Source organism: Mycobacterium sp. (assembly GCF_049585075.1).
Classification (GTDB): Bacteria; Actinomycetota; Actinomycetes; order Mycobacteriales; family Mycobacteriaceae; genus Mycobacterium.
The window spans coordinates 1-56,475 of sequence record NZ_JBAUZA010000273.1 but is presented as its reverse complement, the minus strand read 5'-3'; the positions used below and the strand labels follow the sequence as shown (position 1 = coordinate 56,475).

56 protein-coding genes, 1 tRNA gene and 1 pseudogene (1 of these 58 only partly in view) are annotated in these 56,475 nt (G+C 63.6%); 29 read left to right on the top strand and 29 right to left on the bottom strand.

All coding sequences use genetic code 11. From position 1 onward, the window contains the following. A protein-coding gene (locus WB785_RS13555) for a transglycosylase SLT domain-containing protein (protein ID WP_424079851.1) crosses the window boundary here: on the top strand, positions 1 to 28 show its 3' portion. The gene continues 866 nt to the left of window position 1, outside the view; the window shows 28 of its 894 coding nt (coding positions 867-894); the start codon falls outside the window, past its left edge; it ends in the stop codon at positions 26 to 28. A gap of 375 nt (positions 29 to 403) precedes the next feature. On the opposite strand, the gene WB785_RS13550 is transcribed toward WB785_RS13555, so the two are convergent. Further along, positions 404 to 1,405 carry an alpha/beta fold hydrolase gene (locus tag WB785_RS13550; RefSeq protein ID WP_424079850.1) on the bottom strand — a complete coding sequence of 334 codons (1,002 nt, stop codon included), beginning with the start codon at positions 1,403 to 1,405 and terminating at the stop codon, positions 404 to 406. Between the two features lie 317 nt (positions 1,406 to 1,722). Here WB785_RS13550 and WB785_RS13545 point away from each other — a divergent pair, with 317 nt between their 5' ends. After that, complete coding sequence (locus tag WB785_RS13545) at positions 1,723 to 2,325, top strand: hypothetical protein (RefSeq protein WP_424079849.1); 603 nt, start codon at positions 1,723 to 1,725, stop codon at positions 2,323 to 2,325. Between the two features lie 327 nt (positions 2,326 to 2,652). Here the strand turns inward: WB785_RS13545 and WB785_RS13540 are convergent, their stop codons facing one another. Next, the gene (locus WB785_RS13540; protein WP_424079848.1) at positions 2,653 to 3,669 is read right to left on the bottom strand and encodes an ABC transporter substrate-binding protein; all 1,017 of its coding nucleotides are present in this window, start codon (positions 3,667 to 3,669) and stop codon (positions 2,653 to 2,655) included. 633 nt (positions 3,670 to 4,302) lie between these two features. Between WB785_RS13540 and WB785_RS13535 the strand changes: the two genes are divergently transcribed. Further along, the gene (locus tag WB785_RS13535) at positions 4,303 to 5,691 is read left to right on the top strand and encodes a WS/DGAT/MGAT family O-acyltransferase (protein ID WP_424079847.1); all 1,389 of its coding nucleotides are present in this window, start codon (positions 4,303 to 4,305) and stop codon (positions 5,689 to 5,691) included. A 342-nt stretch (positions 5,692 to 6,033) separates the two neighbouring features. Continuing rightward, a complete protein-coding gene (locus WB785_RS13530) occupies positions 6,034 to 6,369 on the top strand; it encodes a hypothetical protein (RefSeq protein WP_424079846.1) in 336 nt (111 codons plus the stop codon). A 254-nt stretch (positions 6,370 to 6,623) separates the two neighbouring features. Here WB785_RS13530 and WB785_RS13525 read toward each other — a convergent pair whose 3' ends face one another. Further along, positions 6,624 to 7,898: a serine hydrolase domain-containing protein gene (locus tag WB785_RS13525; RefSeq protein WP_424079845.1), complete on the bottom strand. Its 1,275-nt coding sequence runs from the start codon at positions 7,896 to 7,898 to the stop codon at positions 6,624 to 6,626. A 179-nt stretch (positions 7,899 to 8,077) separates the two neighbouring features. Then, entirely contained in the window at positions 8,078 to 8,536 is a 459-nt protein-coding gene (locus WB785_RS13520; RefSeq protein WP_424079844.1) for a GAF domain-containing protein, read from the bottom strand. Positions 8,537 to 9,559: 1,023 nt separating this feature from the next. On the opposite strand from WB785_RS13520, the gene WB785_RS13515 reads away from it, so the two are divergent. Continuing rightward, entirely contained in the window at positions 9,560 to 10,693 is a 1,134-nt protein-coding gene (locus WB785_RS13515; protein ID WP_424079843.1) for a PE-PPE domain-containing protein, read from the top strand. Between the two features lie 24 nt (positions 10,694 to 10,717). Here the strand turns inward: WB785_RS13515 and WB785_RS13510 are convergent, their stop codons facing one another. The 5 genes from WB785_RS13510 to WB785_RS13490 all read right to left on the bottom strand — a co-directional run bounded on the left by WB785_RS13510 (position 10,718) and on the right by WB785_RS13490 (position 15,124). Beyond that, on the bottom strand, positions 10,718 to 11,479 hold the full coding sequence (locus tag WB785_RS13510) for an enoyl-CoA hydratase/isomerase family protein (RefSeq protein ID WP_424079842.1): 762 nt from the start codon (positions 11,477 to 11,479) through the stop codon (positions 10,718 to 10,720). Further along, positions 11,476 to 12,240 (bottom strand): alpha/beta fold hydrolase, encoded by a 765-nt coding sequence (locus WB785_RS13505; RefSeq protein WP_424079841.1) that lies wholly within the window; start codon positions 12,238 to 12,240, stop codon positions 11,476 to 11,478. The genes WB785_RS13510 and WB785_RS13505 overlap by 4 nt, the downstream gene beginning before the upstream one ends. Then, positions 12,237 to 13,292 (bottom strand): acyl-CoA dehydrogenase family protein, encoded by a 1,056-nt coding sequence (locus WB785_RS13500; RefSeq protein WP_424079840.1) that lies wholly within the window; start codon positions 13,290 to 13,292, stop codon positions 12,237 to 12,239. Before WB785_RS13500 ends, WB785_RS13505 begins: the two co-directional genes overlap by 4 nt. Beyond that, positions 13,289 to 14,431 carry an acyl-CoA dehydrogenase family protein gene (locus WB785_RS13495; RefSeq protein WP_424079839.1) on the bottom strand — a complete coding sequence of 381 codons (1,143 nt, stop codon included), beginning with the start codon at positions 14,429 to 14,431 and terminating at the stop codon, positions 13,289 to 13,291. The genes WB785_RS13500 and WB785_RS13495 overlap by 4 nt, the downstream gene beginning before the upstream one ends. A 117-nt stretch (positions 14,432 to 14,548) precedes the next feature. After that, complete coding sequence (locus WB785_RS13490) at positions 14,549 to 15,124, bottom strand: N-acetylmuramoyl-L-alanine amidase (RefSeq protein WP_424079860.1); 576 nt, start codon at positions 15,122 to 15,124, stop codon at positions 14,549 to 14,551. 299 nt (positions 15,125 to 15,423) lie between these two features. Between WB785_RS13490 and WB785_RS13485 the strand changes: the two genes are divergently transcribed. The 4 genes from WB785_RS13485 to WB785_RS13470 all read left to right on the top strand — a co-directional run bounded on the left by WB785_RS13485 (position 15,424) and on the right by WB785_RS13470 (position 18,453). Next, entirely contained in the window at positions 15,424 to 15,726 is a 303-nt protein-coding gene (locus WB785_RS13485) for an RNA 2'-phosphotransferase (protein ID WP_424079838.1), read from the top strand. Positions 15,727 to 15,738: 12 nt separating this feature from the next. Then, complete coding sequence (locus WB785_RS13480; RefSeq protein ID WP_424079837.1) at positions 15,739 to 17,619, top strand: hypothetical protein; 1,881 nt, start codon at positions 15,739 to 15,741, stop codon at positions 17,617 to 17,619. Then, positions 17,616 to 18,002, top strand: a complete 387-nt coding sequence (locus tag WB785_RS13475; protein WP_424079836.1) for a hypothetical protein — start codon at positions 17,616 to 17,618, stop codon at positions 18,000 to 18,002. Before WB785_RS13480 ends, WB785_RS13475 begins: the two co-directional genes overlap by 4 nt. Positions 18,003 to 18,117: 115 nt before the next feature. Next, positions 18,118 to 18,453, top strand: a complete 336-nt coding sequence (locus tag WB785_RS13470; protein WP_424079859.1) for a hypothetical protein — start codon at positions 18,118 to 18,120, stop codon at positions 18,451 to 18,453. Between the two features lie 9 nt (positions 18,454 to 18,462). Here the strand turns inward: WB785_RS13470 and WB785_RS13465 are convergent, their stop codons facing one another. Further along, a complete protein-coding gene (locus WB785_RS13465) occupies positions 18,463 to 19,917 on the bottom strand; it encodes a WS/DGAT/MGAT family O-acyltransferase (RefSeq protein WP_424079835.1) in 1,455 nt (484 codons plus the stop codon). Positions 19,918 to 20,097: 180 nt separating this feature from the next. Here WB785_RS13465 and WB785_RS13460 point away from each other — a divergent pair, with 180 nt between their 5' ends. Together WB785_RS13460 and WB785_RS13455 are read left to right on the top strand one after the other, a co-directional pair. Further along, the gene (locus WB785_RS13460) at positions 20,098 to 22,245 is read left to right on the top strand and encodes a hypothetical protein (RefSeq protein ID WP_424079834.1); all 2,148 of its coding nucleotides are present in this window, start codon (positions 20,098 to 20,100) and stop codon (positions 22,243 to 22,245) included. Further along, positions 22,232 to 23,710, top strand: a complete 1,479-nt coding sequence (locus WB785_RS13455) for a phospholipase D-like domain-containing protein (RefSeq protein WP_424079833.1) — start codon at positions 22,232 to 22,234, stop codon at positions 23,708 to 23,710. The genes WB785_RS13460 and WB785_RS13455 overlap by 14 nt, the downstream gene beginning before the upstream one ends. A gap of 7 nt (positions 23,711 to 23,717) precedes the next feature. Here WB785_RS13455 and WB785_RS13450 read toward each other — a convergent pair whose 3' ends face one another. From WB785_RS13450 to WB785_RS13435, 4 genes are read right to left on the bottom strand one after another with little or no spacing between them, the layout of a single operon-like run. Further along, positions 23,718 to 25,181, bottom strand: coding sequence for an aldehyde dehydrogenase family protein (locus tag WB785_RS13450; RefSeq protein ID WP_424079832.1), 1,464 nt, complete (start codon positions 25,179 to 25,181; stop codon positions 23,718 to 23,720). After that, complete coding sequence (locus tag WB785_RS13445; protein ID WP_424079831.1) at positions 25,178 to 25,975, bottom strand: carboxymuconolactone decarboxylase family protein; 798 nt, start codon at positions 25,973 to 25,975, stop codon at positions 25,178 to 25,180. The genes WB785_RS13450 and WB785_RS13445 overlap by 4 nt, the downstream gene beginning before the upstream one ends. A 9-nt stretch (positions 25,976 to 25,984) precedes the next feature. Further along, positions 25,985 to 26,800: a mycofactocin-coupled SDR family oxidoreductase gene (locus WB785_RS13440; protein ID WP_424079830.1), complete on the bottom strand. Its 816-nt coding sequence runs from the start codon at positions 26,798 to 26,800 to the stop codon at positions 25,985 to 25,987. A gap of 6 nt (positions 26,801 to 26,806) precedes the next feature. Next, positions 26,807 to 27,637: a mycofactocin-coupled SDR family oxidoreductase gene (locus tag WB785_RS13435; protein WP_424079829.1), complete on the bottom strand. Its 831-nt coding sequence runs from the start codon at positions 27,635 to 27,637 to the stop codon at positions 26,807 to 26,809. A 74-nt stretch (positions 27,638 to 27,711) separates the two neighbouring features. Between WB785_RS13435 and WB785_RS13430 the strand changes: the two genes are divergently transcribed. Further along, complete coding sequence (locus WB785_RS13430) at positions 27,712 to 28,323, top strand: TetR family transcriptional regulator (RefSeq protein ID WP_424079828.1); 612 nt, start codon at positions 27,712 to 27,714, stop codon at positions 28,321 to 28,323. Between the two features lie 24 nt (positions 28,324 to 28,347). On the opposite strand, the gene WB785_RS13425 is transcribed toward WB785_RS13430, so the two are convergent. Continuing rightward, on the bottom strand, positions 28,348 to 29,532 hold the full coding sequence (locus WB785_RS13425) for a PrsW family intramembrane metalloprotease (RefSeq protein WP_424079827.1): 1,185 nt from the start codon (positions 29,530 to 29,532) through the stop codon (positions 28,348 to 28,350). Then, the gene (locus WB785_RS13420; RefSeq protein ID WP_424079826.1) at positions 29,510 to 30,199 is read right to left on the bottom strand and encodes a hypothetical protein; all 690 of its coding nucleotides are present in this window, start codon (positions 30,197 to 30,199) and stop codon (positions 29,510 to 29,512) included. Before WB785_RS13420 ends, WB785_RS13425 begins: the two co-directional genes overlap by 23 nt. A gap of 117 nt (positions 30,200 to 30,316) precedes the next feature. On the opposite strand from WB785_RS13420, the gene WB785_RS13415 reads away from it, so the two are divergent. After that, on the top strand, positions 30,317 to 30,718 hold the full coding sequence (locus WB785_RS13415; RefSeq protein ID WP_424079825.1) for a DUF4267 domain-containing protein: 402 nt from the start codon (positions 30,317 to 30,319) through the stop codon (positions 30,716 to 30,718). 45 nt (positions 30,719 to 30,763) lie between these two features. Then, positions 30,764 to 31,591 (top strand): LLM class F420-dependent oxidoreductase, encoded by an 828-nt coding sequence (locus tag WB785_RS13410; RefSeq protein WP_424079858.1) that lies wholly within the window; start codon positions 30,764 to 30,766, stop codon positions 31,589 to 31,591. 122 nt (positions 31,592 to 31,713) lie between these two features. Here the strand turns inward: WB785_RS13410 and WB785_RS13405 are convergent, their stop codons facing one another. Both WB785_RS13405 and WB785_RS13400 read right to left on the bottom strand, forming a co-directional pair. Next, positions 31,714 to 32,316 carry a TetR/AcrR family transcriptional regulator gene (locus WB785_RS13405; protein WP_424079824.1) on the bottom strand — a complete coding sequence of 201 codons (603 nt, stop codon included), beginning with the start codon at positions 32,314 to 32,316 and terminating at the stop codon, positions 31,714 to 31,716. Further along, complete coding sequence (locus WB785_RS13400) at positions 32,309 to 33,628, bottom strand: aromatic ring-hydroxylating oxygenase subunit alpha (protein ID WP_424079823.1); 1,320 nt, start codon at positions 33,626 to 33,628, stop codon at positions 32,309 to 32,311. The genes WB785_RS13405 and WB785_RS13400 overlap by 8 nt, the downstream gene beginning before the upstream one ends. 89 nt (positions 33,629 to 33,717) lie before the next feature. Here WB785_RS13400 and WB785_RS13395 point away from each other — a divergent pair, with 89 nt between their 5' ends. Next, on the top strand, positions 33,718 to 35,478 hold the full coding sequence (locus tag WB785_RS13395) for an N-acyl-D-amino-acid deacylase family protein (protein WP_424079822.1): 1,761 nt from the start codon (positions 33,718 to 33,720) through the stop codon (positions 35,476 to 35,478). 22 nt (positions 35,479 to 35,500) lie between these two features. Here the strand turns inward: WB785_RS13395 and WB785_RS13390 are convergent, their stop codons facing one another. Then, positions 35,501 to 35,959 carry a methyltransferase family protein gene (locus WB785_RS13390; RefSeq protein ID WP_424079821.1) on the bottom strand — a complete coding sequence of 153 codons (459 nt, stop codon included), beginning with the start codon at positions 35,957 to 35,959 and terminating at the stop codon, positions 35,501 to 35,503. A gap of 86 nt (positions 35,960 to 36,045) precedes the next feature. Here WB785_RS13390 and WB785_RS13385 point away from each other — a divergent pair, with 86 nt between their 5' ends. Next, the gene (locus tag WB785_RS13385; RefSeq protein WP_424079820.1) at positions 36,046 to 36,501 is read left to right on the top strand and encodes a MarR family winged helix-turn-helix transcriptional regulator; all 456 of its coding nucleotides are present in this window, start codon (positions 36,046 to 36,048) and stop codon (positions 36,499 to 36,501) included. A 94-nt stretch (positions 36,502 to 36,595) separates the two neighbouring features. Here the strand turns inward: WB785_RS13385 and WB785_RS13380 are convergent, their stop codons facing one another. The 3 genes from WB785_RS13380 to WB785_RS13370 form a co-directional block, all read right to left on the bottom strand. After that, the gene (locus WB785_RS13380) at positions 36,596 to 36,829 is read right to left on the bottom strand and encodes a hypothetical protein (protein WP_424079819.1); all 234 of its coding nucleotides are present in this window, start codon (positions 36,827 to 36,829) and stop codon (positions 36,596 to 36,598) included. Between the two features lie 94 nt (positions 36,830 to 36,923). Next, the gene (locus tag WB785_RS13375) at positions 36,924 to 38,375 is read right to left on the bottom strand and encodes a protein adenylyltransferase SelO (RefSeq protein WP_424079818.1); all 1,452 of its coding nucleotides are present in this window, start codon (positions 38,373 to 38,375) and stop codon (positions 36,924 to 36,926) included. Between the two features lie 54 nt (positions 38,376 to 38,429). Beyond that, complete coding sequence (locus WB785_RS13370) at positions 38,430 to 38,996, bottom strand: hemerythrin domain-containing protein (protein ID WP_424079817.1); 567 nt, start codon at positions 38,994 to 38,996, stop codon at positions 38,430 to 38,432. A 169-nt stretch (positions 38,997 to 39,165) separates the two neighbouring features. Between WB785_RS13370 and WB785_RS13365 the strand changes: the two genes are divergently transcribed. The 6 genes from WB785_RS13365 to WB785_RS13340 are packed head-to-tail and all read left to right on the top strand — an operon-like array spanning position 39,166 to position 44,808. Then, positions 39,166 to 40,131 carry a PE-PPE domain-containing protein gene (locus WB785_RS13365; protein ID WP_424079816.1) on the top strand — a complete coding sequence of 322 codons (966 nt, stop codon included), beginning with the start codon at positions 39,166 to 39,168 and terminating at the stop codon, positions 40,129 to 40,131. A gap of 1 nt (position 40,132) precedes the next feature. Beyond that, positions 40,133 to 41,377 carry a sulfotransferase family protein gene (locus tag WB785_RS13360; protein WP_424079815.1) on the top strand — a complete coding sequence of 415 codons (1,245 nt, stop codon included), beginning with the start codon at positions 40,133 to 40,135 and terminating at the stop codon, positions 41,375 to 41,377. A 55-nt stretch (positions 41,378 to 41,432) separates the two neighbouring features. Continuing rightward, positions 41,433 to 42,629, top strand: a complete 1,197-nt coding sequence (locus WB785_RS13355; protein ID WP_424079857.1) for an MBL fold metallo-hydrolase — start codon at positions 41,433 to 41,435, stop codon at positions 42,627 to 42,629. Continuing rightward, the gene (locus WB785_RS13350; protein WP_424079814.1) at positions 42,626 to 43,375 is read left to right on the top strand and encodes an SDR family NAD(P)-dependent oxidoreductase; all 750 of its coding nucleotides are present in this window, start codon (positions 42,626 to 42,628) and stop codon (positions 43,373 to 43,375) included. Before WB785_RS13355 ends, WB785_RS13350 begins: the two co-directional genes overlap by 4 nt. 17 nt (positions 43,376 to 43,392) lie before the next feature. Next, complete coding sequence (locus WB785_RS13345; protein ID WP_424079813.1) at positions 43,393 to 43,860, top strand: VOC family protein; 468 nt, start codon at positions 43,393 to 43,395, stop codon at positions 43,858 to 43,860. Beyond that, positions 43,861 to 44,808, top strand: coding sequence for an LLM class flavin-dependent oxidoreductase (locus WB785_RS13340; protein WP_424079812.1), 948 nt, complete (start codon positions 43,861 to 43,863; stop codon positions 44,806 to 44,808). A 208-nt stretch (positions 44,809 to 45,016) separates the two neighbouring features. Here WB785_RS13340 and WB785_RS13335 read toward each other — a convergent pair whose 3' ends face one another. Further along, entirely contained in the window at positions 45,017 to 46,267 is a 1,251-nt protein-coding gene (locus tag WB785_RS13335; RefSeq protein WP_424079811.1) for an HNH endonuclease signature motif containing protein, read from the bottom strand. Positions 46,268 to 46,433: 166 nt separating this feature from the next. On the opposite strand from WB785_RS13335, the gene WB785_RS13330 reads away from it, so the two are divergent. Beyond that, on the top strand, positions 46,434 to 46,790 hold the full coding sequence (locus WB785_RS13330) for a DUF488 domain-containing protein (protein ID WP_424079810.1): 357 nt from the start codon (positions 46,434 to 46,436) through the stop codon (positions 46,788 to 46,790). Here the strand turns inward: WB785_RS13330 and WB785_RS13325 are convergent, their stop codons facing one another. The 3 genes from WB785_RS13325 to crcB (WB785_RS13315) are packed head-to-tail and all read right to left on the bottom strand — an operon-like array spanning position 46,791 to position 48,630. After that, positions 46,791 to 47,879, bottom strand: coding sequence for a DUF190 domain-containing protein (locus WB785_RS13325; RefSeq protein ID WP_424079809.1), 1,089 nt, complete (start codon positions 47,877 to 47,879; stop codon positions 46,791 to 46,793). After that, positions 47,876 to 48,235: a fluoride efflux transporter CrcB gene (gene crcB / locus WB785_RS13320; RefSeq protein ID WP_424079808.1), complete on the bottom strand. Its 360-nt coding sequence runs from the start codon at positions 48,233 to 48,235 to the stop codon at positions 47,876 to 47,878. Before crcB (WB785_RS13320) ends, WB785_RS13325 begins: the two co-directional genes overlap by 4 nt. Beyond that, entirely contained in the window at positions 48,235 to 48,630 is a 396-nt protein-coding gene (crcB, locus tag WB785_RS13315; protein WP_424079807.1) for a fluoride efflux transporter CrcB, read from the bottom strand. The genes crcB (WB785_RS13320) and crcB (WB785_RS13315) overlap by 1 nt, the downstream gene beginning before the upstream one ends. Before the next feature lie 38 nt (positions 48,631 to 48,668). On the opposite strand from crcB (WB785_RS13315), the gene pgm reads away from it, so the two are divergent. From pgm to WB785_RS13285, 6 genes and pseudogenes are all read left to right on the top strand, one after another. Continuing rightward, the gene (gene pgm / locus WB785_RS13310; protein WP_424079806.1) at positions 48,669 to 50,312 is read left to right on the top strand and encodes a phosphoglucomutase (alpha-D-glucose-1,6-bisphosphate-dependent); all 1,644 of its coding nucleotides are present in this window, start codon (positions 48,669 to 48,671) and stop codon (positions 50,310 to 50,312) included. After that, complete coding sequence (locus tag WB785_RS13305) at positions 50,309 to 51,574, top strand: MFS transporter (RefSeq protein WP_424079805.1); 1,266 nt, start codon at positions 50,309 to 50,311, stop codon at positions 51,572 to 51,574. The genes pgm and WB785_RS13305 overlap by 4 nt, the downstream gene beginning before the upstream one ends. Before the next feature lie 13 nt (positions 51,575 to 51,587). Then, the gene (locus tag WB785_RS13300) at positions 51,588 to 52,823 is read left to right on the top strand and encodes an NAD(P)/FAD-dependent oxidoreductase (protein WP_424079804.1); all 1,236 of its coding nucleotides are present in this window, start codon (positions 51,588 to 51,590) and stop codon (positions 52,821 to 52,823) included. 66 nt (positions 52,824 to 52,889) lie between these two features. Beyond that, a tRNA-Ala gene (locus tag WB785_RS13295) sits at positions 52,890 to 52,962 on the top strand. A gap of 148 nt (positions 52,963 to 53,110) precedes the next feature. Further along, positions 53,111 to 53,416 (top strand): acyl-CoA dehydrogenase family protein, encoded by a 306-nt coding sequence (locus WB785_RS13290; RefSeq protein WP_424079803.1) that lies wholly within the window; start codon positions 53,111 to 53,113, stop codon positions 53,414 to 53,416. Between the two features lie 144 nt (positions 53,417 to 53,560). Continuing rightward, positions 53,561 to 53,743 (top strand): annotated as a pseudogene (locus WB785_RS13285) (IS3 family transposase); the annotation flags it as partial. 11 nt (positions 53,744 to 53,754) lie between these two features. On the opposite strand, the gene WB785_RS13280 reads toward WB785_RS13285, so the two are convergent. From WB785_RS13280 to WB785_RS13270, 3 genes are all read right to left on the bottom strand, one after another. Further along, complete coding sequence (locus WB785_RS13280) at positions 53,755 to 54,495, bottom strand: NAD(P)-dependent oxidoreductase (RefSeq protein WP_424079802.1); 741 nt, start codon at positions 54,493 to 54,495, stop codon at positions 53,755 to 53,757. Positions 54,496 to 54,616: 121 nt separating this feature from the next. Continuing rightward, complete coding sequence (locus WB785_RS13275; RefSeq protein ID WP_424079856.1) at positions 54,617 to 55,060, bottom strand: MarR family winged helix-turn-helix transcriptional regulator; 444 nt, start codon at positions 55,058 to 55,060, stop codon at positions 54,617 to 54,619. Positions 55,061 to 55,326: 266 nt separating this feature from the next. After that, positions 55,327 to 56,475 (bottom strand): alanine/ornithine racemase family PLP-dependent enzyme (locus WB785_RS13270; RefSeq protein ID WP_424079801.1); only part of this gene is annotated, 1,149 nt, incomplete at its 5' end.

Genomic DNA, 56,475 nt, shown 5'->3' with positions numbered 1-56,475 from the left:
CGACTATTTGGCTACCCACCCGCAGTGAGAATCTGCCGGTCCACTACCAGGCGGCGGCACCTTCTCTGAGTTCGTCGGGGCCGCGCTTTCGCACCTGTCGGCGTCGGCGCGGCGAACAGTGGTATCACCGCCATGCTTTTACGCGGGGCGTGTTGATGTCATCAACACAGTCGGCGTATCCGCAGGTCGTTTTGCGTACTTTCGCGTCGTTCCGCGTAGTCAAATCCCGCGTTCCTACAGGTAAAGCCAATTTTTAGGGCGGGTTCGATTCCCGGCAGCTCCACCAAAGGCCGCAGGTCAGAGCGGTCCTTTACGTGTCGGCCGGCAGGTCCGCTGCTATTTGGGGTTGAGCAGTCGCTGATTCGTGCTTACTGAGCGCCACGGCTAGCGACGCCGGAAATACCTAGGCGTTAAGCAAAGTCGACGCGATGTCATCCGGCTCGTAGTTGGTTTGCTGACGGATGCCGGTCTGCAGCGCCGCATGGATCAGGTCGGGGTCGTAGGCGTGCGGTTCGGTCGAGTCGATGAATTGCTCGACGATCGCCACGAAACGTCCCGGGTGATCGCGGTGGGGCGTATGTCCGGACTTCTCGAAGATCTCAAGGCGCGAACCGGCGATTTGCTCATGGGCCAGTCGAGCATGGCTCACTGGGATGATCAGGTCGTCGGCGCCCCAAATGATTTGTACTGGAAGGTCGTGTATCAGATAGGTGCGGTCCAGCATCGTGACGAACTGGCCGCGCGTGTCGACCACCGCGCGCAGAGTGCGTGCGAATGCAGCCACGGCACCGGGTTTGCGCAATCCGCCGAGCAGACGCGGCATGCTGGCAACATCGTTTCCGAATTTTGTGGAGCCCAAGACGTTTTCGACGACGCGGCCGACGAGTTCCAACGCGGGGACCGCGCCGGGTACCCTCAGCACCGAGAGCGCCTCGGCCCCCATCGGCATTGCCGCTAACCGCAACACCAGGCTGACGTCTTTCGTCACGCCCCCAGTGCTTACCAGCACGATGCGCTCGACAAACTGCGGGTACTGATACGCGAACTGCATTGCGATGCCGCCACCAAGAGAATGCCCGACGAGGGTCACGCGGTCGATGCCGAGCGCGATGAGGAGGTCGCGCACCCCGTTGGCGAATGCCGCCAACGAGTAGTCGGCGCGGGGCTTGTCGGACTCACCGTGGCCCAGCAGGTCGGGGGCGATCACGGTGAATCGTTGCGCAAGCTTGGCGTGCACGGTGTCCCATGTCGTGGAGTTGTCGCCGACGCCGTGGAGCATGAGGATGACTGGACCGGACCCGGCGATACGGAAGGCCCGGCGGTGGCCGTGGATTGTGCGGAATTGCAAAGAGGGCGCGACGACATCCCGTACGGGCCGCAAATGGCTGCGTGAACGGTGCGGCATGGTGTTGTCCTCTCATGGTGTCTGTCTCGACCGCTGAAGTGGCGTGTGGAGACAAGCTTCCGAGAGAGCGCTTGGTAAATCCTTGGATGATTCTTGAGGCGACTTTGCGGGCCGAAAATTGGCTGAACTTCAACTGGTGCTCGCGCGGCCGCAGCGTCGACGGGCGGACGTCACGAGCCGCCTTGATGCGATCAACACCTGCCGCGTATCCGCTCGTCGTTTCACGTACTTTCGCGTCGTTTGGACGATTCGCAAAGGCCCAGTGTTAAGTTGCCCACCGGTAGAGACGCGACCGCCGCTTGGTCCAATCTGTGGGGGTGGGCAAGACTAGGTTGCGGTTCTTGTTGCTCATCTGGCTGGCCTTCAGTGCGACCTTGTGCCTCAGCGATCACTACTTTCATGTCCGAACCAGGACGCTGCGTTATCACTGGGCGCCGATGGTCGACGGCCAGTCCGTCTGGGTAGGACTGGTCTTCGGCGCGGCCGCAGTCGCCATGATCGCGGGCACCCTGGCCTTTCCGCTTTCTGATGTACCGCCCAGGATCCCCTGGCGTTCCATCCTCGGCTCGTATACGGTGTTCGTCGCCGCATACGCCATTTCAGGTCAGGTCGGCGCTACTCACCCCACGGCATTGTTTGTGACACTGGCGATCCTGTGGCTGTTGCGCGTTGCCCTGCGACAACACGACCGGCTCGTCTACCTCGTTCACGGCTTGGTGTTGGCCCTGCTTGGTGTGGTCGGCGAAGGACTGTTCTCTATCGCAGGTCTGTTTGACTATCGGCTCCAGCAGGTCGTCGACTGTCCCTGGTGGCTCGCCGGCCTCTACCTCCACGGCAGCATTGCTTTGCTCGAAGTCGCTAGAGGTGCCAAGTCACTGCATGCGCCAGCAGTCGGTCAGGCGACCGTTCGGGCGGTGTGAGTCCCCGAATGGTTTGCGACGTGTGATTCGGTTTTGGACGCGTGCGATATGGGTGTGCTGACGGCGGTCAGCACATTGCTCATGCCGGCTCATGTTTCCCCATGTGGGGTCGTGCTGACTCAGTTTCCATCTACGCAAATCAACCGTGCTATATGCGACTTCGATTCCCGGCAGCTCCACTGAAAAGATGCTGGTCAGAGGGCTGATCGAACGCCTAAGTACCGATGTCGAACCTGCCACACCGAAGGCCAAATCTACCGCCACGAGGAATGCGCCTGCGGCGCCCCGGGCGAGGACCTGACCCACGAGCTGATGTGAATTCGACGCTCACGTCCGACGGAGCGGCCGATCCACCAGCACCCGCTGTCCGCCTCGCCACTGAACGACGCGAATCTGATGGCCGGTTTGCAGGCCGGTGACCGGGTCGACATGAAACCGCCCGAACAAGGTGGTGGTGTCGAGTCTTTGTGACGCGGCCCGCACCGGTAACGATTCAACAGTTCCGGCCTCCTTCACACAGCGCTGCCAAAGGACACCCGCGGCGAAGGCCGCAGCAGCCGGATAGGGCGGCTCAGCACCATTCGCATCCCGGTAACACTGGCTGAACCACTCGCTGCTGGGTCCGTCCGCGGGATCATCTGTCGCGTCGTCGAACCACTGGCACGGTCCGTAAAGCCCCTCAACGCGATCACCGATGGCGTGCCGGAGCTCATCAACTCCGGCCGCGACCAATCCAACTGCGCGCCAACGGCGTTCGCCGTCCCACTGCGCGATGGCCACGTCGTCGTCGAAGGAACCGGCCGATAACAGCACATCGCCCGCCGGGATCTGCGCCAGCACGTCTCTCACCCGACCTGGCCGAAAAGTGACCAACCGCCGTAGGAGACCGAGTCGCCTGGCCGCCACCGCCGCCCCTCCGGCCACCTCGCGGCCGAACCCCGTGTCGACGTGCACTATTACTACCTCCGACCCCTCACCAAGACCGCCGGCGGCAAGGGTCTCGAGCACCGCGGCGAGATAGCGGTAAGCGGGAGACTCTACGTTGACGACACGCGGATACGCCGGCCGCGCCAGCCGGGCGGTGGCGCCACCGTGGTTCCAGACGACCCCTGTGCTGGCGGCCGCGGCCGCGACCGCCGATCCCGAACTGTAGGGCCCGAACACCACGTCCGGCCGGCTAGCCTCGGCGGCGCGTATCGCGGACGCCGCGGACGGGTAAGCGTCGATGACCCGCAGACTTACTGCGAAATGCTCGGCCCAGAGAGCGAGGGCGTTCGCCCCTGCTTTCCCGAATCTGGCCAGCGGCCCCGACAATGGGGTAACCAGGACGGCGCGAGCTGCCACACCCACAACTTAAGCAGTGGCCGCACGCCGGTGCTAGAGCGCATTGGCGGCCTAAAAGTTACCGGGGCCGATCTGCGGCGTCGGCGTGTTGGAACATACGCTCCGATAATTCAACGAACTGGTTCTCGTGCCCGCCAGCCACAGACGAGTAGCCCAGCCTTCGTACCTCCGTTGCGAACCCCACATGTCGCAGGCCAACTGCTCCAACTCGCTCGCCTGAAACCTCGCTTCGTATTTGACAGTGAGTAAATAGGATTGAGCTGGTAGCACCTGCCCAGAGATGGAGCTTTTCAGCTGTGTCAATAGGATTGGGCCGGGCATTGCCCCCAAAACGGTGCAATTTTCCGCTGTGTCAATAGGTTTGGGGTATCGGCACCTGCAACGTACTTTCAATCGAGCGCGGATGAGCGCACAATGGTGTCGGCGGATTCTCACGAATTTTCACTTCTGAGACCCAGGAGAGTCCTCTTTATGAGTTCTACGTCCTTTAGCCGGGACCTGAACGGGTTCGCCATCGAGTTGTGACGGTGATCGCGGGGTGCCGCCGGCCGGCCTTCGACATCGCATCGCCCCGGCCGGCAATCTGGGTCGGCTGGCGGCAATGACCATCCCCCACCGGCGGAAGGGAAACGTATGCAACGGCTCAGCGGGCTGGATGCCAGCTTCTTGTATTTGGAAACGCCCTCGCAGCCGTTGCACGTCTGCGCGATCTTGGAGTTGGACACCGCGACGGTGCCCGGCGGGTACAGCTTCGCCCGGCTGCGCGAAGAGTTGGGCGTGCGGATCAAGTCGATCCCGGAGTTTCGGCAGAGGTTGGCCGACAGCCGGCTGAATCTGGACCATCCGGTGTGGGTGGAGGACCACAGTTTCGATCTGGACCGGCATCTGCACCGCATCGGGTTGCCGGCGCCCGGCGGGCGCGTCGAGCTATCGGAGACCTGCGGGCGCATCGCCTCCCTGCCCCTTGATCGCGGCCAGCCCTTGTGGGAGATGTGGGTGATCGAGGGGATCGCCGGCGCCGACGCCCGGGCCGGGGGCCGGCTGGCCCTGATGACCAAGGTGCATCACGCCAGCGTGGACGGGGTGGGCGGTGCGAACCTGCTGTCGCAGCTGTGCGGCACTGAACCGGACACGCCGGCGCCGGAGGCGGTGGACGGGCCGGGGGACACCAACTCGGTGGGAATGGCGGTGCGCGGCCTGGCGAAGTTCGCTGCCCGGCCGCTGCAGATGGCCGCTGTGGTGCCGATGACGGCGTCAGCGATCGTCGACATCGTGCGCCGGGGGCGAAGCGGGCGGGCCATGGCTGCGCCGTTCCGGGCGCCCCGCACCCCGTTCAACGACTCCATTACCCGCCGGCGCAACATCGCCTACGCCGGCCTGGACCTCGACGACATCAAGACGATCAAGAACCGGTTCAATGTCACGGTCAACGACGTGGTGATGGCATTGTGCGCCGGGGTGCTGCGCAAGTTCTTGCTCGATCGCGGTCAGCTGCCCGATGCCTCGTTGGTGGCCACGGTGCCGGTGTCGGTGCATCAAAAGTCCGACCGGCCCGGCCACAACCAGTTGACGGCGTTGTTCTCCCGCCTGCAGACTCAGATCGCCGACCCGGCCGACCGGCTGCGTGCCATCGCGCGCGCCAATGGGGTGGCCAAGGAGCACAGCGCGGCGATCGGGGCGACGCTGTTGCTGGACTGGGCGCAGTTTGCCGGGCGTGCGCTGTTGGCCCCGGCCGTGCGGCTCTTCGCCAGTACCGTGCTGACCCGCCGACCGGTGCACAACCTGGTCATCTCCAACGTGCCGGGACCGCAGGTGCCGTTGTACTTCCTGGGCTGCCAGGTCAAGGCGATGTATCCGCTGGGACCGATCTTCTACGGCACCGGTCTCAACATCACGGTGATGTCGCTGACCGGCAAGCTTGACGTCGGGATCAACTCATGCTGGGAACTGGTGCCCGACGTATGGGACCTGGCCGACGACTTCGAGGTCGCTCTGCAGGAATTGCTCACCGCCGCCGCGTGATCCGCCCGAGTACCAGCTCGATGGGTTAGGTGGCCGCTCTCGACAGCGTCAAGACCCGCTAACGAAGCCGCAGGTAACGAGCGGGAGTGAGCGGGAACGAGACGTAACGGACCGGCGGGTCAGAAAGCAAAAGGTCTGGTAGAGCGTCGGTTTCGATTCCCGGCAGCTCCACAATAAAATGGCAGGTCAGAGCGGTAATATTTACCCACTGAGCCGCCTCGTCAAGATTCGGCGTAGTGTCCCGATGGCGAACACCCGGATCCGTTCGCGCAAGGACGGGACGGTCGCGTCGCAGCTTCAGACCGGGGCTCCATCCCGCTAGGTTGAGCACGAGGAGCTCTTATGATCTTTCGCCGTCTGGCTTGGGCGCTCGGCGCGGTAGTGGTGGCGGCCATCATTCCCGTCCAGGCCCATGGTGAGCCACCGACGAAGTGTCTGACCAACACGCCCAAGGGCAAGCAGGTCTACGTGCCCTGCGATCTGCTCAACGCCGGCGCCAATTTCCCGCCGGGGCAGCGTTGTCCTCCTCCGCTCGAGCAGTACCCGAAAGATGTGGCGGACTGGTGTGGCGAAGGCCCAGGCCTTGCGAGTCCCGCGCCCACGAGCCCTGCGACTCCGACAAGTCCGACGAGCCCTACAAGTCCTACGAGCCCGGCGGCTCCGGGCAATCCTCGGTGACGACATCCTGTTTGTTCTCGTGAACGAAACCGCAGGCAATGAGCGGGACTGAATCGGAACGAAACGGAACCAACCGGCAGTTCAGAAGCCAAAAGCCCTGGTAGAGCATCGGTTTCGATTCCCGGCAGCTCCACTGAGAAAGGCCGCGGATGAGCGGCCCGTTTTGCTTTGACTGCGGACCACGCATCGACATCGCCAGCAACGCTTACGAGTTCCGGGACGGGCGCTCGCCCGTTCATCGGGGCATCAGCGCGCTAACGGGTAGTTGTTGGCGTCGGTGAACCGTACATTTCGTCGATCAGAGCTTTGGCGATGAGCGTGGCCGCGGCTCGCCCATCGGGGGTGGGATCCAGGTTGACCCAGATCACGATTGTCACTTTGTTCTTTGGGTCGGTGGCGGCGAAGGTGTTGAAGCCAGGAACTTCACCGGTATGCCCATACAGCGCACCGAATTTCGCGAGGGCCAGCCCGTACTGCGGCGCATCTGGTTGTGCCGGGTTCGTTGATTGCAGGCTGGCGATCCGCTTAGATTGCATGTCGGGATCGAGCAGTTTCCCTTCGGCCAACGCCTCAGCCAAGGTCGCCAGATCGGCCACGGTGGAGATGCCGGCGCCTCCCGCCCAGGCCCACGACGGGTTCATGGAAGTCTGATCACCAGGCTGCAGCGTGCCGGTCTTTGCTGCCGCCTGCATTTCCGGCGGTATGGCCGCTGGTGAGCCCATAGTCAGCACGTTGGTGCCATACATATATCCCTGGGGATGCGGGTCCGGGATGGCGTTTGAGGTGGGGGGTGGAAACAGCGTGTCCTTGAGCCCCAGTGGGGTGAACAACCGATCCTGAAATACCTGCGAAAGGGGTTTCGCGTCAAGCGCTTCGGCGATGAGCCCGAGCAACACCGTGTTGGTGTTCGAATAGTGGTAGCCCGTTCCGGGTGGGAAGTATGGCGGATGGCTGTAGGCCAGCGCGAGTAATTCGTCTGGATTCCACACTTTTTGTGGATCGCTATCGCCGATCTCGTTTAGTTCGCGCGTCTCGCTGTAGTTGTAAAGGCCGCTACGCATGTTCAACAACTCGGCGATGGTGATGTGGTCACCGTCCGGAACATCTGGACGGAACTTCGACACCGGATCGCCGAGGCTGAGCTTGCCCTCCTGGGCCTGCTGCAGGATCACTGTGCCGGTCCATGTTTTGGTGATCGATCCAATCCGGACGTGATCCGCCAGCGACACCGGAACTCTGCTACCCACTGTGGCGGTGCCGTACGTCGTGCTGATCTCGCCGGCGGGCGAGCGTACTAGCGCGACTGCCCCTGGGACGAGCATCTCCCGGGCCATCGAGGTGACCCGCACCCGCAGCGTCATCTGATTGATCGGCGTAAACACCGGGGTCGAACCGGCCGACGAGGATGGGCTCGGCGACGACCCGCCGCCGCACGCGCCGACCAGCAAGGCAACGCCAAGGATGGCAGCGACGGTCTGGACCCGGAGCCATCCGGGCCGCAAGGGTGAAGGCAGTGCAGAAAGGACCACTGCCGGACTCCTCCCTAAGGGACATGCGGGTCTGTGCCAACATTTTCCGGCCGCGCGCAGCGAACGCTACACGTTCCGCAACTGGCCGGCAGCACCGACACGATGCCTGAGATCCCTACTGCAGAGGACGCTGGTCTAGGCGTCGAAGGCGACCCGACACCTGGCCAAGTTAAAGTGCGCTAGTCCTCTGCGGGCTGACTGGTCCGCGCATCCCAAATCCGTTGTGTCTCTTCGTCGGTCGATGTGTGGTGGATTTCCTGAAAGTTCAGTCCACCCCGACGGAACGTGGCAGTGACGGCGGCGGGCACGTCCTGTTCCGGCGTTGGCGTGGGCAGCCAATCGCAGGGTCGTACATGCACCAAATCCACCGCCGCAGCGGTTTCGTTGGCGTCGTAGAAGTACGGCCCGGAGATGCGGCCCAGCCAGAACCAGCCGTCGGTGTCGCGCGTCCACACAAACGAGCCGTCGTCGAGCTCGGCGAATCGGGCGACCCGACGGGCTAGCCGCTCTTGTTCGGCCGGCCGACTCACGGATTGCCCGAACCCGCACAGGCCGAGCCGGCGAGCGCGGTCGATGGTGGCTTGCAGTTCGACGGCATCGTTGCGGGATCGCATCGGCGCGCGGTAGACGGCGACCATAAGAGATCATCGTGCCGCGGTGCTGTCGCCGACGCGCCGGTGTTGGTCACGGCAACAGAAGTACTGATGGGCCCGGTTACGCCCGGATTAATTTGTGGGATTTTGGCGCCTTGGCTGTTTTGACTGAGAGTGGCTGGGGCCCGTGCGGCACATACCGACGTCTCCAATTTCCCGGAAGAATCAGCCGGAATAGTAGAAAATCTGATCCAGGCTGGCGCAGCGCAATCCAACATAGCCTCAGCAAACATACTGCCTATGACCGCACCCACGTTTGGCGCACGTCAGGACGTACGTCATCCTCGGCAGAAGTTATCCGCGAGTCTTTGCTCGCCCGCATTTCGTCGCTCTATTGCACAAGGATGCAATTACGAGAGCGAGCGCCACATATACCCTAATTCCGCGGTTCGGAAACTCTATTTTTGTGGTGATTCATCTCACAAACCGGACTATTGTATGCCCGTCTCACACGCGCTACCGTCTGCCACGGCGGCTATCTGACGTGCACATATGTGGCCTCCGTTGACATAGGTATCGGCCGCTTGCGGCAAGGTACCGGCCTTGGATCCAAGCAGCGGAATCGGCATCCGCTGCTGCCCTGAGGAGGCAGGTTGGTCACGTCCGGCACCATTCATGCGTGGGATCCGCGTATCGGATCGGTCATTTGTTGGCACGCAACCACAAGGGGATACGCGAAAGGCCGACAAGCACCAATAAGCGTAATAACGGCCGGTTATCAGCAAACGCACCATCTGCGAGGATCTTCCGAATTCATTGGTCCGCGATCGACTGATAACCCGGCGTAGAACTATGGCGCTAAACGAGCGAAGCCGAAGTCAAGCCACGCCTGTAGCCCTTCTGGAGCGCCACCCGGACAACGACGCCAGGTCGGGCAATCGTCTGCCCGCGATTTTCGGCGTCTCGATGCTGATATCAGCGATGTTCGTCGCCGGCCCCCCTAGCGCGCTACGCGCATCACACATATCCCTCGACGTAAATCTGACGGCTGGCGACGTTGCCCTGATCATGGGTGGTAGCGGTGTCCCCACTCCGACGCAGCAGTACGCCGACACGGTCGCCAATCTGTACCTGCAGCCCAACGGATTTGGTCATGCTCTCGAGGACGTGGGCACTGAGCCGTTCACTCACGGCCACGCGTTCGCCGACACGGCTGCCGCTCTGGACCACTTCCAGCCAAACGGAGTCGGCGGTATCGCCGAGGTGCTGACCACCCCTGAGCTATTCACCAACCGGTTTTGGTCCGAGACCTTGGGAGCCGTTGCCCTGCTGCAGGCGATCCAGCAAGAGATCGCCGACGGGAACGTGTCCGCCGGCCACCCCTTGTACGCATTCGGGTATTCGCAAAGCTCGGCGCTGTCAGGGCTGACCATGCAGCAACTAGCTTCCGCTGGCGTCCCCGCGCAGGACCTGCACTTCGTCCTTGTCGGCGATCCTTCGACCCCCGACGGGGGCATATTCAGCGAGTTCGGGCTGACGGAACTCGCACCGGGACTGAATGACCTGACTCCCGAAAACCTATATCCGACCGACGTCTACACCCTCGAATACGATCCCGTCGCCGATTTTCCTCAGTACCCGACCAATGTGTTGAGCGACCTCAACGCCCTAGATGGGCTCTTTTTCGAACATCTGGCTTATCTGGGGCTGACTCCGCAGCAGATTTCGGATGCCATACCACTGGAAACCGCCAGCGATTCCCTTACCAGCTATTACATGATCCCTTCCGAAACATTGCCCATCCTCGACCCGTTGCTGCTGACGCCGATCGTCGGCCAGCCCGTCTACGACCTGCTCGAACCCGACACCAGCATCCTGGTCAATCTCGGATACGGCAGCATCACCGAAGGCTGGAACCAGGGTCCAGCCGATCTCGTGAGCACCGTGAACTGGGGGCTGCCTGACATGGACTGGAATCAGGTCTTCGCGGCTTTGGACACTGGTGCGCAGCAGGGGTGGGCTGCGTTCACCGCTGACTTGCTGAACCCCGCGACCTACCAGATCGACCCAATTGTGGACAGCCCTGTGCTGACCCAGTTGATTAGCGCCGAGTTCGGGGCAGGACTGATCGACACTGCGCACCCGGACTTCATCCAGGCCCTGTTGGGAGCGCTGGATATGGTCAGCCCGATCACATTCTGAGGTGGTCGAGGCGCGGTCTACCCGTCAGTGACCGGTGAACGTCGGAGCGCGGCGCTGCGCAGCTGCTGCCACGCCTTCGCGGAAGTCGGCGGTCGCCTGTAGCCGGGTTTGTTCTTCAAGCTCGCGGGCAGTGGCCGCGGCGACAGCGTCGGCCAGTCCGGCGCGCATGGTGGCACGAATGCTGGTCAGCGCCAAAGGGGCCGACGCGGCGATGCGCTCGGCGAACCGAATCGCCGCCGGGCGCACATCACCGTCGGTGGCGAATTCGTCGACCAGCCCTGCTGCGTAAGCGATTTCACCACCGAAACGCTCACCGGTGAGCATCCACTCTAGTGCTTTCTGCTGGCCCACGACGCGCGGCAGTGTGGCGGTAATCCCGAACCCGGGATGAAACCCGAGTCTGCTGAAGTTGGCCGCGAATTTCGAGGAAGGCGCGGCCACGCGAAAGTCTGCGCTTAGGGCAAGCCCGAGTCCGCCGCCGATCGCAGCGCCGTGCACCGCGGCGACAACCGGCTTGGTCGAGCGAAACAACCGGATGGCTTGAGCATAAAGCTCATTGGGCGACACTCGATCCTCGGCGGGCCGGGAGAGGTCGGCGCCTGCGCAGAAGTGTTTTCCCTCCGCGCACAGTAGGATCGCGCGGCATTCGACGTCGTGGTCCAGTCGGTCGTAGGTGTCGGCGATGCCCTTGATCAACGCAGCGTCAAAGAAGTTGTTCGGGGGCCGATGGAGCTCTACCACGGCCACGTGGCCGACGGATTCGACGGTGACATCAGGAGCGGTCACAGCTTTTCCAGAAATTCGCCCACGGCGGCGTTGAACGTCTCGGGCTGGTCCATGTTCGCCGCATGCCCCGCGTTTTCGATGACTACCTTCCGGGAATTGGGGATCTGGCGGTGCATGTAGTCGGCCCCGGCAAGGAAGTCGGTGTCCTCGGCACCCACGATCACCAACGTGGGCACCGAGATGCTGTCGAGCGATGTGATGACCCGAGCATCCTTTTGGGCCATCACTCCGCGGGCGGCGCGGGGCAGTCCCTCGGGATGCTCATGCACCGCCTGCGCGAGTTCTGCCGACGTATCGACGCGCCCTTCGCCGCGCTCAAGTTGTTGCGCACGTCGTTCTACCCACGCATTCCACTTGTCGCGGGCTTCGTCGTTGCGGTAGCCCGGCCCGGTGTCGACCAGCACCAGCGCGGCTACCCGCTCCGGATGGACGAGGTGGAAGGCGAGGGATAGGTAGCCGCCCAAGGACATTCCGCCGAGCACAGCCCGATCGGCACCCGCGGCGTCGAGAATGGCCGCCATGTCGGCGACACTGATCTGCTCGCTGTAGCTGCCCATGTCGTCGGGTGCATCGCTGCTGCCGTGCCCGCGCAGGTCCCAGACGATCACCGGACGATCGACACTCAAGGCATCGACATTCCGGTCCCACATGCCCGCGGTGGCGCCGAAGCCGTGCGTGAGCAGAAGCGGCACACCGGGCGCCTGCCGGTTGTGCACCTGGTAGGTCAACGTGACCGCGTCGTCGCGCTGCAGTCGGTTCACAGCATCACCTCGGAGCCGGACTGGATGGCGGGGTACAGGGCATCGGGACCGCCGGCGACCAGGGCCGCGCCAAGCCGGTCCGCCCAACGATGATGCCCTCCGGCTTCGTCTCGCCAGGCCCAGAGCCGACGGGTCAGATAATGCAACGGGTACTCCTTCGTCATACCGATAGCGCCGTACGTCTGATGTGCGGCCGCTGTCACCAGCTGCGCGGCCCGGTCTGCAAGCAGTTTGGCGCAAGCTATTTCGAAGCTACCCCGGCCGGGCTCGACTGCTTCGACCGCACCGTCGACAGCCGATGCGACGACGGCGGCCTGCTGGTGGATGGTGACCAAGTGAGCTTGCACGGCCTGGAAACGATTGATAGGGCGGCCGAACTGCTCACGTTCGCCGCTGTAGCGCAATGTCATTGCCGCAACGGCACTAATCGCACCGGCCATCAACGCGGCGCGCCCCAGCGCGGTGCGCTCCCAGAGTGTTTGTTCGGTGACCCCGGCCGGCGCGTCGGCGCGCGCAGTTGCCGGCACACCGTCGAAAACCACTGTGTCACGGGGCTCATCGGCGAAGTTGGCTCCGCGGCTGACCGCCGGACCGCCCGACGGTGCGGCCGGGCCGGGCGCGAGCACGACGACGCCGTCGACGAGCCCGATGAGATGCTCAGCGCGGTGGCCCCATGCCACGGCAGGCGCCGTACCGAACAGGCGGTCGCCCTCGAGATGCAGCGTCGTAGCCGGCGGCAGTAACGTACGAACCCCTTCCGGCAGCGCGAGCCCTGCAGACGCCAATAGCCACCCGCCGACCAGTCCGGCCTCGGCTAGGGGGACCGGTGCTGCGTGCGCTCCCGCGGCACGAAGTAGCTGGACCGCATCGGCAACGCTGCCACCGGCTCCGCCCAGCGCCTCCGGGACGGGAACGTCACTGAATCCGCTCTGCTGCAAGGCGTTCCATAGTTTTGGCGCCCAGCCGGTAGCTTCGGCTTCACCGACATCCTCCCACCGACTGTGGGCGGCAAAGAGTTTGGCAGCCGCGTTATGCAGTTCGTCGCCACTCATGACAAGCCTTTGACGGCGACCGAGCGCAGCACCTCATTGGTGCCGCCTCGGATGGTAAATGAGGGCGCCTCCAGGACAGCGCGGCGCAACAACCGTTCGAACAATGATGGCGCCGGTTCCAGGCCGCAGACGAGCTCACGGTCCAACAAGTCCCGCAGCGCGGTCACGACATCTTGTTCGAACCGGGTGCCCATCTCCTTGATGAGCGCGGCTTCGGCCGCAGGCGTGCCGCCCGCGTCGATCGCCCTGGCCACGGCCAGCGAAAGCCTACGCAGCACCCAGAATTGGGCTGCGAGTTCGCCGATCAGCCGAGTCCCGGCGGGGCCCGCGGCCAGGTGTGGCCACTCGCGGATGAACTCTTGAACGAGTAGGAATGTCGAGATCCACCGGTCTGGGCCGCTGCGTTCAAAGGCCAACTCGTTGGCGTTCTGCGCCCAACCCTGCCCGATTTCGCCGATCACCATCTCGTCGGGCACCAGCACGCCGTCAAGAAGCACCTCGGCGAAGTGGTCGGTACTTCCGTTGAGGAAGGGAATTGGCCTGACCGTCACGCCAGGACTGCGCATATCGATCAAGAATCGGCTCAGCCCTGAATGGCGTTCGCCTTCCCCGGTGCGGCACAGCGCGATCATGAAATCGGCACGCATGGCATTACTCGTCCATACCTTCACCCCCGACACCCGCCAGCCGTCACCGTCGCGCACGCCACGCGTCCGCACTGAGGCGAGGTCGCTTCCGGCGTCGGGCTCGCTCATGCCGATGCAAAAACACAACTCGCCCCGGCAGATTCGAGGCAATAGCCACTGCTTCTGTTCCTCGGTGCCATAACGCACTAGCACCGGGGCGATCTGCCGGTCGGCCACCCAGTGATGCCCGACCGGGGCGCCCCAGCGCAGCAGCTCTTCCACGACGACAAAGCGGTCGGCGGCGGTGGCGTCGCGACCGCCGTAGCGCACGGGGACCGCCATGCCGATCCAGCCACGCTCAGCCAACGCGGCGGAGAACTTTGGGTCGACCTCGGCGCCCATCCCCATGCCGGGGTCGAACGTCCCCCAGGGCAGCGTCTCGGCAAGGAACGCGCGAACCTGCTCCCGCAATTCCAGCTCCGGAGCGGTGAGCGCGGCAGGCGATGTGAGCATGTCCTTTAGCCCAACGGGCGCAACATGATTGGCATGCCATCGATCGGCCTGGCTTGAAACAACAGATAGTCGCGGGTGTTAACGGTTGTCATATTGGCGCTCCTGGGTTCGACGTACTCAATTGCCCGCCTCGATCGCCGCGACTCTTGCCGAAGCCTCGGGTCCGCAAAAGCGCTGGAGGTCAACCCGGCCCGCGGTTAGCAGATCGTCAATGCGGCGCTTGAGATCACCTGAGGTGAGATGGGCATAGAGGTTCGCACCCGGGCAAGATGTCTGGGCTAGGTCCCGATGGCCCGCCAAGGTGTTAGTCGCGACGCGAAAGTTCTGCGCGGCCCATGCAAACGCGGCAGCGGCCCCGTGAAGCTGGGCCGCCGACACCGCCTCTTGGTCGAAGTCTCCTTCGCAGAGGACCAGGAAATGGCCTGTGGTGTCGTAATCCGTCGCAGTGTCGCCGGCGATCTCGGTGCTGCGCAGTTCGTAGATGTTGCCATTGCGGTCGACGCCGACGTGATACGCGATGTCGATCCATCCGTGTTGGTCTTGGTGGTACCGCTGATCCTGGCGCAAATGCCCTGGGGCATTGCGGTTGTCGCCGAGGACGACGGCCTCGTGGTGGAGCGTCATCCGGGTGATGGTGTGGCGCTTCCCGCCGGACCGGGCCGGTCGTGCGCCCCAAGCGTCCCGGCATAACAACTGTGACGAACTGGTAGTCGTCAGGCGGGCACTCGTCGTCGCCGGCGGAGGTGCCGTCGAGCTCGAGCAGGCGCTGACCATTGATGCCAAGCCGACGCTCCCTGCCAGCGCTAGCAGCTGACGGCGGTTGACGGAATCCGGGCGTAGATCGGGTCGATCGCGCCCAGGCACATCCATGGCCTCACCATACGGACGGGCGAGCTCGTCGGTTCAGCGATTGACCGCTCAAAAGGTGAGGGGCGCGACCACGCCGCAGGCGTTATGCTTCACCGCGCAATGCCGTCGGGGAAGGGGTCATCGTGGCCGACAAGTTGGATCTCGATCCCGTTGCGCTGCATCTCGGCAGCAACCAGATGTTAAACGCGGTCGGTGAGGCTGCTTTGGAGTTCGTCGGCCACGAGGATGGGCTGTCGGGCGCGGCGCCGGGCTGGATTGGGTCGTCGCAGCAGGCGTTGGGCGAGCTGGCGGCGCGGTGGGAAGTCCGGCACAACCACCACAAGTTGCAGGTGGGCGGGTTGGGGTCGCATGTGGCCGATGCGATGGTCCGGTATGTCGCCACCGACGACGGATCGGCCGAGGCTGTCAGGTCTCTGCAGGCGTAGGAGGCGTAGCGGGTGGGCGCGCTGACTCCTTCTGACGTCAAACGCTGGGACGTCAACGCGATCCACGCAGTGTTTCAGACGGCCAGCGGGCGCGCGGCAACCTTGCAGCGGCTGGGGGAGAACCTGAACCAGGTTCACAGCGTTCTCGCCGACTGGCAAGGGGAAGCAGGCGACGCTTTTCGCGTTGACTTGGGCAAGGCTCGTTGCGACATCGAGGCCGACAGCGCGGAATCTCGGCAGGTGGCGGCGGCGGTGTCGCGCGCCGAGGCGGACGTGCGCGCGTGCAAGGCCGAACTCGAGGACATCGAGCGGGCCGCTGATAGCTACGGCTGGACCATTACGCCGGACTGGCGAATCGACGTGGGCAACACGGGGATTGGGCTTGATCCCATCAGTTTCGCCGCCGAGCAGCAGGTGTTGCAGGCCCAGCTTGACACGTGCAAGGCGCATGCCCATGCTGCCGATCACGAGCTTGCCACCGCCATCCGCGGCGCGGTCGGTGATGTCCCGCTGGATACCGGCGGGAATCCGCCCGGTGGGGCCCCACCGGCGCAAGGCCCGCCGAAGCCTGCTTCTGTCACGCCGCAGGCGCTGCAAGACATGCTGCTGCCTACCGGCACAGGGGGAGATGATCCCGCGCGCATGCCGCGGTCGCTGGAAGACATGTTGATGCCAACCGGGGCCGGAGTCCCCGGGTACAAGCCGCGGTCGCTGCAAGACATGTTGACCGGAGGGGGTCAGCCTGCCGACCAGCAACCGCTGCCCGGTAGCTTGCCGGACATGCTGAGCAGGCTTCGACAACCCGTTGCTCCCGGCGCACCGCCGCCGCAGCTCAAACCCTCAGATGTCGAGAGCTTCAAGGCGATGCTTCGTCCGATCATGGCCCGCAATGGAATACCGCCGGATCAGATTGAGGCCCGGCTGGATTCGGCTGTCGCGGGTGCCCAGACGTGGCTGAACGACGGCGTGCCCAACGCTAGTCCCCCCGCGCCAGCGCATTCGCCGCCGCCGGGATTCGGGGAGGGATTCGCTGACCGGTGGTTTGCGGCGGAGCAGAGCATCAAGGACCTCACCGGGCAAGAGGGACTTAGCGCACTCGGCGAGTCCTGGGGCGGGATGGCCAAGGGCCTGGCCCAAAAAGCTGGGGAATTCGCAACCCAAGGCCCAGTCGTCTCGGGGATCAATGACCTCACGCACGAGTTCCAAAACTTCTTGGATTCACCGAGTGCTGCCTACTATGCAGGCGAGAAAGGCGCCGATGGCGCGATTACCTTGCCCTCAATGCTTTTCGGTGGCGAAGGAGCGGCAGTCGAAGCAGGGCTCGGCGAAGTTGGCGCACTCGACACCGGCCCGGCGGTTTCGCAGTATGCAGCGACCGGCTTCGATCACGCCGTCACTTACCACCCGTGGGCAGATCAGGCGGCGTTTGATCTCAACTACGCGCAGCTGCACGGCGGACCCACCGCGGGACTCAGCCAGCAACTGGCTGACATGTCGACCCACTACATCGGTGACAATCCAGACCGAGTCGTCTTGGGTAAGTTCCTGGGCCAGGAAGATGGCTACATCGGTGAAGCCAGAGGCCAGAGCGGCATTTACTATGACACCAGCAATCCAGTCTGGGATGCCTTCACCCAAGGGCTCAGTGACACACAAGCGCGAGGCTTGGCTTGGCAAGTGAACGAACAGTTCCTCCGAGGTCAGATGGAGGATGGCGTGCCCCGCATTGAATACGTTCTGCCCGAAGGATTCGATAGCGTCGAACAGTTAGCAGAAGTGCAGAGGAGATCATTCTCAGCCCTTGAGATCAACTTCTTGAAAGAGAACGCTGAAGCATACGGGTACGTGCAGCATGGGAATGTGTGGGTGCGCGAAGGAGTCCATTCGCCATGAAACCAGCTGACCTGGTTCGGTTTCTGGAGCCAACATTGAGGCATGCCAGTTTCTCGCTTGACAAAGTAGAAGATGCGGCGATCTATGGTGACCGTCCGGCTTGGGCGATCTACTACCGCGGCCAGGGCTGCAAACTTCAAGTTTGTTGGTCGGCCCGGGACGGTGGGATTGACTTTATGCTCGCGCCACTCGATGCACCTTATGAATTCGGATTGCTGAACCCATCGAAGAAATGGCAATTCATGCTAAAGCTCAGTGATGTACATGATGACATAGCGACACCTGGACTAGACGCCGATGACGACACCGTAATGCGTTGGCTCAAGGCGCTGTTCGAGGTACATTTCGGGGCAGCCCATGCCGCTCTATTTTCCAGCGAGTGAATCTTCGCGGTGGGCAGGGGCACACATGACTAATACGAACCGGCGCTTGGACGACAAAAATAATGAACTCCAATCGGAGATCAACCGACTGTCAGAGCAGCTGGGCGTCCCTTCAATGCAGGTGGGACTCCGAATCAAAGAAGGCCTCAATATTTACGTCGCCGGCGACAGCTCATATCACTTCACTTTCTTCGAGCGAGGAAAACTTGGCTTCGATCGGGCGGGCAGCCTCGACGACGTCCTTTACTGGTACTGCCAAGGCGTTGTCTCTAGTCAAGTAGCCGACGGTGTCGGGGACCGAGCAGAACGCTTCAAATGCGAGTACCAGGTGCTGAGCCACTTCAACCCTGATTGGGCAAAGAGAAATGTCCGGGACACTGCGGCAATGTTCCGCAAATACGGTCAGCCAGAGGACATTGCCTTACTTCCCGACATCGGCGAACCGCTCTGATGTAGCAGCTCACTCCACAGCTGCGAGCAACTCCCGAAAAGCGTGGTCCATGCATTCGGCGTAGGTCGCCGGGTCGGGCAGCGCGTCGCGATCCGCCGTGGCGCTGATTGACAAAGTTCCGTTGTAACTCGCCACGACGTGGATGAGGTTCAAGCCACCCACCAGCGGTCCGAGACCGGCGGCGCGCACCAGCCGGGCACCGCTGAAGAAGAGCGGTTCGGTTGGACCGGGCACGTTGGTCACGGTGGTGTTGGCGACCGTCGGGCCGGAGAACGGAAGCACACTCGCGGCCTTCGCCGTCACCCCGAGTAATGAAGTCGGCACTGTGCCAATCAATTCGAGGAGTTGGGTCGTGGTCGACTGATCCGACCCAGAACGGCTTGCGGCAGTCCCCTTCGCGATAGCCGCAAGTCGTTCGAGCGGATCGGCGATGTCGGTACCAAGCGCCTGCAGCCGGCCGAACAACGCGTTCCCCTGGCGGGTCTTATCACCCGCGTCGCGCAGTGACATCGGACATGCCGCGACAAGGGACTCGTCGGGAAGCTCGCCGTGGCCGGCCAGATACTCGCGAAGGGCGCCCCCGACGTACGCGAGCGCCACATCGTTGATTGTCGCGCCGTCAATGCTTGCCTTGATCCGTTTGAAATCGGCGAGCTCGTGGAAGCGGGCCTCGAATACCCGGTGCGCCGACGCTGTCTGGTTGAAACGTGTCTTCGGTGGCAACGACGGCACGTTGCCGCTCGCGATCGTGGATACAGCGCCGCCAGCCAGTTTGACGGGGAGTCGGGCTAGGCCGCGGACCAGTTTTGGTGCAGTCGACGCGAGCACCCTGCTCGCCCGCAGCGGGTGCAGCGTCGCGTTGATCGCCGTTCGCGCGAGCAAGTCTCGAGTCGAGGGGAGAGGGCCAGGTTGCCAGGGGCCGTCGGGCCCGGCGGGCCGGGGGCTGTCAGCGGCAAGGTCGTGCAACGCGGCGATCACCTGAACGGTTGCCATCCCGTCAACCGCACAGTGATGCAGCTTCAAGGCCATCGCGAACGAACCCGCCGGTACTCCTGGCACGGCATTGAGTCCCTCGATGACCGTGATCTCCCACGGCGGACGTCGCAGATCGATCTGCCGAGCATGAAGCCGCGCAACCTGAATGCAGAGTTGGCGCCAGTCACCAGGCTGGGGCAGCCCGATATGACGGACGTGATATTCGAGATCGAAGCTCGGGTCATCAACCCAGTAGGGCCTATGCAACCCACCCGGCAGATCGGTCAGCCGTCGGCGAAAGACATCCGCGAGGTGCAGCCGGGCTTCGAGCTCGGCCAGAATCCCCTTGAAGGTCACTTTGCCGGCCGGGGCTGTCGACGGGTCGTAGATCAGAAGCAGCTGAATCTGTAATGGAGTCGCTGGTCTTTCAGCCCGCAACATCAGGTCATCGGTCCAACTCAGCTGCTGCACAAACAGCCCCACACGCATGCCCCTTCCCAGACTAGGCGCGGCCATCCCAGGCAGTACGAAATTGGTTCAGCGAAGTGACCTGGTCTAACGCCGGTGTCTTCTGACCAACTTGACTCAAAACAGGCCGTTGTGGGTACAGGATCCGCAGGTCAACCCGACAGCACCAGTTGCGCGTCGCCTACGTACTGGAGTTTTGACATGCGTCGTCCCGACACGATCATCGAAATCCATCGTGAACGCGTTCAGGATCAGACCCTGGACGTGTTCAGCGGTGACAAGTACACCGAGTCCGTCGATGGCACCGGCTACTCCGCGACGGCGACGCTTGACCTGACGCTGGATCGCGTCTGGTTCGTCCTTGATTCGCATGGACGGCTCTGGCAGGAGGAGACCGATGGTGAATCCGGCGATCCGCTGCGCCATTTCGCGATCGACCTGGTGATCTTCGATTCGAAGATCACCATCGATTCGGTGACGTGTATCCCGCTGGTGGAATTGCCGCCCGCGACGATCACCGTCTCCGATGGTCCACGCGCCGGAGAGTCGCGCGAGATCCCCTACAACGTGATTCCGCTGTTTGGTCGGTTGACGTTGCACGACCAGCTCGAACCGCACCAAACAGAGCCCGGCAAGCAGACGATCGCTCTGAATTTCACTGCCCAGGATGCTCCCGTCCTGGTCGCCACCCCGATAGCCGATGAGTACGCCCCGCAACTGTTCGGCCCGCACATCGAGCGCCGTCCCGAAGGCCATACCGTCTTCGCCGGACAAGACCCACGGATCAGCTGGGAACTCGACTATGCCGAGGCATATTGGATTACCCATTGCATTGCAGGCGAACTCATGGTCAACCTAGAAAAATTGCAGCACCCCACCGTTTCCGACGACGAAGCGAGGGTCCGGGTGCTCGACTCGCTGGCCGCCCAGATCGCCGATGCAGTCCGACCAAAGCTAGCCGAAATGGGCGTCGAGGGCATCGTGAATCTGCTGCCGTCGCCGCTGGACGTCGATACCGAATCGCAAGACGACAGCACGATCAAGGACCTTGACGCCGTTGTGCAGCGCTTCGAGATTGGCGAGGCTACCCACGAATCGATGGTGGTCCAGCTGCAGACGCTGCGCTCACTGCCGCCGGGGGAGGACTTACCCGCGTCGATCCTCGCGGAAAACCCCCGGGAGAGAACGGGATTGGCGGTCACAGGTTGGAGTATCTTGCGCCAAGTTCGTGACACCGTGATGAACAACTTCAATCTCGACGAGAGCGACTTTGCCGCCGATACCCCGTGCCTGCTGGAAGGTCCGAAGACCATCAACATCGGCGGTCAAGAGCGCAGTCTCGACGCCCTCGACGCCGATATCGTGCCGCGAACCGAGGACGGCCGGTTGGTCGTCGACGGAACCGTAAGCGCTGAAACGAAACTCTACGACTTCAAGGCCAACTTCAAAGTGACCTACGAGATGGGCCTCGACGACATCCCCCGTGACCCAAAGGAAGGTGACAACCGGTCAGCCGATCTGGACACCGCCGAAAGTTTGGAGCAGACGCTAAGCGCGGCCGCCGAAGCTAAGCGCGCCGGTGAACTCAATGATCAAGACTACGAGGCGGTAGTCAAGCGAGTCCGCGATCAGTTCGACGAGCTTCCGCGGACCGTCGGTGTTCGACCCACGCAGAATCCCCCAGAGCCGGAAGTGAATCCGGACTTCAGCTTGACGGCGGCGGGTAAGGTCGCCTCGGCTGCCGGTGCCGCGGCGGTGGTGGGTTTGCTTGCCTTGCCGGTGACCGCGGCAGCCGGAGCGGCGGGAGTAGGGGTTGCCGGCGCGGGCGGGCTGCTGACCCTGGCGATCGCGCAGTACCTCACCACCGTGCTGACGATCGACTGGTTTGGCGCCGGAGTCGGATCACGTCAAGTCAAGAAATCGCTGAACGACCATCCGGAGGGCACATCGCTGCCTCCGATCGGCATACCGGTCGACGCCGATCTCAACCGTCAGCGCCTCGCGGTGTACTTCCGACCGCTGCCGGCGAAACTATGGGTAAATTGCGTCACGGCTGAGGATCACGAAGAGCAACAGGGCGACGCCCCCGACGTTCGGTTCGTCGGTGGCCGATGGCCTACCGATGGCCACCCCTGGAAGCTTTCCAATGACGACGCCATTCTGTTCATCAATTCCGAAGAGCTGCAGCTGTTGATCGAACCGGATAGTCTCGGCGGCGACGAACTGCGGATCGGTGTAGCCAGTGCCGCCGATGGACGACGCCGGCTGCAGGTCGACGGAAAGGATCCCGAGACGCTAGATCGGCTACCGTCATGCACGGCTACAGACGGTGACAATGGAGACGGCTAGCGTGGATGACGATCGACTGCTGACCCCCGGCGAAACGTGCTGGCGGGTTGAGCGCGCCGACCAGTTCGCCTGCATCATCGATGCCGCTGATTACTTCAAGCACGTTAAGGCGGCGATGCTGCGCGCACAACACCGAATCATGCTGATCGGTTGGGATTTCGACGCGCGGATGACATTCGAAAGGGGTACCAAGACACTTCCCGGACCGAATCAGCTAAGCGCGTTCTTGTATTGGATGCTTTGGAAGCGGCCGGCTCTTGAGGCCTATCTGCTGAAATCCAACCTGCGTCTGTTGCCCGCTTTCGACGGGATCTGGTTCGGGCTGACCCCGGTGGCGGTTATGAACCAGATCAGTAGCAGGCGAATGCATTTCGCCGTCGACGGCGCCCACCCGATTGGTTCGGTCCACCATCAGAAGATCCTGGTGATCGACGATGCAGTGGCGTTCTGCGGAGGCATCGATCTCACCATCGATCGGTGGGACACCCGTGCGCACGGGCATGACAGTCGCAGGCGCCGGACAGTGGGACGCAGCTACGGGCCTCGCCATGACGTCGGGACAGCGGTGGACGGCGCGGCCGCGCGCGCACTTGGCGAGCAAGCTCTGGCTCGGTGGCATACCGCGACGGGCCAATCGTTAGAGCCGGTTGAGGCTAAGCACACCGCTTGGCCGAGCAAGCTGAGACCGACGCTGCGCAACGTCGACGTCGGAATCGCGCGAACTTTGCCGGAACTGGACAGTCGCCGCGAGGTTCGGGAGGTGGAGGCGCTCAACCTTGCCGCGATTGCGGCGGCTCGCCACACCATCTATCTAGAGAACCAGTATCTGGCGGCCCGAACCATTGTCGATGCGCTGGCTGCTCGACTGAATGAAGCCGACGGCCCAGAGATCGTCATCGTCATTGCCCGTAGGGGCAACAACCCTCTCGAGCGGGGAACGATGGACAGCGCACGCCACCGGCTCATTCATGTGCTGTGGGAGGCGGACGAGCATCACCGTTTGGGCATCTACTGGCCGGCGACTGACGGCGGCACACCGATCTACGTTCACTCGAAGGTAGTGGTGGTCGACGACCGGCTGCTGCGTATCGGCTCTTCAAATCTCAACAACCGTTCGATGGGGTTCGACAGCGAGTGCGATTTGGCCATCGAGGCGGACTCCAACAACTCGGACTATGACGGTGTGCGTCGCCAGATCACCTGTGTGCGAGATGAATTGGTGTCGGAACACCTCGGCGTACCTATCGGCGAGTTTGAGAAGGCGATGTCTGGAGGCCGGTCGTTACTGAAGACGATCGAAGCGCTTCGAGGAGACGGCCGGACATTGCGGCTGTTCACCGAGGAGACCGTGGCCGATGAAGCAGGACCGCTGGCCGAGCACGACTTGATGGATCCCGACCATGTTCCCCGCTCGCTGACACGAAGCGTGCAACGCTTCATCGCTGGACTCGGTAGGCCGCCTTAACGGAGTGTTATCCCATGCCGATGCGGATGTTCTTGATTTGCAAGAAATCATGGAATCCTTCGATCCCGCCGGTGCGGCCGTAGCCGCTTTGTTTGTAGCCCCCGTACGGGCTTTGTGGCTCGATGTCGCTGTGCCTGTTGATCCACACCGAACCTGCATCGAGTTGCCGCGCAACCCGGTGCGCTCGCTCTAGGTTGGTTGTCCAGAGGAAGGCATTGAGTCCGTACCGGGTGTCGTTCGCGACGTCGACGGCCTCGGATTCGTCGGCGAAGGGAATGACGGACACCACCGGTCCAAACGTCTCGGTTTGAGCAAGTGCCGAGCGGTTGTCCACATTGGCAAAGACGGTTGGTTCGATGAAGTAGCCGTCGGCAAGGTCACCGCCCAGTCGCGTTCCACCAGTGACCAATTCGCCAGCATTCGTGCTAACCGTCTCGTCGACAACGCTCAGTATGCGGTTGGCGGCCGCTTCGGTGATGACGGGTCCGAGCATGACGTCAGGCCGAAGCGGATCACCGATCTTCGCGGCCTGGACGGCTGCCACCAACTTCTCGACGAAGTTGTCATAGACGGATTCCTCGACCAAGAGCCTGGCAGCGCAAGCACAGCTTTGGCCCGCTTGGGTGATCGGTCCCTGAAAAGCCGCTAGGGAGGCAGCCTGATCGATGTCGGCGTCAGCGAAGACCAGATAGGCAGATTTGCCGCCGAGTTCGGCGGTGACAGGGGTCAGATTATGGGAGGCTGCCCGCAGCACTTTCTGTGCTGTCGATTGGCCGCCGGTGAAGTGGATCTTGCGGATTCGTGGATGGCGGACCATGGCATCACCGCCTTCCGGCCCGCCAGGCAATACGTTAACCAACCCGGCCGGCAGACCGGCTTCGAGGCAAAGCTCACCAAATCGCAACGGGGCTAATGCCGCAAGCTCCGACGGCTTGATAATGACCGCATTTCCCGCAGCAAGAGCGGGCACTACCGCTGAACCGATGACCACGAGCGGCCCGTTCCAGGGCGCGATGACGCCAACGACGCCATAGGGCTCACGTTCGACGATGTTGACGTCGAATGCGCCGCTGACCGGGGTACTGGTGCCGTGCGCTTTGTCTGCGTAACCGGCGTAGTAGCGGATGAATCGTTCAGTCAGAAATGAGTTGCCGGCCATAGCGATCGGGACGCCGTAGTCGTGGACGTTCAACTCGGCAAGCTCGGCGAAGTGGTCGCGGACCACATCGGCTAGGTCAAGCAGGAGATCACGGCGTCGGTCAACCGGGTACGAGAGCCATTGTCGCTGCGCCTCCCAAGCGCTTTCGACAGCGCGATCAACCTCCGATCCACCGGCCAGCGGAATCGTGGCATTGCACAGGCCGCTGGCGGGATACATGTGGTCATACGTTCCGCCTGATGCCGCGATGACCCGTTCGCCTCCGATGAGCAGTGCACCAGAGTGCAGGGGAGTAGCAGGCGTCGTCGTCACCGCGCGTCGACCTGGTTCTCGGCCGACACGCGTCGCTTCTGCTCGCCGATCACTTGGTTGAGGTAGTCCGCCTTCGCGCAGCCGTAGTACGCAGCGAATTGCAGTGCCAGTTCATCCATCTCGTCGAACGGGACATCGCCGCTCTTCAGCGCCGCGTAGACGTGCGAGATAACCGGAATCTCCGCGTCCTGGAACGCAACGCACGCCACCGTAATCAGCCGTCGTTCCTTGATCCCGAGCCCGGGGCGCAGCCACATCTCACCGAACACGAAATTCAGGATGCCCGCGCCCGAGTACGGATTGTCTCGTGGCGGCGCGAAGGGAAGACAGTTGATGTCCTTGAAGGACTGCTCGCCACCACGCAGTCGTTGCTCCGGGTCGCTCTGGGTGACGAGGGGCAGAAGCGGTTCGGGTGGCGGAGATTCCTCACCGCGTTCGGCCATGATGGCGGCCCACTGTTGATCGACAACGATGTTGAACCGCGATGCCTTCGGCCAGCCCGCATAGACAGCGAAATGCAGTACGGTTTCCCTCATCTCAGCGATGGTGATGTCGCCGCTGTTCAGCGCCGCGTACACGTGTTGTTCCAACGGTTGCATGGCGTCGGCGGCGGCGACGCACGCCAGCGTCACGAACCTTCGATCGCGACGGCTCAGCGTCGGCCGTGACCAAATTTCTGCGAAGACGAAGTCGATCAACCCTGCTGCGAACACCGGGCTCGGATCGGCGGGAGCGGCGGTCGTCATTACCTCCGTGTACTGGCGAAGGCCGCGCTCCCGGCGCGTGGTGGTCATCGTGGCTCCCTACCTGATCGTCACGCCGGCGTCGACCTTGAACTCGAGCCCGGTGACATACCGCGATTCATCCGAAACCAAGAACAACACTGCGTTACTCACATCCGACGGCTCGATCAGCGGCGCTGGCAGCGCGTTGAGGAAAATTGGGACAAGGTCTGGCCGCCCGGCGATTTGGTCGTGCATGGACGGTGGGGCCATACCTGTGGCGACTCCCGTTGGATGAACGGTGTTCACCCGAATATTCTGTGCCGCAAGCTCATTGGCCAGAGCCAAAGTCATGCCCACAATCCCGTGTTTCGATGCGGTATAGGGCACGTGAAGCGGTGTGCCTTTGATCCCCGCCGACGAACTGATGTTGACAAGGCTGCCGCCGCGCTCAACCAGATGCGGGATCGCGGCGGCACAGGTGTTCCACGCACCGATCAAGTTGACATCGAGAACCAAGCGCCACTGTTCGGTCGTCGTGGCGTCCCACGTACCGACCGTCAAGACTCCGGCGTTCGCAACGGCGGCGTCCAGGCCGCCCAACTCGGAGACTGCCTCGTCGACTACGGCTTTCATCGTCTCGGCATCGCGAACATCGGCGACGTGTGTCAAGGCGGTGCGTTGATGTTCGCGGACTAACCTCGCGGTCTCCGCCAAGTCAGCTTCCGTCGACAACGGATAGTCCAGACCGGGGATCGGCGCGCAGATGTCCACCAGGATGAGGTCGGCGCCTTCCTCCGCCAGCCGCACAGCGTGACTTCGTCCCATTCCGCGGGCAGCGCCGGTGATCAGAATGCGCTTGCCCTGCACGCGGCCTGACGAGTTGCTAGTTCCCATAGTGGTTCACAACTTGTTGCAGAAGCCGGCGTCGACGGGGAATGTCACGCCGGTCACGTATCTGCCCTCATCTGAGACGAGGTACGCGATGGCGGCGCTGATGTCTTCGGGTTCGAGCAGCTCGACGGGTAGCGGGTTTTGCAGGTGCGGGCCGCCGCCGGGATAGTTTTCCAGGAACGCGGTCATGGCGGGATTGACCGCCATCATCGTGTTGACCGCTGTCGGATGTACCGTGTTGACTCGAATATTCACCGGGGCAAGCGCATTGGCAAGTGTTCGCATCAATCCGACGATGCCATGTTTGGACGCTGCGTACCCGAGGCCGCCGCCCTGCATGCCGCCGAACCCTCTCAGCCCTGCTGTTGAGCTGGTGAACACGATCGACCCACCGCGGTTGCCGGCGAGCAGATGCGGAATCGCAGCCCATGCAACGTGATACGCGCCATCAAGGTTGACGCCTATTGCCGCGTGCCACTGGTCCAGCTCCTCTTCGATGCTCAATTCACGGAACGCCACGGGAGCAATCCCGGCGTTGGCGAGCACAATGTCGAGGCGTCCGAAATGCTCGACCCCGGCGTCCATCGCCGATTTGATCTGGGGGAACTCGCGTACGTCCGCGATGCTGCCCAGCATCTTGCCGCCGACCTGCTCAACCAGGCCGATCGTTTCGTCGAGTTCTTCGCGCGATGCCATCGGATAGTGGTTGGCCGTGATGTCGGCGCAGATGTCAATGCCGATAATGTCCGCGCCTTCCCGGGCTAGCCGGATCGCGTGACTGCGTCCCTGACCACGGGCAACCCCGGAGATAAAGGCGACTTTGCCGTCGAGCTTGCCCACATTTCCTCACTCTTGTTTATGCCCTAAACGCAGATAGAAGCCCAGTAACGTGGTTACTAAGCTGCTACAGTAACATGGTTACCGTGATGGCAGAAGGGGGTGGCGAGGACCGAGTGGACCCGATCATCGAGATCGTGGTCGACCTGCTCGACACCGAGGGTTATGAAGCCGTCCAGCTTCGCGAAGTTGCGAGGCGGGCGCGCGTATCCCTCGCCACGATCTACAAGCGCTATGCGACCCGTGACGAACTCATCGTCGCTGCCCTGGAGTGGTGGATGGAGGCCAACCGGTACGCGGGACTCGCAGCGCCAGCGGTCTTCACGCCGGATTCGTCCGTCTACTCAAACCTGATGGACATGTTCCGGACGATCTTCGAACCGTGGGAACAACACCCATTGATGTTGCGCTCCTATTTCCGGGCACGATCAGGACCAGGTGGACAGCGTCTCATCCAGCGCGGCCTCGAAGCCGTGCTTCCAGTCGCTCGAGCCGGGCTGGCACAAGTTGATTCAGAGTTCGCGCAAGATTTCGAACTCATACTCACCGGTGTCATTTTCGGATTCCTTGGGCGGTTCACCGAGGGAGAAATCGACGTGACCGAGATTGTCCCCGGAATCGAGCGGACTGTGTACTGGTTGACCGCGGCGCACGAGGCCAACCTGCACCGTGAACTTGAGCCGCGTTGAGATGGCGCGTTGTGCGCCGCTAACTCACCATTGTGAGGGGGTGCCCGCGCGAATTCTGGCGACTTCCGAGCGGGCGAAGCGCACCCGGTCGGTGTCGGCACCGCGCGCGGCAGCCAACTCCGCTGCAAGGGCATACGCAGCATTGAGCACGTAGCGCGCACGCTTGCGCTCGCGGCGCGTACGGCTGGCTTTGCGATAAGCCTTGCGGGCCTTACGGTTACCGGTCATCGCGTCGAGTTCAGCCGTCGTGATGACGTCGCGGGCCTGCTCTGGGGCCATGACGTCGCGCACGAAGCCCTGTTCTCGTTTCACGGTCAACTTGTAAACCCGCGCAAGGATTACGAGCGCTATAACGATCACCGCGATGAGCAGCCCGATCAGCTTCAGTCCGCTGGGCCCGGCGACGGCGCCCAGCGAGTCCCATGTCCCGTGCAGCAGCATCGGTATCGCGATCAGAAGCAAACCCCGCCCGACTTTGCGTGGTTCGGCGGGTCGGCCGAGCAGATAAACCACACCGGCGCCGAAGATCGCGCTGTAAAGAATGTGCGCGGCAACGCCACTGACCATGCGAAGAACGATCGTGCCTATCGACGCGCCAACTTGATTCGCGCCGAACTGGGTGCCGGCCGAGGTCATCGCATAGGTGATGTCCTCGACGATCTGGAATCCCAGACCGATGAACGCGCCCAGGATGAACCCGTCGAACGCAGTTCTTATTTGCCGTGGCGCCAACGCGATGAGCAGCAGCAGACCCGAACCTTTCGCCCACTCTTCGGTGAACGGTGCGGCCAGCCCCGGACCCCAATTCAGCGCCCACACCTGACCAAAGGTCTTGCCGTACAAGGCGAGTATCGCGTCGTTGGCGTTTGCCGCCATCGCACCGGTCGCGGCGAAGCCGCCCCACAAAAACGCGACGACCATGAGTTTGGCGGGCAGTTTGGCGTAGTGGTCGATGTGCTGGGTGAACCACCAGAACAGCGCCGCGTAGATCGCGAATGACGTCACCGCCAGCCCGATCGCCTCGCCGTAAGCGTCGTACTCGAGGGCGAGCGTGGAGATGAAGACCAAAAACCCGATCCCGACCAGCAGCAGATATCCCCAGAAGGCCAAGTTGCGTGGCTGGTAGAAGACGAACCGCCTGCCCCACCCGGAGCGGTCGAGCGCTACATCGCGTGCATGATCAAGTTCAGAAAGCGTGGTTGTTGTCACCGCTTCCCTCTCCGATCTGACTGATGCTGCCGATCATCCGCAAAACCGTGGCCGTGGGTTGCGCGCCGACATCCGACGGTCCGGTCGCCACGGCTTCAACACCGCGTCCGCCGAATACGAACGCGGCGATGACGCCGACGGTGTGCGGTCCGGTGACCCCGACTCGGGCGCCCTGCTTGCCCTGATTGGTGACGACGGTGGTCGGCGCGCCGGTCACGTGAACACCGCGACCGCGGTTTAGAGCCTCGGACGTTGTCTCGATTTGGTCGAGCAGCTGGTTGGCGTCTCCGCGGAATAGTCCGGTTCGGACCGTGAATTTCATGGCCCCGTCCTCGACGGTCGCGCTCGCCGGGTACTCACCGGACAACGGGGTGTGCCCGGCTCGCAGACCGGAGGTGATGCCCCAGCCGGCCGCCGGAACGAAGGTCACCTTGCCTTCGAGCTCCAAAACATCGCCCGCTTTGACGATGTCGTGGTAGGGCACTGTGGCGTTGACGACGGGCAACACCAGCGACATCGCGAAGGCCAACGCGAACACCGCCAACGTCGGGCGGACGGTGCGCCGATCCAGCCCAAACCATCGCTCGTCGGCGGGCACCCAGCGTTCATCGGGTTCGAATCTTGGTGGGGGGTCTGCGGAGGCCATCGCGGTGTCGGGATCCGGCATATCGTGCCAAACCAACCCTTCTGCCGACTGCGCAACGTCTCGCTGGCGTCGTTCGAGAGTAACGATGGCAGGCGGACGCGACATCGGAATTGGGCGATTAGTCGTAAGCTGCGGGCCATGGCTATCGACCGTTTTGGGCTTGCCGCCGGCACCATCCGACTTGCCTCGGGCATCTCGTTTCTCGTAGATCCGCTTCGTGCGAACCGGTTATGGGGTGATCGCGACGAGCCGACGCCGACGGCGCAATTGCTGTTGCGGTCCATGGGCTACCGCGACGCCTTGATCGGTGGCATGCTCGCGGCAGCAGCGCTGCGAGGCAAAAACACCCGAGGGTGGTTTCTCGCGTCCGCCGGCGCCGACGCCTCAGACTTACTCGGCGGGGCGAGTGTCCATCGCCAACTGAAGCGCTCACAACAGCTAATCGGCCTGGGTGGTGCCGCCCTCGGCATCGGCGTGGGGCTCTGGGGCGCGGTGCGCCGGACCACAGGGGCGGAACAAGAACCCGAAGATCACGGTTGAGGTAGTCGTCCGCAGCGTGTACCGGGAATCTCGATGGGAGCAAATGTGCGTATCGGTGTGCTGACTTTCGTTACCGACGAGGGCATTGGTCCCGTGGAGCTGGGCGTCGGGCTAGAGGAACGTGGGTTTGAGTCGCTATTTCTGGCCGAACACTCGCACATCCCAGTCGATGCGCAGACGCCCTACCCAATGGGCGGACCGATTCCTCGCAAGTACTACCGGACGCTGGATCCGTTTGTTGCGTTGACGGCGGCGGCGGTTGCGACCCAGAAGCTTGTTTTGGGCACCGGCATTGCGTTGGTTTCACAGCGTGATCCGATCCTGACCGCCAAAGAGGTCACCTCACTTGATCTGATCTCCAACGGACGTTTTCGGTTCGGCGTGGGAATCGGTTGGCTGCGCGAAGAGATCGCCAACCACGGCGTCGATCCCCGCGTGCGCGGGCGGGTGGCGGACGAACGACTGCGCGCACTGGTCGAAATCTGGACCCACGAGAAGGCGGAATTCCACGGCGAATTCGTTAACTTCGACCCCATATACAGTTGGCCCAAGCCAGCGACACAGCCGTACCCGCCGCTGTATATCGGTGGAGGCTCAGCGAATTATCGACGCATCGCCCGGCTGGGCGCCGGCTGGCTGTCCATGAGCCCATCCGCGGATGCTCTGGCGGGTCAGCTCGAGGAACTGCGCGCGGTCGCTGGCCAGGACGTGCCGGTGATCAACATGCACATGGGCGAACCCAAGGCCGAGGACCTTCAGCGCTACCGCGACCTCAAGGTCGAGCACGTTTTGGTTGAACTGCCGACCGAACCTCGCGATCAGACACTCCGACGGTTGGATGAGCTGCAGACCGAGTTCGCGCAACTGGCATAGCTTTTCAGTCCGCCGAGTCTTCACCGTTTGATATCGCATACGCCCTCGTTTGCAAACACCATGTCATGGTTGGGGTGCCGGTGCTGGTGTGACTGCTGTTGGCGACGCCAGGCAGCGCGCCCTCAGGGCAATTTACTCAGCAGTGCGCTAAGCCCGTATTCGAAGACGGCGTCATAGTCGGTGGGGGACTGCAGCGCCTGGACGAGTGCTTGGTCGGGCCAGTCGTCGTCCCACAGCGAGGGATCTTCCTCCTCGTGTTTGGCACCTCGAACGGCCGAGAACTGCATCAGCGCAGACGATATGACGTGAACCTGCACCGCGCGCAGGACAAGGGCGGCATCGGTTCCGGTCACGTCCAATTCGGCCAGCTGCGCCGCCAGTGTCTGCTGAATCGGCAAGAACAGCATCGGAGTTCGGTCTCGTTCATGCGCAATGGCGAGTAGGTGTTGCCGGTCGATCAGCGCCCTCCGTTGCGAACGCGCAAGTGACGCAATTCGTTCGACCGCGGTGTCACCCTCGACCGGCAGATGCGCCATCTCGCTGAGCAATCGGTCGACCAGGCTGTCGAAGAGCTTGTCTCGGCCGCCGACATGCCAGTAGATCGAGGTGACGGCGACCCCGAGTTCCTCGGCGAGGCCACGCATTGTGAACGCCTCCACGCCGTGCAGTTCGATCAGTCGGGCAGCGGCGTCGAGGATCGACTCCGCGCTAACGGCCTCAGCCACTGCTTTCGCCTCCGGTCATGCACTCCGATTCCGGGAGGTCGAGATACCGTTCGAGGTTGCGGTGCATATTGATGACCCGCCGTTCCTCGTTGGACAGCGTCAAGTGGGTGAACCCGGGCTGATGCATTCCTTGCTGCAGTCCGGCCAACAGCTTGATGTCCTGCGTCATCACCAGACCGGGCTCGGCCTCGTTCGCTGTCATCCGTACGTCGGCGGGCTTGATCCGCGGCGCACCCGGTGACATCCGCGTCCACAACAACATGACAAACTCGCCGTGATCGGGATCGGGCCCTGGACGTGCGGCCATCACCGTCAAGTGATCAGCGTTGGCCAGCAACGTCAGATTAGGAAAGACGTTGTATTGGTGCAGCCGCATCACCTGATCGGCACTGGCCCAATCTAAATCGACGCCGCGGGAAGCAGCGAAAGCTTTTGTTCGTTCGGCGATTACGTCTTTGGCTGACTGGCCACCACCAGGGAACGGTGTGCCCTCCGCGAGGCCCATCAGTGCTCCCTGGGTGTTGACGTAGGCGTCCCACACCTCGGCGTCTGTGGGTGTGCGCTTGAGATGCGGGCTTGGCACGCCGTAGAGCTGCTCGGACTTGCCGGTGTGCCCCCAAATCATCTGTGGGGCATAGACATCATCCATGCACCGGTGCAACTCGGGGTGCAGCGTCTGGACGTGGTAGGTCTCGCTGAACCCGTCGGCGATCGTCTTCCAATTCGCGTCGACTTCGATCGTCATGGTCCCGTAGCACCGGAAGTCGCCGACACCGAGCCACGCGATGTCCTGCGGGATCGCCTCCAAGTAGTCGGCCAGCGGCGCCGCGTCGACGTCCAGGTTGACAAATACCAGCCTCTCCCAGGTGTCGACGCGAACCGCGACGAGTGGCAGCTCAGACATCTGCAGCGTCCCGAATCCCTTGCGGTTCGGGACCCGCTTGAGAACACCGCACAGATCCCAGGTCCACCCGTGGTAGCCGCAGCGCAGTTCATGCAAATCTGCGCCTGAGCCGGCACGCAACGAATTGCCGCGATGGCGGCAGACGTTCTGGAACGCGCGAAGCGTCCCGTCGTCGCCGCGAACGATGAGTACCGAGTAAGGGCCGCAACGGTATTCGAGATAATCGCCGGGCTCGGCGACGTGGTCCACCGTGCAGGCGACCTGCCACACCTTCGGCCACATCCGCTGCACCTCGAGCTGTGCAAACGCGGGGGAGTAGTACCGCTCCGCGGGCACAAGGGTCGGACGTTGCGGCGGCGCGCCGATCGCGTCCTCTCGCTGGGCATGAGGCGCGGCTTGCGTCGTCATCGAAGCACTCCCATCGCGTCTGTAACGGTGTTACATTATCTTCCGCGGTTTCACTGTAGCCAGCCAGCGGGCAGACCAAGGGAGTAATCGTGTTCGACCTCAAAATCACCGGCGGCACCGTTGTGGACGGTACGGGTGCGGACCGATTCGACGCCGACGTCGCGGTCAAAGACGGCCGAATCGTCGAGGTACGCCGCCGCGGGCCGGGCAGCCCGCCGCTAGAAGGCGAGGCCGCCGAGACGATCGACGCGAGCGGAAAGATCGTCGCGCCCGGATTTGTCGACATCCACACCCACTACGACGGTCAGGCTAGCTGGGATAACCTGCTGGAGCCGTCCAGCAATCACGGGGTGACGACGGTTGTCATGGGCAACTGCGGCGTCGGCTTCGCGCCGGTGCGGCCCGGCAAAGAAGACTGGCTGATCGGCCTGATGGAAGGTGTCGAGGACATCCCCGGCAGCGCGCTCACCGAGGGCATGTCGTGGGGCTGGGAGAGCTACCCTGAATACCTCGATGCCATCGGAAGAAACGAATTCGCCGTCGATGTGGGCAGCCAGGTCGCCCACGGCGCGGTTCGCGCCTACGCGATGGGCGAGCGCGGCGCCCGCAACGAGCCCGCCTCACCTGACGACATTGCGGCGATGGCGCGCCTGGTGCAGGAGGCTGTCGAGGCTGGCGCGCTTGGCTTCTCGACATCCCGCACCCTCGGTCACCGCGCGATCGACGGCGAGCCGGTTCCCGGAACCTACGCCGCGGAAGACGAGCTGTTCGGACTCGGCCGCGCCATGGCCGCCGGCGGCCAGGCCGTTTTCGAGCTGGCCCCCCAAGGTGTGGCGGGCGAGGACATCATCGCGCCCAAAAAGGAACTTGACTGGATGCAACGCTTGGGCGCTGAGATCGACCGGCCGATCTCCTTCGGGATGATCCAGGTGGACGCCGCCCCGGAGCTCTGGCGCGAACAGCTGGACATCTCGGCCGCCGCCCACGCGGCGGGCAGTCGGCTGTATCCCCAGATCGCCGCGCGACCGTTCGGCATGCTGTTCGGCTTCCCAGGGCACCACGCGTTCACCCACCGCCCCACTTTCCGTCGGTTGAAGGCCGAATGCAGCCGCGAGGAGCTCGCGGCGCGTCTCGCCGATCCCGCCGTCAAGGCCGCGATCCTGTCCGAGGACGATCTGCCGGCGGACCCTAATAAGTTGTTCGACAACATGTTTGCGCTAGTTCAATATTCGCTTGGCCGGCTGTATGCGCTGGGCGATCCCCCCGACTACGAGCCGACCGACGAGCGCACCGTCGAGAAAATCGCCGCCGAGCGAGGCGACGACCCACTGGCCACGCTCTATGACCTCATGCTCGAGGCCGACGCCACGTCGATGCTGATGTTGCCGTTCTACAACTACTGCCACGGCAACCACGACGCGATCCGGGAGATGCTCTTGCATCCCGCGGGTGTGGTGGGGCTATCCGACGGCGGCGCGCACTGCAGCATGATCTGCGACGCGTCGTATCCCACCTTCTTGCTGACCCACTGGGCACGCGATCGTCGACGCGGCGAGAAGCTGCCGCTGGAGTACGTCGTCCGCAAACAGTCACGCGATACCGCGCAGCTGTTCGGGCTTTCCGATCGGGGTGTCATCGAGATCGGAAAGAGGGCCGACGTCAACGTGATCGACATGGATGCAATCACCCTGCATGCCCCCCGGATGGCCTACGACCTGCCGGCCGGTGGGAACAGGCTTGTGCAGGGCGCCTCGGGCTACTGCGCCACGATCGTCAACGGCGTCGTTACCCGCCGCGACGGCGCCGACACCGGCGCGCGCCCCGGCCGGTTGGTGCGCGGAGCGCGCTAGTAACACACCGGCAGCACCCGGTTCATAGCCACCGCCGGACGTTGTTTCGATAGGCGTCGTAATCGGCGCCGAACTTCGCGGCGAGGTAGCGCTCCTCAGGAGCGATCGCGCCCCAGCGCAGTGCAGCGATACTGACCGGCACCAGAAGTAGTGCCCACATCGACGACAGCAACAGGGCCAATGCTGCATCGAGCGCGATCAGTCCGAGGTAGAGCGGATTGCGGCTGAGCCGGAACGGCCCCGACTGCAGCAGCACAGTCGACGCTCCGCCAGGAAGGACCGCGGTGCGGTTGGCGGCCATCACGCCCAGCGTCCATCCATTCCAAATCGCGAACATCACGACGAGGACTGCGCCGGCCAACCGGCACACCACCGGCGGGATCGTGACGGGATCCCCGAAAGCGGCCGTCGCTGTGAGTCCAAGCACCAGTGAAAGGCCCAAAGCCACTGGCGGCCAGATCCGAAATGCCGGGGCGTCCATTTCGTGCTCAGCTCTCAGCCGATTCCAGATGCGCAAGACATTTGCCTATTATTGCGCAAGTACCTTGCGTAATGTCAAATGGTCGGATGACCGCTGACGAACGGACCCGGGTGATCACGCTGATCGCCGTGGTCCGATCTGTGGCCCGGCAAATGGTGGACGAGTTGGTCGCCCGCCTGCAGGCCGCCGGCTACCCCGACACGACGCCCGCACAGCACCTCGTTTTCGAGAACCTTGACCCCGACGGCACCCGATTGACGACGTTGGCCCAGCGCGCCGGCGTGTCACGCCAAGCGATCACCGAACTGGTCACCGGGTTGCAGCGCAGCGGCTATCTCGAGCTCAAACCGGACCCGTCTGACGGCCGGGCCCGCCTCGTGCACCCGACGCGCAAGGGTGCCGCCCTGCTGCGTGTCGCGCTCAGCGAGATCTCGGAGTTAGAGGCGCGCTGGCTTGAAAGTGCCGCGCAAGCCGGTCTCACGGTCGACCTTCGGCAACTCCTGGAAAGCGTGGCCGCCGACCAGCGGAGTGACATCCACTGAACAAGTTGAACAAAGCGCCCAAGCAGGCATCGGCTGAAAGGTCGGTGAGGGCCGGAGCTACGCGGATGTAGTCAGCAGCCGTAGCCACACGTTGTCAAGATGCTTTGGCGTACCTACGAACTAACTCGTCTTCTCCGAACGTGTTGTTGTGTTGCAGGCCTTTGTCGTCGCGGCCGAAAAATGTCCACCGTCGCGGAGTTGTCTGCGGCCCGCTGACGAGCTTGACCGTATAGCGCAGATCGGTTTGGCGCAGCGTGCCGATGATGTCGCCGACGCGGATTTGCGATGGATGAATCTCGGGTGCGTCGCACCAATCCTGTATGGCCACTGCGCCCACCCTCACGTTGTTTCCACCCACTCTACCCGCAATGGGCCAACGTGGCCGACATGTTGACGACGCCGGGTGCAGCTGACGACCGTGTTTAGGTGCCGCAGAAGGTTTGGTAGGTGCCGAAGTCTTCGGGGGCGGGACTGGCGTAGCGCTCGAGGCCCGGTCGTTCGTGGTAAGGCTCGGTCACCGCTACCAGTAGCTGTTCAAGCGGATCCAGGTCGCCCGCCGTGGCGGCGGTCAGCGCTTCCTCGACGAGATGGTTGCGCGGAATGTAGATCGGGTTGGCGCGGTCCATTGACTCGGCGGCCGGGCCCAGCGCTCGCCAGCGTGAGATCCAATCGTCGAAGCCGACAGGCCCGGTGGCTCCACGGGCTGCCTGGCTTAACTTGCGGAAGAACGAGGTGTAATCCACCTTGCTTTCCTTTAGCAGGGGCCACAACTCGTCGACCAAGGACGTGACGACCTCGGTTTCGATGTCCGCAGACAGGCCAAGTTTGACTCGCATACCCGACGTCCAGGCCGTGTCGTACTCGTCGCGAAATGCCCCGAACGCGTTCTCGGCGAGTGCTACGGCCTTTTCGAGTCCTTCTTCTTCGTTGTCGGAGAGCAACGGGAGAAGCGCCTCGGCGAACCGGGCGAGGTTCCACCCCGCGATGGCGGGCTGATTGCCGTAGGCGTAGCGGCCCCAGTAATCGATCGAGCTGAACACCGTGTCGGGGTCGTAGGCCTCCATGAAGGCGCATGGTCCGTAGTCGATGGATTCGCCGGAGATCGTCATGTTGTCGGTGTTCATCACGCCGTGGATGAAGCCGATCAGCATCCATCGGGCGACCAGCGACGCCTGAACCCTGGCCACGGCTTCGAACAGCGCGAGGTAAGGGTGATCGGCGTCGGCCGCGGCGGGGTGGTGGCGGGCGATCGCGTGGTCGGCCAGGCGTCGCAGCAGGTCAAGGTTGGCGGTGCCTGCGGCGTATTGGAAGCTCCCGACCCGCAGGTGGCTGCTGGCGACGCGGGCGAGCACGGCACCCGGCAGCGGCGTCTCGCGCTGTACCGGGCGTCCGGTGCCGACCACTGCCAACGATCGCGTCGTCGGGACACCCAGCGCGTGCATGGCCTCGCTGATGATGTATTCGCGCAGCATCGGTCCCACCGCGGCGAGGCCGTCGCCGCCGCGGGCGAACGGCGTGGGCCCCGAGCCTTTGAGGTGGATGTCGCGCAGGCACCCGTCGGCGCCGACGAGCTCGCCCAGCAGCAGGGCGCGTCCGTCGCCCAACCGGGGCACGTAGCCGCCGAACTGGTGCCCGGCGTAGGCCTGGGCTACTGGAGCGGCGTCGTCGGGAACCTGGTTGCCAACCAAGAAGCGCAGCCCTGCTGGGCCGCGCAGCCAGGCCGCGTCGAGGCCGAGCTCGGCGGCCAGCGGCTCGTTGAGCGCGAGCAGTCGCAGGTCGGGGAAGGTCTCGGCTTGCCACCGGACAGCCATCTCCGGCAAGTCGCGGAAGAAGTGGTCTTGCAGGGCAACGGTGGTATCGGGAGCGACGCTCACTTCATCCACACTACGGAGGATTGAAAGGTGCGCCCTGCTCGAATTGCGGTTGGCCTAATTGCGGGCGCGTTCAATCAGATCGCGGGCGCGGTCGAGCATCGAGGCGAACGGTCCGACGGCAAAATTCAACAACGGCGTTTCCACCCCGGCATGCGGGCGGGTTGGTGCGATGGCCTCGGCGGCCTGAACTGCTGACGTCAACCGCTTACGTTCGTCGGCGTTGAGTTCCTGCTGCAACTTCGGAAATTCGAATTTCTCCTCGTGGGCGGCGTGGTCGAGCACTGCATCGCGCAACTTGGTGAGCTCGTCGATGAACTGTTGTGTGGTGATGTCGATCTTTTCGATCGCGGACAACAGCTCCTTGGCCTCATGCTCCTCTTCGAGGCGAGCATCGACGATCGAGTCGATGGCATCCACCTCGCGGCGCACCCGAGGATGCACCACCATCTCCTCGGCCGTCTCGTGGACGGCCAGCAATTGGCGCAACTGCGCGAATGGCTTCTCGCGTGCTTGCGGGTCTGATGCATGCAGCACTTGGTCGAACATGTCCTCGATGAGGTTGTGCTGTGCTTTAAGGAACGCGACCACTTCGTCGGGGGATTGAATAATCATCTCGGACATTCCCGCACCTCCGCTTTTCCCCTGCAAGTACCCCGGCACGGTGCGCCTAAACGCAACGCAGTTGGGCGCGGAGACTGAGAGCTCCTTGAAACCACGATTAACTTCAGATAAGAAGATTCGATGACGCAGCGCGCATTGGGGGCGCGCTAGTGGGAGCAAGGAGTGCTCGGTGAACGGATCTAAGTCGCTCGCGAAAGTGACCGCCGTGGGCGTGTTCGTTGGCCTGGCTAGCGCGATGCTCAATCAAGCCGCCCCCGCTTACGCCGACGGCGTGTTGTCCGGGAGCGAGACGGCGATCATCCTGGGCGGAACCACCGAGCCGATGCCGTCGACCGAGTTCGCGCAGACCGCCGAGGATCTGTTTCTGAACCCGCTGGGCTTCGACGATGGCGCGACCGGCTCGACGGTCTGCGACATGATCGGGACCGACCCCTGCGCCGCGCCGCTGCAGGTCCTGACGACGCCCGAGCTGGTCCAGCAGGGGCCGAGCAGTCTCACCGGCGCGGACGACCTCGTCCTCGCCGTGGAGAACGAATTCAATGCGGATCCCGGCGCTTTCAACGCCGAGCACCCGCTGACAATCTTCGGATACTCGCAAAGCGCCACCGTCGAGTCGATCGCGATGACCCGACTCGAAGAAGCCGGCATTCCCAGCGACGATCTGCACTTCGTGTTCATCGGCGACCCGTCGCTTCCCGTCACCGGCGTTTGGTCCAACCTGGAAACGGACATGGATCAGACGCTCGGTACGAGCTTCACGAACTCTCTGCTCAGCCTCTTACAGCTGAACTCCGTCCTTGGCAACGTGACGCCGGATGATCTGTACCCGGCGACCATCTACAGTCTGGACACCGATCCGGTCGCCAACTTCGAAGAGGAGTTCGCAACGAAGGGCCTGTTTGGCGCGCTGCTGGACATATTCGGTCCGCACGTGGAGTACCTGGGGTTGACACCGACGGAAGTCGCTGACGCGACGACGACGATCGACGGCCAGCTCACACTTGTCGACATCCCCCTCCCCGCCGATAACGTCGACGCGTGGCTTAGTGCAGTGCTCTTCCATGGGGCCGCCGACAGCGGACTGTTGCAGAGCCTATTCGGGTCTCTCGAACTGCTTTTCACCAACACGTTCTGACTTGAGTATCGACTTTGACGATTTGACGTCGCCGCGGCTGACCGATGTGCAGCGCCAGATTCTGGAATTCACTGAGGCCAAACGCGTCGACTTCGACATCGATCAGATGCTTGATGAGGCGACCGAGCAAGCGGGCGCCGACGACCTGGACGACACCGATGGCTTCCGTGACCGCTTGACCACGCATGTGGCTGCGATCGAAGCCGACCATGGTCTGACCCAGCTCACCCGCTCGTCGCTGCGCCAACGAGTGGTACGCCTGCTGCGCAACCGGCTCTCGCTGATCGACCTGCTTAAGCGGTATCCCGAGATCGAGTCGATCCGAATCGAGAAGCCGTTCATCGTCGTCGGGATGCCACGGTCCGGTACCACGCACCTGGTCAATCTCATCGCTGCCGATCCGCGCCGTCGCGCGCTGCCGTACTGGGAGAGCCAGGATCCGATCCCGGTGCCCGGTGAAGGACCCGACATCTTCGGCGTCGACCCCCGTTACGCGCGAGCTAAATCCGAACACGACGCGCTGATGGCCAGCGCGCCCGTCGTCGCAGCGATGCACGACCGGTTCCCCGAGGCGATCGAGGAGGAAGTGGAACTGCTCGACCTCGATTTGGCCGGCTACGTTCTGGAATGGCATGCACGCGTGCCGGATTGGCGCGACTACTACCTGAGCCTCGATCAAAACCGGCACTACGCATACATGAGGAAAGTCTTGCAGGCGTTGACATTCCTACGCGGTCCGCGAACGTGGGTGCTGAAAAGCCCGCAGCATTGCGAGCAGCTGGGCCCGTTGATGGCCACCTTCCCAGATGCGACAGTGGCGTTCACGCATCGCGATCCGGTCGCGGTGATCCAGTCGGCGATCACGATGATGGCCTACTCCGACCGGTTGCGTCGGACCAGCATCGAACCGGGCTGGCTGCTGGACTACTGGAGCGACCGGGTGCACCGGCTGCTCAGCGCATGTGTGCGTGACCGCGACGTGGTGCCGGCCGAACGCAGCATCGATATCAGCTTCCACCATCTCAACGGCAACGAAATGCCCTTGCTCGAAGAGCTTTACCAACGTGGCGCGGTCGAACTGACACCCAAGGTGCGCGCCAGCTTCCAGCGTTACCTCGACGGTAATCCCCGCGGCAAGCACGGCCATATCCGCTACGACTTGCAACGGCACTTCGGCATCTCGCCCGACAAACTCCGCACCCGGTTCGATTTCTATTTCGACCGGTTCGACGTACGCGCCGAGTGAAGGAGAAACAGTGACCTTTGAACCGGTCTATCGGAGCCGGCCGGGCGCCGACGCCATGCGCCCGGCATCCGCGGAAAAGGCCGAGCAGGTCGCCCCGGGGCTGTGGTGCTCGCCAGGTCTATCGAACTCCTACCTGCTGACCACGAATGACGGCCGAGTTGTCGTCAACACCGGGATGGGCTTCGAGGGCCCGGTGCACCGCGCCAACTTCGACGCTGTGGACGGCTCGCCGGTGCGCTACATCATCTTCACCCAAGGCCACGTCGACCACGTCGGCGGCTTGGACAGTGTGCGAGACCCGGATACAACGGTTGTCGCACAGGCGAACTGGACGCTATGGCGGGACGACAACGAACGGCTGATCCCGTATCGGGCCAGCCGCAGCGCGTTCGCTTTCAAAGACACCCTGGCGACCGGTATCCAGGCCATTCAACGTCGTCTGGGAACTAAGCGGTTGCCGGCGCAAAGCGTTCCCACCGTCGACCTCGACTTCGAAGACACGCTTACGCTCGAAGTCGGTGGTCGGCGCATAGAGTTGATCTCAGTGCCAGGCGGGGAAACCAGCGACTCGCTGGTGATCTGGCTGCCGGAGGAGCGAATCTGCCTGTCCGGGAATACTTTCGGCCCGCTCTTCGGGCATATTCCCAACTTGGTCACGATACGCGGCGACCGGTACCGCGATGCACTGACCGCCATCGCGTCGGTCGAACGGGTTCGTGACCTGCAACCCGAGTTGTTGGTGACCGGCCACTTCGACCCGATCGCGGGCGTCGATCGCATCAACGCCGAGCTAACCCGGCTGCGCAACGCTATCGCCTACATTCACGACCAGACCGTCGCCGGGATGAACGCCGGCAAAGATGTCCGAACCCTGATGAATGAGATCACCTTGCCCGCGGAATACGAAGTGGGCCAAGGCTATGGAAAAGTCTCCTGGGATGTGCGGGCCATCTGGGAGACCTACTCGGGCTGGTTCCATCACCGGTCGACGACCGAGCTCTATCCGGTGGGTTTCGACGCCGTCAGCGCCGACCTGCTCGAGTTGGCCGGTCCGGGCGCGCTGGTGAAACGAGCGCGCGAACATCTGGGTGCCGACCGGGCGCTGCACGCCATCCACCTCGCCGAGCTGGTGCCCGCAGACCATCCAGGGGTGCGCGACGTGTTGCGGGAAGCCCACGAGAAGCTGTTGGCAGATACCACGAACTTCTGGGAACGAGCCTGGCTCACCGAACAAATCGCGAGAAACTCATGACAGCTCAGGTCAGTTTTGACTTCACCGGAACCCAGGCGTTGATCACCGGCGGCACTAGCGGGATCGGGCATGCAACAGCGGTGTTGTTTCGGGACGCCGGGGCGCAGGTCAGTATTACCGGAACCAAACCCGCCGCAACGGACTATGACGTCGATCTGTCGGACATGACCTACCACCAGTTGCAGATGACCGACCACGACTCGGTGGATTCATTGGCGCAGAACTTCACCCGGCTTGACGTGCTGGTGAACAACGCGGGAGCGAATTTTCCTGGCGGCCTTGATGAGTCGAAGCCGGATGGATTCGAGGCGTCGGTGGCGCTGAACCTGACCGGTCCGTACCGCTTGACGGTCGGCCTCTACCGAGCGCTGAGGGCGTCGACGGCCACCGGAGGCGCCAGCGTGGTGAATTTGGCATCGATGTCAGCGCTGCGAGCCGTCCCGTTGGTGCCCGGCTATGGTGCGGCGAAGGCAGGCATCATCGACGTCACCCGAAATCTCGCCGTCAAATGGGCCGACAAGGAAATCCGCGTGAATGCCGTCGCGCCCGGCACGATCGACACGCCAATGACCGCGCCCATGCATATCGCTGCAGAACTTGTCGAGTCCGAGTTGGGTCACATCCCGTTGCGGCGCTTCGGATCCGTGGGGGAGATCGCACCGACGGTGGCCTTTCTGTGCACCGAGCAAAGCAGGTACACCAGCGGCGCCGTGTTCGTTGTCGACGGCGCATCCGACTGCGTCTGAAATCTCAAAGGAGTCCCATGGCATTCGCGTTACGACCGGAGGACTACTACCACACCGGCATCGTCGTGCCCGATCTCGAGACCGCGATGGCCCGGCTCAGCGCGCTGGCGGGCTACCGGTGGATCAAACCGCTGACCTATACGCTGCCGTTCCGCACCGCCAACGGTTCCCGCGAACTCACCTCGACGTTCGTTTACTCGTTGCAGAGCCCGCACGTGGAGCTGATCCAGCAGGTGCCCGACAGTCCGTGGACTGCGGCGCGAAGCAACTCGGTCCATCACCTCGGATACTTCACCGACGACCTCGCCGAGAGCGCCCGGCTGCTCGAAGCCAACGGTTTCACCTTCGAAGCGACCGCTGATACGTCGCCGCCGGATCTGGCGTTGTTCGCCTACTACATCGATGAGTTCGGCACCCGCCTCGAGATCGTCGACCGCGCATTGTTTCCCGACTTTCCGGCCTTCCTGCAATCGGCGGCGAACTAGATGTTGCTGACCGTGCTTCGGTTCAACTTTGCGTCGCCGCAAGGAGAGCCACGCAAGCAGAGCGAACTGATCCGTGCTGCGCTCGAACTGGCGCAATGGGGCGAATCGCGAGGCATCACGACGGTAAGCGTCGACGAGCACCACGCGACCGGACACGGGTGGAGCTGCAACCCGATCATGGCTGCCGGCATGTTCCTCGCGCAGACCTCGACGCTGATCGCGAGCGTGGACTGCGCGCTCGGTCCGCTGTGGAATCCGGTCCGGCTCGCCGAAGACATTGCGCTTGTCGACAACATGAGCCGCGGTCGACTGCACACCACGATAGGTCTGGGCTATCGCGCCGTTGAATACGACGAACTCGGTGTCGATTTCAGCCAGCGCGGCAAGATGATGGACCAGCTGATCGAGCGAATGCTCTCCGTGTGGTCAGGGATAGGTTCGTGGACGCGGCCACATCCACCGCTCTACGTCGGGGGAGGCGCGCGAGTCACCGCGCGGCGCGCGGCGCGTTTTCGCCTTCCGCTCAGCCTGGCCGACCACCTGCCCGACGTCGCCGCCTACTATCGCGAGCTGTGTGCTGACGCGGGGATTGCGCCGCTGGTCATCATGCCCGGCCTGATCAACCGCGGCATGATCTACTTGCACGAAGATCCAGACCAGGCCTGGGCTCGGCTCGGTGAGCACATCCTTTGGGAGGCAGTCACTTACGGCGGATGGTCAAAAGACCAACGCTCGCTCATGCATCTACCCGGGGTCCAGACACTGGATGAGGTAAGGGCCTCGGGACGATACCGCTTTCTGACTCCAGACCAGCTGATCGCCGAGGTCCGCGACACCGACAACTACGGGCCGATCGTGCTGCATCCTCTGGTCGGCGGCATGCCGGTTGACGAGGCGTGGAAGTCGGTGCAGCTGCTCGCCGACAAGGTGGTGCCTGCGCTGACTTGAGAGAGTCAGCATGGTCTCAGGGCGAGGTTCCCCGACTTGGCTCAAATTAGTGCGCACTGTCACCGCGGGTGTTGGTGAGGGGCTGCGGAGTTGTCGGCCACGATGCCGACGACGCGGTAGGCGGCCGGGTAGTATGAACGAATTCTTTGATGCCCCAACATGTTTGAGTTTCAACACATTGCCGGTAGTGACGGCCCCGGCAACCAGGCTAGTTGTTTGTCGGTGGTGGTTGGGGTTGGAAGGGTTCATACCACCACCAGTCGGCGCGCTCGCCAGTGGGCCCCGGGCAGCGCGCCACCGCGGGCGGAGGTTGAGTTGGCGGGCGCGCCAGCGATCCCGGGCTCAGTGATCGGCCGGCGTTGTCGGTGACGATGAGCGCGTCTGCGGGTCCGGTGATGGTGATGACCCCGCGATGGTGCAGCCGGTGATGATAAGGGCATAGCAGCACCAGGTTGGCCAACTCCGTGGGGCCGCCGTCTTCCCAGTGCCGGAGGTGATGGGCGTGCAGACCACGGGTGGCGCCACAGCCAGGAACCGCGCACATGCGGTCGCGATGCTCCAACGCGCGGCGAAGCCGCCGATTGATCAGCCGGGTCGCCCGCCCCGCCCCAATGACCTCGCCGTGACGTTCGAACCAGACTTCACAGGTGGCATCACAGGTCAGGTATCGACGTTCAGCCTCGGGCAGCAGCGGACCCAAATGCAGTGCCGCAGCACGCTGCTCAACGTCGAGGTGCACCACCACCGTGGTGTGCTGGCCGTGTGGGCGGCGGGTGGCCTCGGCGTCCCAACCAGCCTCGACCAGGCGCATAAACGCCTCGGCGGCGCTAGGCAACGGGGGCCGCAGATCTGGGGCGCCCTCGCCACTGCCGTGATCGTGTTTCCACTGGGCGATCAGCGCATCACGATGCGACGCCAACGCGGCGTCGAACTTCGCGGCGTCATGGTGGCCAAGTCTGATCCGATAGCAGCTGCCCCGCTCGGTGCCGGTCGTGGTGATCGAGCACTCGGGCTCGGGGGATGGTTCGGGTTCGGGTCGCGGTTCTAGCTTGACCGCGGTGCGCAGCTGAGTGACCGTGGCACAAGCCGCCAGCGCCGCGTAATGCTCATCGGATCCCTCGCCGGCCCGCGCCGCGATGACCCCGACCTGATCGGCCGACAGTCGGCCCTCCCGCATGCCTTGGGCGCAGCGCGGGAACTCCTGCAGCCGGCCGGCGATCGTGGTGATCGTGTGAGCGTTTGCCGGCGAGCAGCCGGTTTTCCAGGCCACCAACGCCGGCACCGACCGCGCACCGGTAGCGCCCCACAATTGGTCACGATCGATCTCGGCCACGATCTCAACGATGCGCCCATCAACCGCGTTGCGCTGACCGGTCAACTCCGCCAACTCCTCAAACAGCACCTCAAGACGCTCGCTAGGACTCACCACCACAGCGCCAGCGGACGCGATCGAAGACACAACGCCATCATCGCAGCCACCACCGACAAAAACGGTCCACGCCGGAAGGCAATGGGTCAACCCGCTGCGACTACCGCGATCCCGATAGATGAGCCAAATCAGCATCGTCGCACGGTCAGCTGCTGGTGCAGGTATGGCTGGTGATAGCAAGGATTACCCTGGCGGCATGAGCGCCGAGAGCCGAATCCGGGTGGCTCGGGTCTATGACGATCCGAGCCCCGACGACGGTCGGCGCATCCTGGTGGACCGGCTGTGGCCGCGAGGATTCCGTAAGGACGATCCGCGGGTGGGAACATGGCTCAAAGACGTTGCACCGTCGAAAGAATTGCGCGAGTGGTACAACCACCAACCCGAGCGGTTCGACGAATTCGCAAAGCGATACCGCAAGGAGCTGCAGGGCAGCGAGGCGCTCGACGAGTTGCGCAAGCTCACCAAGCGCGGGCACGTGACTCTAGTGACCGCCACCCGCGAGGTGGACGGCAGTCAAGCCGCGGTGTTGGCAACGCTGCTGAAAGGCGGCTGATCAATAGTCGTAGCGCGCCAGCCGGGTGTCGCCGTCGCGGTCGGGCCCGGCGATGGACATCACCGCCGGGACCATTTCGCTGGTGACAACGCCGTGCTCGGCCGTCAACTCGTGGACGATGTCGAAGCTGCGCTCGATCCACTCGGGCGTATCGATGATGATCGTTACCACGGGCACGCGTCGCGTCAACTGAAAAAGCTTGTCGCCGTGAGGTTTTTGGCCACCGTTAAATCCCCAAATGCCGCGCAGCACAGTCGCGCCGCGCGCCATTCCGGAGTCCAGCAGCCGGTGAACGAGTGCGCGGTGGATCGGCACGCCGCCAGGACCGGTGGCCTCGCTGGTGTGAACCATCAGCTTCTGCCAGAGCGGCCGTTGTCGATCGTCGGTGTTGGGCAGCCGATGCGGTCGCGCGAATAGCTCCCCGCCGCGTTTACACAACCGCACCCGCTCGACGGTCAGCAACGGGTTTGGCGCCGCAACGCTCAGCTCAGCGACCGCGGCCGAAACCTGCGCCGCCGTCCCGATGGAGATGATCATCAGCGGAACGTTGACGTTGCGGCTGAAGAACTGAGCTCGATAGCGCTCGCCATGCGCGGTGCCGTCGACGCCTAAAAACACTGCACCACCGGAGAATTCGAGCCGATGCAGCAGATCGCACACCGCGCGGTATGCGGGCAGGCCGCCGATGCGTTCTTGTCGTCCCACGTAAACGGTGAGCTTGACGGCATCATCAGCGCCATTGTCGACCACATCGTCGCCACCGACCAGCCGTGCGCGTTCCAGCGTCACCAGTCCGTGATCGGTCATCGCGACGACGTCGTCGACCAGGGCGGTGATCTTCGATTCGACATCAACGGCGGCGATCGCCACCGGCGGGTCCTCGGACAAGCTCAGTGACTCGTCGGTGCGCAGCACATGCCGCAGCCCGAAACTCGCGATGCCGCGCAGCATTACGCTTGTTGCGAGTTCGTGGGTGTCGAAGAGATCCAGCATCGCGTCGGCCAAAAACCCAGGCCGCCGAGCACGATCGGTGACCACCCGCTGGCGCTCACCGAAGTAGGTGGTCAGCTTCAGACTTGGCTGGTTCATAGCCGACCCGCGATCCACTGCCCGAGCAGCGCGGCGGCAATACCCAAGACGATGCTGGCGACGAGATTGGCGACCGCGCCGCGAACCTGACGCTCCTCACCGAGCCGCTGGGTTTCCAGCATCCAGGTGGAGAACGTGGTGTAGGAGCCGATGAACGCGGTGTCAGCGAGCAGCGCGGCGTGCCTGCTCAACACCAGGCCGCTGAGCAGGCCGAGCAGCGCGGCGCCGCTGATGTTGACCGCGAGCGTTCCCAACGGGAACGACCGCGCCGCCCGTCGGGCAACTGCGCGGTCCACCAGAAACCGCAGCACCGCCCCGAGGCCGCCGGCTACCAGCACGCCCAGCCAGAGCAGCATCAGCGTACCGGTACCCGGCGCACCACCGCGGTGGCCAGATACACCGCCAGTAACCCCAACAGGATGCTGGCGGCGGTGTATCCGGCGGCCAGGCCGTAGCAGTGGTTCTCGATCATCTTCAGCGTCTCGACCTGCATCGTCGAAAAAGTCGTCAGCCCGCCGCACAGCCCCGTCCCGAGCAGGGGCCGGCGATAGCTCGACAACGGCAACCGCTCCAACAAGCGCGTCGTGAAATAGCCCACCAGGAACGCGCCCACAATGTTGACGGTGAACGTCGGCCAAGGCCAGCGGGTCGGGTCGGCGACCATCAGGCTGCTCAGGCCGGTGCGCGCCGCGGTGCCCAGCGCGCCACCGGCGAACACGGCGGCCAACTCGCGGTAGTCGTGACCGGGCACCCAAGCAGCGTATGCGGGACATCGGCAGAATTGGTGTCATGGTGGCCAACCCACGCGCCGGTCAGCCGGCACAGCCTGAAGATCTTGTCGATCTGCCTCATCTGGTCACGTCCTACTACGTGATCGAACCGGACCCGTACGACGTCGCTCAACAAGTGGTGTTCGGCACGTCAGGACACCGCGGCTCGGCGCTGGGCGGCGCGTTTAACGAGGCGCACATCCTGGCCATCACCCAGGCCATCGTCGAATACCGTGCGAAACAGGGCACCACCGGCCCGCTGTTCATCGGCCGCGACACGCACGGCCTATCCGAGCCGGCCTGGGTATCGGCGCTAGAAGTGCTCGCGGCCCATGACGTCGTCGCCATGATCGACTCGGCGGACCGGTACACGCCGACTCCGGCGGTCAGCCACGCCATCCTGACCTACAACCGGGGCCGCAGCGATGCGCTGGCCGACGGGATCGTCGTGACACCGTCGCACAACCCGCCCTACGACGGCGGTTTCAAGTACAACCCGCCTAATGGCGGCCCGGCAGATACCGAAGCGACAAACGCAATTGCCAAGCGCGCCAACGAGATTCTGCGAAATGGCGATACGGTGAAGCGGGTGTCGTTGGCCCGCGCGTTGCAGAGCGCGCAGCGCCACGACTACATGGACTCCTACGTCGATGACTTGCCCAACGTGGTTGACGTCGACATCATCCGCAAGGCCGGAGTGCGGATCGGGGCCGACCCACTCGGGGGCGCCAGCGTCGACTACTGGGGTGCGATCGCGGAGCGCCACAACCTGGATCTGACCGTCGTCAATCCACTAGTCGACGCGACATGGCGGTTTATGACGCTCGACCACGACGGCAAGATCCGCATGGACTGCAGCTCGCCGGACGCGATGGCAGGGCTGATCCGAACCCTGTTCGGCAACCCGGACAAGTATCAGATCGCCACCGGCAACGACGCGGACTCCGACCGCCACGGCATCGTGACTCCCGACGCCGGGCTGCTGAACCCGAATCACTATCTGGCGGTAGCCATCGATTACCTCTACACGCACCGGCCGTCGTGGCCGGAAGGCATCGCCGTCGGCAAGACCGCGGTCAGTTCGTCGATTATCGACCGGGTGGTCGCCGGCATCGGCCGCAAGCTCGTCGAGGTGCCGGTCGGGTTCAAATGGTTCGTCGATGGACTGATCGGCGCCACCTTGGGTTTCGGCGGCGAAGAGTCGGCGGGGGCGTCGTTCCTGCGGCGCGACGGATCGGTATGGACCACCGACAAGGACGGCATCATTCTGGCGTTGCTGGCCGCCGAGATCCTCGCCGTCACTGAAGCCACGCCATCACAGCGCTATCGGGAGCTAACCGAAAAGTACGGCGCCCCAACCTATGCGCGGATCGACGCGCCCGCAGACCGCGAGCAGAAGGCCCGGCTGGCCGAGCTGTCAGCAGACCAAGTCAGCGCCACCGAGTTGGCTGGAGAGCAGATCACCGCAAAGCTGACCACCGCGCCGGGCAATGACGCACCACTGGGCGGGTTGAAGGTCACCACGGCTAATGCTTGGTTCGCGGCCCGACCGTCCGGCACCGAGGACGTCTACAAGATCTACGCCGAGTCTTTCCGCGGTCCGGAGCATTTAGCCGAGGTGCAGCAAGCAGCCCAGGAGGTTGTGGATAAAGTCATCGGGTGACCCTCGCCACTCGACGCGCCCGCTTTGGCGGTTGGAGTCGCAATCCGACGAGGCTACCGCGCGAAGCCTGGGTGTTGATCGCGGCGAATGTGGTGGCCGCGCTTGGCTACGGTGTGGTGTCGCCGGTGTTGCCGGTCTTTGCCCGCACGTTCGGGGTTGGCATGGGTGCGGTGACTTTCGCGATCATCGTGTTCTCGGTGATGCGGCTTTGCTTCGCGCCGCCCACTGGCCTGCTGGTGCAGCGGTTGGGGGAGCGGTGGGTCTACCTGGCCGGGTTGCTGATCGTAGCGGCGTCCACTGGAGTGTCGGCATTCGTCCAAAACTATTGGCAGCTGGTGCTATTCCGCGCGATCGGCGGTGCCGGATCGACGCTGTTTTCCATCTCTGCGCTGGGTCTGATGATCCGGATCAGCCCGCCCGACGCGCGCGGTAGGGTCGCCGGGCTGTTCGCGACCTCGTTTCTGATCGGCTCGGTCGCCGGCCCGCTCGTGGGCAGCCTCACCGCGGGCCTTGGGCTGCGGGCGCCGTTTCTGATCTACGGCGTGGCCGTAATGATCACGGCAATCGTGGTGGCGTATAGCTTGCGGCGGTCCACGCTTGGCGTGCCCGCCGAGCAGACCGAGTCGGCAGTGACGGTTCGTGCCGCGCTTCGGCACCGTGCGTACCGCTCGGCGTTGCTGTCCAACTTCGCGACGGGCTGGGCGGTATTCGGAGTGCGATTGGCGGTGGTGCCGCTGTTCATCTCCGACGTGTTGGGCCGCGGGCCGCGGATGACGGGTTTGGCGTTAGGGGTCTTCGCGCTCGGCAACCTCATCGTGGTGCTGCCCAGTGGTCATCTGTCCGACCGGATCGGCCGTCGCGCCCTGCTGATCTACGGGCTCCTTGCCTGCGGCCTGGCGACCATCTGGTTGGGCGCGTCGTCGTCGGTGCCCGTCTTCCTCGTTGCGGCGTTCGTTGGAGGCGCGACCTCGGGCGTTTTCGCCTCACCGCAGCAGGCCGCGGTCGCCGACATCCTGGGCAGCGTGGCACGCACGGGTACCGCGGTGGCGACGTTTCAGATGATGCTCGATCTGGGTGCTGTCGTCGGCGCGATGGCGGTGGGTCAGATCGCCCAGCACCTGAGCTTCGGCTGGGGGTTTGCGATCAGCGGGATCGTCCTGCTCGCCGCCGGTGTGGGCTGGATGTTTGCCCCGGAAACGCGGGTAGCGGGCCAGTCGGCGTCCGAGGCGTGGGAGACAGGGGCCGCGTCGGAGCTGGCCTGAGGGAGGTTCGGCGATGGTTGAACCGCGATCGGCGATCGTGGTGGGCGCTGGCATCGTGGGGTTGTCGACGGCATGGTTTCTGCAAGAACGCGGCGTCTCAGTGACGGTGGTGGACCGCACCGGCGTAGCGGCGGGCGCCTCCTGGGGTAACGCCGGGTGGATTGCTCCCGCGCTGAGCATTCCGCTCAACGACCCTCGAACATTGCGATACGCGTTGCGGTCATTGCCGAATCACGATGCACCCGTGCATATTTCGCCGAGCACCGATCCGGTCCTGTGGAAATTCTTGTTCCGGTTCGCGCTGAATTGCCGGGAGTCGTCATGGCGACGAGCAGTGCGGGCGAACCTGACGCTCAACGAAGAGTGCATAGCGGCCTACGACATGCTGGTGTCCAACGGTGTGAACGCGCCGATTATCGACGCGCCGATCACCGCGTTGTTCCGCACGTCGGCAGAGGCCGAACACCTGCTGGAACAGTTTCAGCGTTTACACGAGGCCGGCCAGCCGAGCTCCACAACGGAGTTGACCAGTTCGGAGTTGCGTGAGCAGGTGCCGCTGGCCTCGAGCGCGGTGACGGTCGGTGTCCGCATCGACGGCCAGCGGTTCGTCGACCCCGGACGGTTCGTGCAGGCGCTGGGCCGCTCGGTCGTCGAACGGGGCGCGGCACTGGAGACCGTGGACGTCGCCGACGTGCAGACGGTCGCGAACGGCGTCGCTGTGCATGCCCATGGTGGTCCGGCGCTGACGGCCGAGGTGGCGGTCATCGCGACCGGTGCATGGCTGCCGGGATTGGTACGCCGCTGGGTTCGGGTTCCAGTGCAGGCCGGGCGTGGTTACTCCTTCACGGTGCCGGTGGAGCGCCCGATATTTGGCCCGATTTATCTGCCGGATGTGCGGGTGGCGTGCACGCCGTTGAATGGCAAGCTGCGGGTCACCAGCATGATGGAGTTACGTCGTCCCGAAGCCCCCGCGTCTGCCGCCGTTATTGATGCCATCGTCGACTTGGCGGGCCCGTTCTTCGAAGGGGTTCGCTGGGCGGAGCGCGACGAGACATGGGTAGGTCCGCGCCCGTTGAGTCCCGACGGGCGCCCGCTGGTGGGGGCAGTCGTGCAGAACCGCGTCTTCGTCGCGGGCGGGCACGGCATGTGGGGCATGAAGCAGGGCCCGGCGACCGCCCGGCTGTTGGCCGAGCAGATCGCCACCGGCAAGCAACCGCCGGGCCTTTCCGAATTCGACCCGCTGCGCTAGACGCGCCCTGATCAGCGACTTTGAAGGCGGGCAGGCCGTGGTGTAGCTTCGATGGGCACAACATCTGGGGCTATGGCGCAGCTGGTAGCGCACCACACTGGCAGTGTGGGGGTCAGGGGTTCGAGTCCCCTTAGCTCCACTCATGTGACGAGTCGAGTCATGGGTTACACCTGAGTCGCGTCATTGGTGACAGGTTGCCCCGGCCATCGGCCGGGGTTTTTCTGTTGGTTGCGCCAGTAGTTTGTGGCGGGGTCGATGTGATGGCTGCTGAGTATGTGGTGGCGAGGATGAGCACGGGGGTGCGGCGGCTCCAGAAGGCTGCCCTGCGGGTCGACGCCGGTGAGCGCGTAGCCGAGCCCGAGGCCTCGATGGCCAAGACATTTGCGACGCGGTTGGCGGGAGATCTAGCGCGCGACGCCATCCAGGTGTACGGCGGCTACGGATTTGCCCGCCAGGTGGCGGCGACTGGCGAGACCTTCCGTTTGGAAGAAATCTACCGCGACGCGAAGATCCTGGAGATCTTCGAGGGGGCCAACGAGGTGCTGCAATGGGTGATCGCTCGCCAGCTCATCGGGCGTGACGTGACCGGTTGAGGCCCGGGCTGATGTTGTCTCTGTCTATTCGGGGCTCTGGGCGAACACGGAATCGAGGTGGAAGGCGACCAGCGCGATCTGGTCGTCGAGGCTTTCCTCGCATGCAGATTCGAGGTGCTCCTTACGTCCGAGCAGGTCGCCGTCTCGACCCACCGGTTGTGGAGCGTGTTCGGCAAGAAGCGCGGCAAGAACGGCAAGGTCGGTCCACCGGTGCATGACGATCTAGTGGAGCGGGACTTTAGCGCCCATGGCCCAAATCAGTTGTGGCTGAGCGATATTACCGAGCATCCGACACGTGAGGGCAAGCTGTATCTGTGTGCGATCAAGGCATCGGTGACTTATTTGGTGTCGGTGACGACGACGATCTGACGGATGAAGGTGTTTTCCACGGCGGAGTGAAGGAGAAAATCGGCGACGTTTGCGCGGGATGTTGAGGGGAGGATCGGCAGTTTTGTGACATTCTCGAGCACGGTAGCGGTGTATCGGCTGCTGTCCCGGTTGTTCAACGCCCCAGGGTATTCGAGGGTCCATTTCAGATCGCTCGCAGTCAAGAGAACTTCCGACGCGGCTTTGTCGGAGTATTTTTTGCGCAGCGCTGTGCGGAAGAACAGGCCAGCCAGAAATGATGCCTTGGCAAGAGAGTCGCCGACTCCGAACGCGGAGACGACGACGAAGCGATCGACTCCTGACGTTTTCGCGGACGCGATGACGGCGCGGACTGTGTCCGTGATCAGCGTCGGGGTTTCGCGAACGTTTTTGACCCCGAGCGTGCTGATGACCGCGTCGTGGCCTTGGGCTGCCGTCGCGATCACGGCCGCGTCGGTGACGTCGCCGCTGACGATTTGAGCGCGCGGGTCAACGGTGGCGTCGGCCCGCCGAACGAGGGCGGTGACCTGGTGGCCCTGGTCGAGTGCCTTTTTGACGAAGGGGACGCCGGTGCGGCCGGTTGCTCCAAGGACAAGAAACTTCATAATATTTCGCTTTCTATTGAGGGATGCCTGGGCGTGCTGGTGCGCGGTGTTTTTCAACCCTGCATCGCGGCAACCGCCCCGTCCATCACCGGAAATCGTCAGGATCATTGACGATACTAGTCAACAAAGCTGACTACTGTCAAGGCGGAGTCGAAGCCTGCTGTCGTCCGCTGGCTCCGGCGGCTCGGGCGAACGGGGGTCGGGGGCGGACGGCTCAGCGCGGCCGGGTTTACCGCTGGTAGGGGTCGGTGATCTCGCGGAATTGATCCAGGATCTGGTGCAACAACGTGAAGTTGCGGGTGCCCAGGTAGGCCTTCCACTCCGCGAGGATCTCGGCCGATGTCGCGACGGCCACCTGGGCGGCTCGGCGGCCACGTTCTTCGATCACGATCAACCGGGCGCGCCCATCGGTCGGGTCGAGGACCCGGCGGACATATCCTAAGCGTTCCAGTTGATCGACCAGCACGCCGGCGCTCTGCTTACTCATTTGGGCCTGATCAGCGAGCTCCGTGAGACGCGAACCGTCCGGGGCGATGCGTTGAAACACCCGGGCCTGGGCCAGGGTCCAGTCGTCGAACCCGGCGTCCTGAATGGCCCGAAAGATCCGATCCTCCATGTACCGATACGGGATGAACAAGGCCACCCCTAGATCAACCGGCTGCTCGTCGTCCATACCGTTCTCCGGCTCCACCGCCCACCTGCTCCCATGAGGTGCACACCCTACGTCCACGCTGCCGAGGCAGATCCCTGCCGACACGATCGCAGCGGGGCGCGCGCTGCGTTCCGCAGTCTTCATCTATGCGCTTCTGTGACTTCGCACCGTTTTCCGTCGGTACTACTCTATGACTACAAAAGTCATTGTAGCTGACTAATATCAGCGAAGGCTCGATACGGAAACTGGGCGACATCGCCACACGGAGCGTCGGCGGATCAAACGACTCAAGATGGGGAAGGCAGGTCGCCACCGGCATCGGGGTCCGGCACCGAGCGGGGGGTCGAAACCTGGATCGGTGTTGGCACGTGGGTCGCCTCGGGTGCGACGGAACGGCCGAGGTGCTCGACCTTGGTGACGAAGGGCGAGGTCATCGCCCGCACGAGTGCGCCGTAGCCGACACCGAAGTCGATCTCGTCGCCGACCGCGACAGGGTGATCGCCGAGGTCGACCACCAGGTGGTCGCTGCTCATCCCGAGGATCGTGATGCCCTCGGGTGGCTGCAGACCGTCGGGGTCCACGTCCTGGCGACCGAGGGCAAGGATTGCTTGGTGCACGGTCCTGCTGCCGGTGCGGACCGGCGCCTTGCCGAAGGCCGCCTGAGCACGATCTCCCCAGGGTTGAGCCGGTTTCATGGCGACCTCGATGACCTCGGCGGTCAAGGTGAAGGCGTCCGTGTGCAGGCCGGGGATCGGTGTCCGGTACAGCGGATCGACGCCGAGAAGGATGGCTTCGCCGAGTCGGAGATCGTCGATCCGGCCGACGTCGTGGGTGTGCAGAGCCCAGGTCAGGTTCGCCGAGTTGCCGCCTGAGACAACGTCGAGAGAGATCCCGTGCAGCGCCTCGATGTCGTCCGCGAGCCCGGTGAGGATGCCCATGTTCCGGTCGTCGGGCATGACACCGTTCTGACAAGCGAGGTTGGCGCCGAGCCCGACGAGCCGGAGGGAGGTGTGACCGAGAACGGTCCGCACGGCCTCGGGGGCGTCGGCGAGCGCAATGCCCTCGCGTAGGTCACCCAGCTCGAGCATGAGCACGACGGCGTGCGTCCGCTTCTGCTGGGACGCAGCGTGATTGAGCGCCGCCAGCACGACGGCGTCGGCGTTCAGACTGACGTCGGCGACCTCAACGACCCGTGCCACTTGGCTGAGCATGGGTGAGCGGATCAACGTGCGTAGCGGCGTTGGGTCGAGCCCGGCCAGCCGGGCGAGGTTCGGCACCCGGGAATCACCGAGGCCGCGGGCGCCGCCGCGCAGCATCGCCGCGCCGACTCCCGGCGAGCCCAACACGGCCTTGGTGATCCCGGTGACCCGGATGCCCGTTAAGGCAAGCCGATCAACCAGGATCCGCGTGTTCTGCTCGATCTTGTCGAGATCGGT

What these genes read in the sequence shown, in the direction of transcription:
- WB785_RS13420 (WP_424079826.1), bottom strand. Translation starts at nt 30,199, where the DNA reads ATGCCGGATCCCGACACCGCGATGGCCTCCGCAGACCCCCCACCAAGA.
- WB785_RS13445 (WP_424079831.1), bottom strand. Translation starts at nt 25,975, where the DNA reads ATGACCACCACGCGCCGGGAGCGCGGCCTTCGCCAGTACACGGAGGTA.
- WB785_RS13300 (WP_424079804.1), top strand. Translation starts at nt 51,588, where the DNA reads ATGGTTGAACCGCGATCGGCGATCGTGGTGGGCGCTGGCATCGTGGGG.
- WB785_RS13325 (WP_424079809.1), bottom strand. Translation starts at nt 47,879, where the DNA reads ATGAACCAGCCAAGTCTGAAGCTGACCACCTACTTCGGTGAGCGCCAG.
- WB785_RS13470 (WP_424079859.1), top strand. Translation starts at nt 18,118, where the DNA reads ATGCAGGTGGGACTCCGAATCAAAGAAGGCCTCAATATTTACGTCGCC.
- pgm (WP_424079806.1), top strand. Translation starts at nt 48,669, where the DNA reads ATGGTGGCCAACCCACGCGCCGGTCAGCCGGCACAGCCTGAAGATCTT.
- WB785_RS13460 (WP_424079834.1), top strand. Translation starts at nt 20,098, where the DNA reads ATGCGTCGTCCCGACACGATCATCGAAATCCATCGTGAACGCGTTCAG.
- WB785_RS13280 (WP_424079802.1), bottom strand. Translation starts at nt 54,495, where the DNA reads ATGATCCTGACGATTTCCGGTGATGGACGGGGCGGTTGCCGCGATGCA.
- WB785_RS13370 (WP_424079817.1), bottom strand. Translation starts at nt 38,996, where the DNA reads ATGTCCGAGATGATTATTCAATCCCCCGACGAAGTGGTCGCGTTCCTT.
- WB785_RS13275 (WP_424079856.1), bottom strand. Translation starts at nt 55,060, where the DNA reads ATGGACGACGAGCAGCCGGTTGATCTAGGGGTGGCCTTGTTCATCCCG.
- WB785_RS13340 (WP_424079812.1), top strand. Translation starts at nt 43,861, where the DNA reads ATGTTGCTGACCGTGCTTCGGTTCAACTTTGCGTCGCCGCAAGGAGAG.
- WB785_RS13475 (WP_424079836.1), top strand. Translation starts at nt 17,616, where the DNA reads ATGAAACCAGCTGACCTGGTTCGGTTTCTGGAGCCAACATTGAGGCAT.
- WB785_RS13495 (WP_424079839.1), bottom strand. Translation starts at nt 14,431, where the DNA reads ATGCTCACATCGCCTGCCGCGCTCACCGCTCCGGAGCTGGAATTGCGG.
- WB785_RS13390 (WP_424079821.1), bottom strand. Translation starts at nt 35,959, where the DNA reads ATGGACGCCCCGGCATTTCGGATCTGGCCGCCAGTGGCTTTGGGCCTT.
- WB785_RS13500 (WP_424079840.1), bottom strand. Translation starts at nt 13,292, where the DNA reads ATGAGTGGCGACGAACTGCATAACGCGGCTGCCAAACTCTTTGCCGCC.
- WB785_RS13290 (WP_424079803.1), top strand. Translation starts at nt 53,111, where the DNA reads ATGAGCACGGGGGTGCGGCGGCTCCAGAAGGCTGCCCTGCGGGTCGAC.
- WB785_RS13355 (WP_424079857.1), top strand. Translation starts at nt 41,433, where the DNA reads ATGCGCCCGGCATCCGCGGAAAAGGCCGAGCAGGTCGCCCCGGGGCTG.
- WB785_RS13515 (WP_424079843.1), top strand. Translation starts at nt 9,560, where the DNA reads ATGGGTGGTAGCGGTGTCCCCACTCCGACGCAGCAGTACGCCGACACG.
- WB785_RS13415 (WP_424079825.1), top strand. Translation starts at nt 30,317, where the DNA reads ATGGCTATCGACCGTTTTGGGCTTGCCGCCGGCACCATCCGACTTGCC.
- WB785_RS13535 (WP_424079847.1), top strand. Translation starts at nt 4,303, where the DNA reads ATGCAACGGCTCAGCGGGCTGGATGCCAGCTTCTTGTATTTGGAAACG.
- WB785_RS13430 (WP_424079828.1), top strand. Translation starts at nt 27,712, where the DNA reads ATGGTTACCGTGATGGCAGAAGGGGGTGGCGAGGACCGAGTGGACCCG.
- WB785_RS13550 (WP_424079850.1), bottom strand. Translation starts at nt 1,405, where the DNA reads ATGCCGCACCGTTCACGCAGCCATTTGCGGCCCGTACGGGATGTCGTC.
- WB785_RS13330 (WP_424079810.1), top strand. Translation starts at nt 46,434, where the DNA reads ATGAGCGCCGAGAGCCGAATCCGGGTGGCTCGGGTCTATGACGATCCG.
- WB785_RS13440 (WP_424079830.1), bottom strand. Translation starts at nt 26,800, where the DNA reads ATGGGAACTAGCAACTCGTCAGGCCGCGTGCAGGGCAAGCGCATTCTG.
- WB785_RS13520 (WP_424079844.1), bottom strand. Translation starts at nt 8,536, where the DNA reads ATGGTCGCCGTCTACCGCGCGCCGATGCGATCCCGCAACGATGCCGTC.
- WB785_RS13455 (WP_424079833.1), top strand. Translation starts at nt 22,232, where the DNA reads ATGGAGACGGCTAGCGTGGATGACGATCGACTGCTGACCCCCGGCGAA.
- crcB (WP_424079808.1), bottom strand. Translation starts at nt 48,235, where the DNA reads ATGCTGCTCTGGCTGGGCGTGCTGGTAGCCGGCGGCCTCGGGGCGGTG.
- WB785_RS13385 (WP_424079820.1), top strand. Translation starts at nt 36,046, where the DNA reads ATGACCGCTGACGAACGGACCCGGGTGATCACGCTGATCGCCGTGGTC.
- WB785_RS13400 (WP_424079823.1), bottom strand. Translation starts at nt 33,628, where the DNA reads ATGACGACGCAAGCCGCGCCTCATGCCCAGCGAGAGGACGCGATCGGC.
- WB785_RS13345 (WP_424079813.1), top strand. Translation starts at nt 43,393, where the DNA reads ATGGCATTCGCGTTACGACCGGAGGACTACTACCACACCGGCATCGTC.
- WB785_RS13465 (WP_424079835.1), bottom strand. Translation starts at nt 19,917, where the DNA reads ATGCGTGTGGGGCTGTTTGTGCAGCAGCTGAGTTGGACCGATGACCTG.
- WB785_RS13350 (WP_424079814.1), top strand. Translation starts at nt 42,626, where the DNA reads ATGACAGCTCAGGTCAGTTTTGACTTCACCGGAACCCAGGCGTTGATC.
- WB785_RS13530 (WP_424079846.1), top strand. Translation starts at nt 6,034, where the DNA reads ATGATCTTTCGCCGTCTGGCTTGGGCGCTCGGCGCGGTAGTGGTGGCG.